Here is a 57,671-nt window from a genome sequence, read left to right on the forward strand (position 1 = left end):
TGCCCCTATTTGGCGCCACGGGGCTACTTTTTACTAAGGGGAACAAAAAACGCCCCTATACAAAATTGGGCGAGCCCGGCGGACTCTCGCGCAGGTCAGGTCTGGGTAGGTAAATACTGGTCCGCTAGAACCCGAAACGCCACTCACGACCACCTGGTCCGCTCTGCGCGTGGGTGGTGTCGGGATCGCGCCGGTCCGGCGGCTGGGAGGGACATTCAGCGGGCTCAGAGCGCTGTGTCGCGAAAGCCACTTTCGCAACCTTCACCGTTGTGAAAGTGGCTTTCACAACCACCCTGACCAGCGGAGAGGCGATTTTGCATGCGGCCGTGTCGAATAAGCATTGTCGACGCCATGGCCGCTGACCGCGGTTCGCGCGACAATAGGGAGAACCCGGGTTTTCGTGGCACTTTCTCGAAACGGGCTTCGATCGTCGTAGGCGAAATGCCGTAGCAGGGTCGAGAATTTGGTCCATCAAAGACGGTTTTCGCGCCGAAGTATGATGCGCGAGAGTGAATTGCCTCGACAGTGGACGGGCCATGCCGGACACTCGGATCCGCGCGACTCCATGCAGGCAAAACCTTGTCGCGCTCAGTTCCCCGCTCCCATCATTTGGCGAAAAGGAACCCTATGCATGACGATGATGAGCCGGTAGGCCGGGTACTCGGCAGGCGGCAGGCGTTGATACTGCTCGGCGCCGCCGGTGCGACACTCACTGTCGCCGGATCCGCCACGGCCAGTGCCACCACCACCCCCACCGCCGGCACGCCCGAAGTCTGCGCGCTGGACTGCGTGGTCAAGCCAGAGCAAATGGAAGGTCCGTATTTCGTCGACGAGCGGCTCAATCGCTCCGATATCCGCAGTGAGCCTGCCACCGGAACGCTGGTTCCCGGTACCGCACTGGCGATCAATTTCACCGTCCAGCAGATTCGCCAGCAGGTGTGCACGCCACTGCCCGGGGCGATGGTCGATATCTGGCAGTGCGACGCGTACGGGCTGTACTCGGATATTCCGTCCCAGGGAAGTTCCGGCCGCCGTTTCCTGCGCGGCTATCAGAACACCGACCAGGCGGGGGTGGCCCGGTTCACCACCATTCTGCCGGGCTGGTATACGGGGCGCACACTGCATATCCACATCAAAATCCGCACGGTCGGAACCAACGGCCGCCCGTACGAGTTCACCTCGCAGCTCTACTTCACGCCCGAGTTCGGCGCGGCCTATCTGCGCACCGAACCGTACCGGCGGAAAGGCCCGGCCGACACGACCAACAGCCGGGACTCGATCTACCGCAGCGGCGGGGCCCAAATGCTGCTGCGCCCGCAGCAGACCGGACCCAGTTACACGGCGGACTTCGCGATCGGCCTCGATCTGTCGAACACCCAGGTCGGCCGTCCCGACTAGGCCGTCGCTCGACGGCGTCGCGCCGTCGTGCGAATGAGTGATCTCAGCGGGCACGCCGTCCGTCGCGTCAGCCGGTGGCTGCGCGGCGGACGCGGCCCGGGGGCCCACCCGGTTCGATAGGCTGGGGAAGGTGGGCGACGAAGAGGTGACACCGGCCGAAATGTCGTGGTGCTGGGCTGGTGCGCTCGTCCGGGCGGTGAACGCGCTGGCGCCCGCGGATGTGCTGTTCGAGGCGAACCTCATGGGCAGGCCCTCGGATCTTCCGCAGACTGTTCGGATCACCTCCGCACGCCGGGAAGATCCGTCTCTGACGATCCTGGTCGAAGAGGTGCAGGCGTTCTTGTCGATCGACTCCGCGCCCGGGGTGTTCGTGGCCTATGAGTTCGAAGGAACGCCGGACGGCCTGGAGAAGGACGTCGATAGCCGCGAACGCGGCCCTGAGCGTGATGGAACCCACGCGCTGAGTGAAGTGGACCTGGTCGAGCACATCGACGCTTTCATGAGATTCGGATTCTCGCTCGTGCGGTTCCCGATGTTCGAGCGGCTCAAGATCTTCAGCGCGGACTCGGGTGTCGCGCTGAGCTGGGTCACCTTCGATTTTTCCTGGCCCTTGGTGCTCGTGCGAAAATGGAGACCGTAGTTCTCGGGAGGGCGGCCGGGTCGCCACGCTCCGCGCGACGACCCGGCCGAGTTCACGCCCGCGGTTCTCAGCAGTCGCTGGAGTTCTTGGCGTAGTAGAGGCTACGTCCCGTGGGGACACTGAAGGCCCAGCCGTAGACCAGTGTCTTGCTCGTCCGCCCGGGAACCAAGCTGGGACCCCAGTCCGGCCAGGTGGGGATGTCGACGCAGACGTACTTTCCGGTGGAGCATTCGTTGTAGACGTCGACCTTGCGCCAATTGTTCTCCGTGTACCACGGCTCGTGCTGAACGTTGCACGCCGCGGTGGCGCCGGGGGCCGAGCCTGCCGCCGTATCGGACGCGCTTGCCGGGCTGCTGAGGGAAAGGGCGAGCGTGGCGGTGATGGCCGCGAGCGCGATGCCGTTCTTCATGATCATGTCCTGCCTTTTTTTCCGGTCGGAAGGGAGCCTTCCCGACCCCTGACCCGGAGCGCGACGCTTTTGCGGGAGAACGCAAAAGCCCTGGCGGAGAGGCGTCACGTCGTCGGCGCCAGCCGGGCGGCGGGTGTGACCGGCGTGCGCTCGCCGCTGCCGCGCATGAACGTCAGCGCGGCCCTGGCCTTCGCCACGCCGCCCAGGGACGGAACGGCCCCGCGGAAGACGCCCGTGAATTCCTCCGCGGGGGCTTTCGTGAACGAATTTCCCGGCATGGTGTCGGTTAATCTCCGACGCATTACGGAAGGTAGTCGATCGAGTGTCGTTGGTGGTCGAAAAATGGGTTGCGAATTGCCGCCTTTGTCGCTGATTGGGCTGGAAGACACGGGCTGCTGCAACGTATGGTCCAAGATCGATGAGCCATCAGGACCAAATCACCGGGTCTCGTATTCCTCGGCGCGGCCGGCCGTCTTAACCTTGCGTAATTCTTCACCTGAATGGTCACTGGGGAGCAAGATGAAGTTCACGCCGTTGTTGTCGTGCGCCCGAAAAACCTCGGAGCGACTGCTCGACGCCCGATGACAACAGCCGGCTGCGTCAGCCGATTCGACATGCACGCCCGGCGATCGCCCGATCGGATCGCGGTCTTCGAGGACGGCACCGGGCTCACCTACGCCTCGCTCTCCGGTCTCGCGGGAGGCCGCGCGCTGCGGTTGCGCGACGCCGGTGTCCGGCCGGGGGAGCGGGTCGGGCTCGTCACCGGGCACGGCAGCGCCGCGATCGCGGCGATCCTCGGCACCCTCGCCGCGGGCTGCACCTACGTCCCGCTGGATCCGACGTTCCCCCGTGACCGTCTCGAGTACCAGCTCGCGGCCGCGCGGGTGACCGCCGTGCTCGCGGATCCGGAGCACTCCGAGCTGGCGGAGTTCCTGTGCCGCACCGGATCCGCGCGGCTCGTGCGCTCGGGCACGGAGACCGCGCCGCTCCCGGTGCCCGAATCCGATCCGGACAGCCCGGCGTACGTGCTGTTCACCTCGGGTTCGACCGGCAGGCCGAAGGCCGTCGCGCAGACCCACCGCAACCTCTTGCACGTCGTCGACAACCAGATCGCCGCGCTCGGCGTCACCGCGGCCGACCGGCTCAGCCTGCTCGCGTCGTTCGGCTTCGACGCGGCGATCCCGGACCTGTACCCGGCACTGCTCAGCGGCGCCGCGCTCGTGCCGGTCGACCTGCGCGCGCACGGCCTCGCCCACGCCGCGCGCGAACTCGCCCGGCACGAGGTGACCGTCTACCACTCGACGCCCACCGTCTACCGGCACCTGCTCGACGTCCTCGGCGAGACCGGCCTCCCGGCCGTGCGGACCGTGCTGCTCGGCGGCGAGCAGGCGACCCACGCCGACGTCCGCCGCGGCCGGTTCGCGCCGGAGTGCGTGTTCGTCAACGGCTACGGCGCCACGGAGGTGACCTTCGCCGCGCAGTACCGGACGACCGCCGCCGAGCTGGACCCGGACACCGACGGCCCACTGCCGATCGGGCGCGCGCTGCCCGGATTCACGCTCGCCGTGCTGGACAGCGGCGAACTCGAAGTGCGCGGGCAGCACCTTGTCGACGGGTACCTCGACCAGCCGAGCCCGGCGTTCGGGGTGACAGCCGACGGCGGCCGTCGCTACCGGACCGGTGACCTCGCCACGCTGCTGCCGGACGGGAACCTCGTTTGCCTCGGCCGGATCGACCGGCAGGTCAAGGTCCGCGGCTTCCGCGTGGAGCTGACCGAGATCGAGGCCCGGCTCGCCGAACAGCCCGGCGTGGCCGAAGCCCGCGCGATCGTGCGCGACGGCGACCTGCTCGCCTACGTGACCGCGGCGGGCCCGCGTCCGGAAGGCAGGGTGTTGCGGGCCGCGCTGGCGGACGTCCTGCCCGGCTACTCGGTACCCGCGGCCGTCGCGGTGCTGGACGGTTTTCCGCTCACCGTGACCGGAAAGCTCGACGAACTGGCGCTGCCGGACCCGCGGGCGGTCGCGACCGCCCCGGCCGAGCGGCTGACCCCGGCCGAGGAACGCGTGCGCGGGATCTGGTGCGCGGTGCTGGGCCGTGACCGGGTCGGGCGCACGGAGGCGTTCTTCGACGCCGGCGGCGACTCGCTGCGGCTCGGCCAGGTGCAGGTACGGCTGGCCGACGAGTTCGAGGTGGACGTCCCGTTGCTCGCCCTGTTCGAGCGCACGACGATCGCCGGGCAGGCGGCCTGGCTCACGGAGTCCACTTCGGACACTCCGCCGCCGGTCGCCGGGGACGAGCAGGCCGGGGATCTCATCGCCGTCGTCGGGCTGGCCTGCCGGTTTCCCGGCGCGCCGGACGCCGCCTCGTTCTGGTGGAACCTCTGCGCGGGCGTCGACTCGATCCACGACTACGCCGACGACGAGCTGGCCGCGCTGGGCATCGGGCCGGGCCTGCGCGCCGACCCGGCGTACGTGCGGGCGGGTGGCCGGATCGAAGGTGTCGAGGAGTTCGACGCCGGGTTCTTCGGGTTCACCGCCGACGAGGCCGCGCGGACCGACCCTCAGCACCGGCTGTTCCTCGAAACGGCGTGGCAGGCACTCGAGGACGCGGGGCGCGACCCCGCCGCCGAGACCGGGCCGGTCGGGGTGTTCACGGCGACCTCGGTGAACCGGTACTTCCTGTTCCACCTGTTCGGCAATCCGGCGGTGACCGGCGACGTCGACCCGGACGACTGGGAGGGACGGCTGACCGGGCGCCAGCTCGCCGACCACCTGCCCGGCCAGGTCGCCTACCGGCTCGGGCTGACCGGCCCGGCGGTGGCCGTGCAGAGCGCGTGCTCCAGCTCGCTCGCGGCGGTGGCGCTGGCCGCGCAAAGCCTCGCGGACTACCGGTGCGACGTCGCGCTGGCAGGCGGGGCGAGCGTGACATGGCCGCGGTATCGCGGCGGCGGGCTCGCCTCGCCGGACGGCCGGTGCCGCGCGTTCGACGTCGCCGCCGCGGGTGCCGGGTTCAGCTCGGGCGCCGGGGTGCTCGTGCTGCGGCGGCTGGCGGACGCGCTCGCCGATCGCGACCACGTCTACGCCGTGCTGCCCGGCTGGGCGATCACGAACGACGGCCCGGACCGCGCGGGTTACGCCGTGCCGGGACCGGCCGGGCAGGCGGCCGCGGTGGCCGAGGCGCTGGCCGTCGCGGAGATCGCGCCGGAAGAGGTCGCGCTGCTCGAAGCCCACGGCAGCGGCACCCCGCTGGGTGACGCGATCGAGGTGGCCGCGCTCAACCGCGTCTACCGGGACGCGCCGCCGGAAACGTGTGCGCTGGGCTCGGTGAAGACGAACATCGGGCACCTCGACGCGGCGGCGGGCGTCGCCGGGTTGATCAAGGCCGTGTTGTCCGTGCGGCACGGCGTCATCCCGCCGAGCCTGCACTTCACGGCCCCGCACCCGGAGGTCGACCTGGCGGGCGGCCCCTGGTACGTCCCGGCGAAGGCCACCGACTGGCCCGCCGGGGAGCGGCGGGTGGCCGGGGTCAGCTCGTTCGGCATGGGCGGCACGAACGTGCACGTGATCGTGGAGGAGGCTCCCGCCGTCCCACCACGGCAGGCGGAGAGCGGTCCGTTCGTCCTGCCGCTGTCCGCGCGAGACGCGAAAGCACTGCGCGAGACGGTGTCCCGGCTGCGCGATCGGCTCGCCACGGACGCGCCGGATCTCGGGGACACGGCGTACACGCTTTCGGTCCGGCGGGCGTTCACGTGCCGGGCCGCCGTGGTGGCGGACTCGGTCACGTCGGCGATCGCCGCGCTCGACGCGCTGCTGGCGAACGGAACCGACGTCGAAGGTCCTCCCGGCGCGCAGCGGGAACTGGCCGTCCACTGGGTCGAAGGCGGCGAGATCGAGTGGGACTCGGGTGGCGAACCAGGCCGCGTCCCGTTGCCGGGTTATCCGTTCCAGCGGGAGCGGCACTGGATCGACCCACTGCACACCTCCGACCACGGGAGCCCCCGGTGACCGACACCTTGCCCGTCATGGGCGGCCACGGCCCGCCACTGTCCTATCCGGACACCACGGTCACCGGGCTGATCCTCGCCCAGGCCGCGCGCACCCCGGACGCCGTCGCCGTCCGGCAGGGTGACGCCCGGCTCACCTACCGCGAACTGGTCGCGTCGGCGACCGGCGTCGCCCGGCTGCTGCGGGCCCGGGGTGCCGGGCCCGGCACCCGCGTCGGCGTCTGCGCCGACCGGCGACCGGAACTGATCTCGACCGTCGTGGGCGTGCTGCTGTCCGGGGCCGCCTACGTACCGCTCGAACCCGGCGGCCCGAAGGCGCGACTGGCCGAAATCGCCGCGGACGCCGGGCTGTCCCTCGTCGTCGGTGACTGCGCGCTGGCCGAATTCGGTGCCACGGAAGGCATCGAGGCGCTCGACGTGCCCCCGCCCGCGGCCAGGTCTGTCGACTCTGACGAGTGTCCGGCCGGGCCGGACGACCTCGTCCACCTTCTCTACACCTCCGGCTCCACGGGCCGCCCCAAGGGCGTGCTGACCAGTCACCGCAACGTGGTCGCGTTCGTCACCGGGTTCGCCGCCGCCCTCGACATCCGGCCCGGCACCCGGACGCTCGGCATCTCCTCGCTCGCCTTCGACGCGTTCACCATGGACGTGTTCGTCCCGCTGGCGCACGGCGGATCGGTGCAGCTTGCCGGTGCCGCCGACCGGGCGGACCCCGAACGGCTGCGGCGGTTCCTCGTCGAGCACGACGTCGAGTGGGGCTTCGTCACGCCGACATTGCTGTCCATGGTCGATCCCGCGGCCGTTCCCGGCTGGCGCGTCGTCGCCTGCGGTGGCGAGCCGGTGCCCGCGGACCTCGCCGCGCGCTGGCTGCCGGGACGGCGGTTCTTCCACGTCTACGGCCCGACCGAGACCACCGTGGTGGTCGTCACCGACGAGGTCACCGGCCTCCCCGCCGACCCGCTGCCGCTCGGCCGCCCGACGCCGAACCACCGGGCGTACGTCGTGGACGCCGAACTGCGGCCTGTCGCGCCCGGCGAGGTCGGCGAGCTGCTCGTCGGCGGCCCGGGCCTCGCGCACGGCTACCTCGGCAGCCCGGAGCTGACCGCCACGAAGTTCGTCGACGACCCGATCACGCCGGGGGAACGGCTCTACCGCACCGGCGACCTGGCCCGCGAGCTGCCCGACGGCCGTCTTGAGTTCGCCGGCCGCGCCGACCGGCAGGTGAAGGTCCGCGGCCAGCGGATCGAGCTGGGTGAGGTGGAGGCCGCGCTCACGAGTCACCCGGACGTCGACGCCGCCGCCGTCGAGGCCGTCCCCGGGCCCGCGGGCACCCGGCTGGTGGCCTTCGTGACACCGGCGTCCGCACCGTCCGATGTGGACGAACTCGGCCGGGACCTGCTCACCGCGGCGATGCGCCCGGCCGCGGTCCGCGTGCTCGGCAGCCTGCCGGTCAATCCGGTGACCGGCAAGATCGACCGGCCCGCGCTGCGTGGTCTGGCCGAAGCGGCGCTGGCGGATGAGCGGGCGGACCTCGGCCCGCTCGGCACCCCGGCCGAACGCGCGGTCGCCGCCATCTGGCGGCGGGTGCTCGGCGACGGCGCGGGGACGGATTTCCTGGCCGCGGGCGGGAACTCGATCGCCGCGATGCGCCTGGTCGCGGCGCTGCGGGCGGAGCTGGCCGCGGACGTCGCCACTGAGGACGTCTTCGCCGGTGGGACGCTCGACGGGCTCACCAGGCGGGTCGCGGACGCGCCGCCGCTGACCGGGCCGGGGCTGACCACCGGGCACGCGCCCGCGCTGTCCCCGCAGCAGCGGAGGCTGTGGTTCCTCGACCAGCTCGCCCCGGGCGCCGCTCCGTACAACATCGCGATGGCGTTCCGGCTGACCGGCGCGCTGGACGTCGGCGCGCTGCGCCACGCCCTGCGCGCGGTCACTGAGCGGCACGACGTGCTCCGCTGGCGGATCCGGGCCGTCGATGGCGCGCCGCTGGCGGATCGGCTGCCGCCGGAGGACGTTCCACTGCCGGTGGCGCCGGTGACCGAGGACGCGCTGCGGGCCCGGCTGGCCGCCGACGCCGCGACGCCGGTGCACCTCGACCGTGAGGCTCCCTGGCGCGTGCGGCTCTACCGACTCGGCGAGACGGAGCACGTGCTCGGCCTCACGCTGCATCACGCGGTGTTCGACGGCTGGTCGCAGGACCTGCTTTGCGCCGACCTGTCGGCCGCGTACCGGGGCGAGCCGCTGCCGCCGCCGGTGGCGTCCTACGCGGACTACGCGGTGTGGCGAGCCGGACGCGACGAACGCCGGGAAGCCGTCGACGTCGCCTGGTGGACGGGCCATCTCGCCGGTGCACCGGCCATTGTGGACCTACCGCGTGACCGGCCGCGCCCGGCCGTGCAGACCTACCGGGGCGCGAGCCTGCGTCAGTCCTTTCCGGACGGTGCCGCCGAATCGGTCCTGGCGCTGGCCGCTCGCACCGGCACGACGCGCGCCGGGGTGCTGCTCGCCGCGTTCGGCCAGCTGCTGCGGCGGCTCACCGGCGCGGCGGACCATCTGGTCGCCACGGTCGTCGCGGACCGGCAGCTCGCCGAATGCCAGGAGGTCGCGGGGTTCTTCGTGGACATCGTGCCGGTGCGGCTGCGGGCCGACGACGCCGCAGACTTCGCCACGCACGTCCGCGACGGCGGGGCGGAACTCCTCGCCGCGACCGCGCACCCGGCCGCACCGGTCGAGCGGCTCGTCGAGGCGCTCGGTGTGCCCCGCGATCCCGCGCGCGCCCCGCTCGTGCAGGTGATGTTCAACGTCCTGAACTTCTCCGAGCCACGGCTGGACCTGCCCGGCGTGGCCTCGGCGTGGCTGCCGGTGGACAGGCCGGGATCGCCGTTCGACCTCACGGTGTACGTCCACGACGACGGCGTCGAACTGCTGTACAACCCGGACCTGTTCGACCACGCCCGGATGGAAGGGCTCGCCGAGGACTACGTCGCCCTGCTCGGCGCGCTGGCCGCGGCGCCGGACGCGCCGGTCGGGACGAGTGCGCCGGAGTTGCCGCGGGCGGGTGTCCGCACCGCCGCGCCCGCCGCGACGACCAGCGCCCCGGCGCGGCCGTCGTCGGTGGTCGCGGACCCGGTGGTGTTCGCCGCGACCGAGGCCGTGATCGCTCGTGCCTGGTGCGACGTCCTGGGCGTCGCCGAAGTCGGGCACGACGACAACTTCTTCGACGTGGGCGGGCATTCGCTCGCCCTGGCCCGGGTGCACGCCCAGATCACCGCCCGGCTCGCCCGCCGGATCCCGATGGTCGACCTGCTCAGCCATCCCACCGTCCGCGCCCTCGCCGCGCACCTGCACTCCGGCGGCACCGCCGTCCCGGAGCTGGCCCGCGCCGCCGAACGCGTCGCCGCCCGCCGCGGCCGCACCCAGACCAGAAGACCCCGTCGCACCGCCGGTCCGGCCGGCCCCTGATAGCCAGTTCGGCGGAGCTGCGACGCGCCTCACGAAAGGGACATGACACGTGAACCCACCGCGATCGCGGACGCGGGTTCACCAACGGACACTGATAGGAGCACCACCGTGAACCACCTCCCCGAAACCGGCACCGGCGATCCCGGAGCCGAACCGATCGCGATCGTCGGGCTGGACGTGCGCGTGCCCGGCGCGCGTGACGCGCGGCAGTTCTGGCGCAACCTCGTCGACGGCGTCGAGTCGATCCTGCCCGCCACCCGCGAGGAGATGATCGCCCGCGGCGCCGAACCGGCCACTGTGGACGATCCGAGCTGGGTGAACGCCACCGCCGTGGTCGACGGCTTCGACGAGTTCGACGCCGAGCTGTTCGGCATGACCAGCCGCGAAGCCGAGATCACCGACCCGCAGCACCGGCTGTTCCTGCAGGCCTGCCATGCCGCGCTGACCGACGCCGGCTACGACCCGGCCCGTTTCGACGGCGCGATCGGCGTCTACGGCGGGTCGGGGGGTACCGGCTACCTGAAGGAAAACCTGCTGCGCAACGAGCGGATCCTCGCCTCGCAGCACGGCGGAATCGGTATCTCGACCGGCAACCAGCCGAGCTACCTGACGACCTCGGTGTCGTACAAGCTCGACCTGCGCGGCCCGAGCCTCGCGGTGTTCACGGCCTGCTCGACGTCCTTGGTCGCGGTGCATCTGGCCTGTGAGGCCCTGCGCAACGGCGAGTGCGACATGGCACTGGCGGGCGGGGTCAACCTGGAGATGCCGCACGGTATCGGCTACATGGGCGTGGACGGCTTCACCTCGCCGGACGGCCACGTGCGCGCGTTCGACGCCGGCGCCAACGGCACGGTCTGGAGCAGCGGCGCCGGGGTCGTGCTGGTGAAGCGGCTGTCTCAGGCGATCGAGGACGGCGACCACATCCGGGGCATCGTGCTGGGCAACGCGATCAACAACGACGGCGCCACCAAGGTCGGCTTCTCCGCGCCCAGCGTGTCCGGGCAGACGGAGGCGGTCGCGCAGGCCGTCGGCATGGCCGGGGTCGACCCGCGCACCATCGGCTATGTCGAGGCGCACGGCACCGGCACCGCGCTGGGCGACCCGATGGAGATCACCGCACTGTCCACTGTGTACGGAAACGGGGCCGTGGACACCGGCTGGTGCGCGATCGGCTCGGTGAAGTCCAACATCGGCCACCTGTCGCAGGCGGCGGGCGTGGTCTCGCTGATCAAGGCCGTGCTCGTCATGGAACACGGCCTGATCCCGCCGACCCTCAACTACCACGAACCCAACCCGGGGATCGACTTCCCGGCGAGCCCGTTCTATCCGGCGCGCGAGGTGACCAAGTGGGAGGCGGGCCCGGTGCCGCGGCGGGCGGGCGTCAGCTCGTTCGGCGTCGGCGGCACCAACGCGCACGTCGTGCTGGAGGAGGCGCCGGTCCCCGAGCGGTCCCGAACGCCGCACCCGGCGCACCTGCTGCGGGTGTCGGCCAACACCGCGGACGCGCTCGCGGCCGCTGTCGACCGGCTGGCCGAGCGGCTGGCCGGGGACGTCGACCTCGATCTCGCCGACGTGGCCCACACCCTGGCCGCCGGGCGCACCGAGTACCCGCACCGCGCGGTCGTCGTCGCCCGTGACCCGGAGGACGCGGTCGACGGGCTGCGGGACCCCCGGCGCCTCGTGTCGGCACAGGCCGAGGAGACGAACGTGGCGTTCCTCTTCCCCGGGCAGGGTTCCCAATACGCGGGCATGGGCGCCGAGCTTTACGACGCCGAGCCGGTGTTCGCCGCGGCCGTCGACGAGTGCCTGCGGCTGCTCGAACCCGAGCTGCCGGAGCTGCGCGACCTGATCTTCTCATCCGGTGGCGAGCAGGCGCTGCGGGAAACCCGTGTGACCCAGCCCGCGCTGTTCGTCGTGGAGTACGCGCTGGCGAAGCTGTGGCAGAGCTGGGGAGTGCGGCCCGCGGCGATGATCGGCCACTCGGTCGGCGAGTACGTCGCCGCCACCGTCGCCGGGGTCTTCACCCTGCCGGACGCGCTGAACCTGGTCGCCACCCGCGGCCGCCTGATGCAGTCGATGCCCGCCGGGGCGATGCTGGCCGTCCAGCTCGACGAGGAGAGCGTCGCCGCGAGGCTGCCGGACGCCCTCGCGGTCGCCGGGGTGAACGGTCCCGGCACGTGCGTCGTGGCCGGACCGTCGGACGCTGTCGCGGACTTCGCGGCGACGCTCAAGGCGGGCGGCGTGCAGTGCCGCGAGCTGGTGACCTCGCACGCGTTCCACTCGCCGATGATGGACCCGGTCCTCGCCGAATTCACCGAGGCCGTCGCCGCCGTGTCCCGCACCGCGCCCGCGCTGCCGTTCCTGTCGAACGTCACCGGCGACTGGATCACCGACGCCCACGCCACCGATCCCGCCTATTGGGCGTCCCACCTGCGTCAGGCCGTCCGGTTCGGCGACTGCGTCAAGACTCTGTTCGACCGCGGCGGCCGCTGGGCGCTCGTCGAATGCGGTCCGGGTCACCAGCTGTCCGGGCTGGCCCGCGGCCAGGTCCCGAAGGGCATGCCCGCGCCGCAGCCGAGCCTGCCGGGCCGGACCGAGCGCATCGGCGACGTCGAAACGCTGTACGGCGCGGCCGGTCTCTTGTGGACGAACGGGGTTTCCCTCCAGGCGCGGACGTTCGGGGCGCCCGGCCACCGGGTACCGCTGCCCGGCTACCCGTACGCGCGCAAGCGGTACTGGGTCGACCCGGACCCGGTCACCGCCACCCAGCCCGCGCGGCCGAGCGGTCCGCTGCCCCTGTCCGAGTGGTTCGCGGTTCCCGCGTGGCGGCAGGCGGAACCGGACCTGAGACGCGAGCCGTTCGCGAACGCGCTCGTCTTCGCCGCCGACGACGTCCTGCCCGGACTGCTGCGCGACGCGGGGGTGACGGTCACCGAGGTGCGGCCCGGCGACGGATTCGCCGCGACAAAGACCGGATTCACCGTCCGGCCCGGGGTGCGCGAGGACTATGACGCGCTCGTGGCCGCGCTGCCTGTCCGGCCCGAACGGATCGTCCACGCCTGGACGCTGACCGGGGACGAGCGCGGCATGGCTGCCCAGGACCGCGGGTTCTTCAGCCTGCTCAACCTCGTCCAGGCCTGGGGCGAGCCGGTGCGGATCGACGTGGTGAGCAGCGGTACCGCCGACGTCACCGGCACCGACCTGACCCGCCCCGAGCACGCGACCCTCGCCGGCATCGCCCGGGTGGTGCCGCTGGAGGTGCCGGGCACGGTGGTGCGCCGGATCGACGTAATCGACACTGACCATCCGCAGGACATCATCGCCGAGCTGTTCCGCCCGGCCGACGCGGCGGCCGAGGTCGCGCTGCGGGCCGGCCGTCGCTGGGTGCTGGATTACACCCAGCTCGAACTGCCCGCGAGCGCGGAGCCGGTGCTGCGGGACGGTGGCCGGTACCTGATCACGGGCGGGACCGGCGGCATCGGCATCACGCTCGCCGAGGACCTCGCCCGCCGGGTGCGGGCGAAGCTCGTGCTGCTCGCCCGCGCCGGGCTGCCGCCGCGGGCGGAGTGGGACGCGCACCTCGCCGCGCACGGCGGCACCGATCGCGCCGGGCGCACGATGCTCGCCGTGCGACGGATGGAAGCCGCGGGCGCGGTGGTGCACGTCGTCGCCGCGGACGTCACCGACGCGGCGCGCCTGCGCGAGGTGCGTGAGCTGGCCGAGCGCGAGTTCGGCGGCCTCGACGGGATCGTGCACGCCGCCGGGTTGCCCGGTGGCGGCGTCGCCGAGGTGAAGGAGCGGGCCGCGGCCGAAGCCGTGCTGGCTCCGAAGATCGCCGGGACGCTGGCTCTGGCCGAGGTGTTCGCGGACCTGCCGATGGACTTCGTCGCGCTGTGCTCGTCGATCACCGCGGTGGCCGGCGGCATCGGGCAGGTCGACTACTGCGCCGCCAACAACTTCCTCGACGCCTACGCGCGGGGCGGCCACGGCTGGCGGGCTCGGCTCGTCTCGCATGCCTGGGGCGGCTGGGACGAGGTCGGCATGGCCGCGGAGGTGGCCGCGCCGACCACGATCCGCACCGCCCGGTCGCGGGCGCTCGGCCCGGTCGGGCATCCGGTGCTCACCACGCGCACCGAGGACGGCGCGCACGGGCTCGTCTCGGCGGCCACGCACTGGCTGCTCGACGAGCACCGGATCGCCGGGGTGCCGGTGGTGCCGGGTACGGGACACCTGGAGACCGTCCGCGCGGCGGTGGCCGCTGCGCTGCCGAAGCCCGGTGACGGGCACGTCGTCGAGCTGCGGGATGTAGCGTTCCTGGAGCCGTTCGGCGTCCCGGACGGCGCCACCGCGGAGTACCGCGTGGAGTTCGACGGCGACGACTTCACCGTGACCAGCCACGTCGGCGGTGCGAGCCGGACCCACGTGCGCGGATCCGCCGGGTGGATCGCGGCCGGAGCGGTGTCCACTGTGGACATCGAGGCGGTGACCGGTCGGACCGAGCCGATCGACGACGGGCACGGCTTCGGCACCGGCCGCACCAGCATGGTCACCTTCGGCCCGCGCTGGGCGGCGCTGCGCGAACACCGCATCGGCGCACAGGAGGAGCTGGCCACGATCACGGCTCCCGAGGCGGCGGCGGGTGACGCCGGCGCGTGGGGACTGCACCCGGCACTGCTGGACGTCGCGACCGCGTTCGGCCGCGGCCGGGGGAGCGGCACCTACCTGCCGATGAGCTACGGACGGATCGTCGTGCACGACGCGCTCCCGGCGAGTTTCCGCAGCCACCTGCGCTACCGCGACACCGGCGGCGACCAGGTGGTGGCGGCCGACCTCTCGCTGTGCGACGAGACCGGCCGCGTGCTCGTCACGATCGAGGACTTCGTGCTGCGCCAGGTCGATCAGGACGCCGTGGGCGGCAGCCTTTCGGCACCGGCGGTGTCTACTGTGGACACTGTGTCGACCTCGACCGGGATCCGGCCGGTGGACGGCGCGGAGGCATTCGTCCGGGCGCTGGCCCCCGGTCTCGGCGGGCAGGTGGTGATCAGCACCCTCCCGGTGCGGGAGCTGATCGAGCATCGGGTCGGCGTCGAGGAGCTGGACGAGCCCGACGAAGCGGTGGTGCAGGTCTCGGAGGACGACTACGTCGCCCCGCGCACCGACCTGGAGGCCGAGATCGTCCGCCAGTGGACCGAGCTGCTCGGCGTGGAGAAGATCGGCGTGCACGACGACTTCTTCGCCCTCGGCGGCAACTCGCTGGTCGCCATCCAGCTCATCGCCCAGGTGCGCAAGGCCACCGGCACGCGGCTGGCGATGAAGACGCTGTTCGAAGCGTCCACTGTGGCCACTCTGGTCGAGCGGATCGAGGAACTGCGCGCCGAAAAGGCCGAGGCGCCCGCCGAATCCGCCCGGACCACCATCCCGAAGCTGGAGCGCTGAGCACCGGTCGGGCTCGTGAGTGGTAAGGCCGGTTCTAACCGTCCTTACCACTCACGACCACCTGGACCCACGCCTCACCCACGCTCGACCTCTCACTGAACAGGACATCATGAGCGACACGAAGGAATGGACGTTCCCGGCCTCGTTCGGGCAGGAGCGGATCTGGCTGTCCGGCCAGCTCGACCCGGCGTCCCCGGTGTACAACCTGCACTGCCAGGCCCGGCTGGACCGCCCGCTGAACGCGGAGCAATGGCGCACCGCGCTCGGTGTCATCGTCGGGCGGCACGAGGCGCTGCGCACGTCGTTCCGCATGGAGGGCGGCGCGCTCATGCAGGTCGTGCACGCCGAGGTGCCGATCGAGCCCGAGGTACACGACCTGCGGGACCTGCCGGCCGATACCCGCGATGAACGGCTCGCCGAACTCGTCGGTGGTGTGTCGCGCGGGGCCATCCCACTCGACTCGCCGCCGCCCTGGCGCGCCCAGGTGTGCCGTATGGCCGACGACGAGTGGGTGCTCACGTTCGTCGTGCACCACACCGTGTTCGACGCCGGTTCGGTGCTGGTGCTGGGCACGGAGCTGAGCGAGGCGTGCGACGCCGTGTTCGAAGGTCGCGAGCCGAAGCTGCCCGAGCTGGCCATCCAGTACCCGGACTACTCGGCCTGGCAGCGCGGGCAGCTCGAAACCTCCAGCGAGCAGCTGGACTACTGGCGCGAGCAACTCGCCGGGCTGCCGCCGGTGCACTGCCTGCCCACCGACCGGCCGCGGCCGTCGGAGCTGACGTTCGCCGGTGACCAGGTGCGTTTCGCCCTCCCGGACGGCCTGATCGACCGGGTCGGCGAACTGAGCAGGGAGCTGTCGGCGTCGCCGTTCATGGTGTTGCTGGCCGGCTACGCGGCACTGCTGTCGCGACTGTCCCGAGTGGACGACATCGTCGTCGGCGTCCCGGTCGCCGGCCGCGACCTTCCCGAACTGGCCGACCTGATCGGCATGTTCGTCAACCAGATGGCCGTGCGTGTCGACTGCTCGGACGCCCCCGCGTTCACCGAGCTGGTCGGCCGGGTCCGGACCACGCTGCTGGAGGCGATCGACCACAGCCAGGTGCCCTTCCAAGCGGTCGCCGAGGCGGCCGGGGGCGAGCGAGACCCCGGCGTGCAGGCGCTGTACCAGCTCGGGTTCAACTTCCTGCCCGACTCGGGGCTGGAGCCGGTCCGTTCGGCCACCGCGAAGGACGACATCGCGATCGACCTGACCGCCGTGGACGGCAGGCTCGTCTACCGCACTGACCTTTTCGACCGCGAGACCGCCGAAGCCATCGCCGAGCGCTACCTGCGGCTGCTGACCGCGGCGCTGGCCGACCCGGCTCAGTCCGTCGCGGATCTGCCGCTGCTGTCGGACGCCGAACGCGAGCTGGTCCTGACCGACTGGAACTCCGCGGAGCTGTCCATTTCGGACACGACGGCCGTGCACGCCCGGTTCGAGGAGCAGGTGCGGCGGACCCCGGACGCACCCGCCGTCGACTTCGACGGGGTTCGCCTGACCTACGCCGAGCTGAACGTGCGAGCCAACCGCGTCGCACACCGGCTGCGCGAGCTGGGCGCCGGTCCCGGCACCGTCGTCGGCGTGTGCGTGCCGAACTCGGCGGACCTGCTGACCGGCGTGCTCGGGGTGCTGAAGAGCGGCGCGGCCTACGTCCCGCTCGACCCGGCCAACCCGGCTCCCCGGCAGGCGCTGATCCTCGCCGACGCAGGTGTCCCGTTCGTGCTGGTCACCGGTGAGTCCACAGTGGACACCAAGTCGCTGGCCCTAGACGATCCGGCCGAATGGTCCGCCGCGGCCACCGAAGACCCCGGACCGGCGGCAGGGCCGGACGACGTCGCCTATGTGATCTACACGTCGGGCTCGACCGGGCGGCCCAAGGGCGTCGAGGTCGAGCACCGGGCCGTCGACACGTACCTGGCGTGGGCGCGTGAGGCATACCCCGGGCTGGCCGGACGGGCGTTGCTGCACACGTCGGCGTCGTTCGACCTCACCGTGACGACGCTGCTCGGCACCCTCACCGCCGGGGGCGCGGTGGTCGACGGCGGCCGCCCGACGTTCGTCAAGGCGACCCCGACGCACCTCGCCGTCCTCGCCGAGGAGCTGTTCCCGACGGGTGAGCTGGTGCTCGGCGGGGAAGCGCTGACCGCCGAGGCCGTTCAGCCGTGGCGGGAGCGGCATCCCGGCACGCTCGTCGTCAACGAGTACGGCCCGACCGAGGCCACGGTCGGCTGCGTCGTGCACCGGATCGAACCCGGGGACGCGCTGCCTTCCGGACCCGTCCCGATCGGCCGCCCGGTGCCCGGCACCCGCGTGTACGTCCTCGACGAGCGGCGGCAGCCGGTGCCGCCGGGTGTCCCGGGCGAGCTGTACGTCGGCGGGCCGCAGCTCGCCCGCGGCTACCTCGGCCTGCCGGACCTGACCGCCGAAAAGTTCGTCGAGGGCCCGTCCGGCCGGGTGTACGCCACCGGCGACCTCGTCCGCCGGCGTCGTGACGGCACGCTCGACTACCTCGGCCGCGCCGACGAGCAGGTGAAGCTGCGCGGCTACCGCATCGAGCCCGGCGAGGTCGAAGCGGCGCTGCGTGAACTGCCGGAGGTACGGGACGCGGCCGTGGCGGTCCGCGGCGACACACTCGTCGGCTACGTCGTCGGCGGTACCGAGGGAGCGGCCGAGGCTCTGCGGAAGACCTTGCCGGACTACCTGGTGCCGACCAGGTTCGTGACGCTCGAAGCGCTGCCGATGGCGGCCAGCGGCAAGCTCGACCGGGCCGCGTTGCCGGATCCCGAACCCGGCGAGGCGACGGCGTACGTCGCACCCCGGACCGCGGCCGAGGAACTCGTCGCCGAGGTGCTCGGGGAGCTGCTCGGCATCGACGACCTCGGCGCGCACGACGACTTCTTCGCCCGTGGCGGCAACTCGCTGCTGGCGATCCGCGCGATGGCCCGGCTCCGCAAGCAGATCGAGGTCGACATCCCGGTGCGGGGGCTGTTCACCCTCACCACCGTCGCCGGGCTCGCCGCCGAGATCGAGCGGCGGCTCGCCGAGGACCTCGACCAGCTCAGTGACGAAGAGGTCCAGCGGCAGCTGGCCGAAGGCGGGCACTCATGACCACGATCGACGAAACCAGCGCGGCCGCGCGCCGCGCCCTGCTCGAACGGCGGCTGCGACGGCGCGCGGAACCGGCCGCGACCATCACGCCGCGTCCCGGTGACGCCGTCGTCCCGCTGTCGTATCAGCAGGAACGCGTCTGGTTCATGGAGCAGTTCGCGCCGGGCACCGGGTCGTACCACATCCCGGTGCCGATCCGGCTGACCGGGCGGCTCGACATCGCCGCGCTCCAGTCCGCTTTGGACACTCTGCCGGTGCGGCACGAGGCGCTGCGGATGCGGTTCCCGGCCGGGGACGACGGACAGCCGACGGTCCACATCGAACCCGCGGTCACGGTCGTTCTGTCCATTGTGGACGCCGGTAGCGAGGAGGCGGCCCGCGCCGTCGTCGACGACGCCGCGGCCGAGACGTTCGACCTGGCCGTGGGGCCGCTGCTGCGGGCGACGCTGGCCCGGGTGTCCGACGAGGAACACCTGCTGGTCTTGTGCACGCACCACATCGTGGGCGACGGCTGGTCGGTCGACCTGCTGCTGCGCGACCTCGCGGCGCAGTACCACGCCCTGAGCACCGGCGGCACTGCCGAGCTGCCCGCGCTGAGCATCGGGTACGGCGACTTCGCGCACTGGCAGCGCCGCACGCTCACCGGCGGCGAACTCGACCGGCAGCTGGAGCACTGGAAGGCACAGCTCACCGGGGTCGAGCCCCTGGAGCTGCCCACCGACCGGCCCCGGCCCGCCAAGCAGAGCTTCGACGGCGCGATCCACGAGTTCTTCGTCGAGCGCGATCTCGCCCGTGCCCTCGGCGAGCTGAGCCGCGAGCACGGGGTCACGCTCTTCATGACCCTGCTGGCCGCCTACCAGGTGCTGCTGTCGCGGTACTCGGGCCAGGAGGACTTCGCGATCGGCTCGTCGTCGGCCGGGCGCGGCCTGCCCGAGCTGGAGGGCGTGGCGGGCATGTTCATCAACATGCTGCCGCTGCGCGCCCAGCTGGCGGGCGACCCGACGTTCGCCGAACTGCTCGAACGCACCCGGCGGCATGTGCTGGACGCGTTCGAGCACGCCGACGTCCCGTTCGAGCGGCTGGTGAACGCGCTCGGCGTACCCCGCGACGTCAGCCGCTCGCCGGTGTTCCAGGCGATGTTCGTGTTGCAGAACTACGAGATGGGCCGGATGGGCGCGGCAGGGGAGTCCGAAGTGGACTTCCGCTGGCTGCCGATGGATCTGCCCGCGACCCGGTTCGATTTCGAGTTCCACGCGATCGAGCTCGAACGCGGGCTGATCGGCAAGTTCGTGCACAACACCGCGCTGTTCACCGCGGACACGGTCGCCGGGATGGCCGGGCGGCTGGTCACGCTGCTGAGCTCGATCGTCGCCGACCCGGAGCGGCGACTGTCCGAATTGGACATCCTCGACGCCGGGCAGCGCGAGCTCGTCCTGGAGGACTGGAACGCCACGACGGCCGAGTTCCCGCAGACCACGCTGCACGCGCTCGTCGAGGAGCAGGCCGCCCGGACGCCGGACGCGCCCGCGGTGACCTTCCGCGGCGCGTCACTGACCTACCGCGAGCTGGACGAGCGGGCCAACCGGCTCGCGCACCGGCTGCGTGGGCTCGGTGTCGGACCGGGCGTGCTCACCGGGGTGTTCGCGGAACGGTCGTTCGAGCTGGTCGTCGCGCTTCTCGGTGTGCTGAAAGCCGGTGGCGCTTACGTCCCGCTCGACCCGGAGTACCCGGCCGACCGGCTGGCGTTCATGCTGCGGGACGCGGCCGCGCCCGTCGTGCTGACGCAGGCGGCGCTGCGCGAAACGCTGCCGCCGGGGGACGCGACCGTCGTTGTCTTGGACGACCTGGCCGGGCAGCCGGTCACCCCGCTTGAGCCGCTCGCCGGACCGGAAGACCCGGCGTACGTCATCTACACCTCGGGCTCGACCGGACAGCCGAAAGGCGTGCCCAACGGTCACCGCGGCATCGTCAACCGGCTCGACTGGATGCAGCGCGCGTACCGCCTCGACGGCACCGATTCGGTGCTGCAGAAGACCCCGGCCGGTTTCGACGTGTCGGTCTGGGAGTTCTTCTGGCCGCTCATCACCGGCGCGCGGCTCGTGCTCGCCGAACCCGGCGGCCACAAGGACGCCGCGTATCTGCGTGAGCTGCTCGCGTCCGAAGGCATCACCACCGCGCACTTCGTGCCGTCGATGCTCACGCTTTTCCTTTCCGAACAAGGTGTCGAGAACTGTGCGGCGCTGCGGCGGGTGGTGTGCAGCGGCGAGGAACTGCCGCTCGACGCCGCCCGCGAGTTCACCCGGCGGCTGCCGGACTGCGAGCTGCACAACCTCTACGGCCCGACCGAAGCCGCCATCGACGTCACCTCCTGGCACTGCACGCCCGCCGCGCTCGCCGAGGTCGCGTCGGTGCCGATCGGGGCGCCGATCCAGAACATCCGGATCTACGTCCTCGACCGCGCCGGGCGGCCGTGCCCGGTCGGCGTGCCCGGCGAACTGCACATCGCCGGCGTCGGCCTCGCCCTCGGGTACCACAACCGTCCGGAGCTGACGGCCGAGCGGTTCGTGCCCGATCCGTTCCACAGTGGACGGATGTACCGCACCGGCGACCTCGCGCACTGGCGCCCGGACGGGACGATCGCGTTCCTGGGCCGGATCGACCACCAGGTCAAACTGCGCGGCCTGCGCATCGAGTTGGGGGAGATCGAGACGACCTTGCGCGCCCAGCGGGATGTGCGCGACGCCGCCGTGATCGTGCGCGAGGACACGCCGGGGGACAAGCGGCTGGTCGGGTACGTCGTCGGCGACGCCGAGCCCGGCGCGCTGCGGGCGGCGCTCAAGCAGAGTCTTCCGGACTACATGGTCCCGCCGTCGTTCGTCGCGCTCGACGAACTGCCACTCACCCCGAACGGCAAACTCGACCGCAAGGCACTACCCGCGCCGGTCGCGTCCCGGGACGCGACCAAGGAACTGGTCGCGCCGTCGACCCCGGTCGAGATCCTGCTGGCCGAAATCTGGCGGGATGTCCTCAAGGTGGACGAACTGGGCGTCGACGACGACTTCTTCGACCTCGGCGGCCACTCGATGCTGGCCACCCAGGTGGTGGCGCGGATCGGCAAGGCGGACGCCGGTCAGGTCGGGGTCATGGACCTGTTCCAGCACCGCACGATCCGTGAGCTGGCGTCCTTCATGGACGGTGACGACGCCGACCGGCCGCGGCACCTGCTGTACGAGCTGACCAAGCCGGCGAAGCAGCGGACGCTGACCTATGTCTGCTTCCCGTACGGCGGTGGCAGCGCGATCGTGTACCAGCCGCTGGCCGACGCGCTCCCGGAGGGCCACTCGCTCTACTCGGTCGCCATCCCCGGCCACGACGTCGGGCTGTCCGAGGAGGCCGTGCCCTTCGACGACCTGGTCGAGCGGCTGGCCGACGAGATCCTCGACCGTATCGACGGCCCGCTGGCCATCTACGGTCACTGCGGGGTCGGCAACGCGCTCGCCGTCGCCGTCGCCCGCCTGCTCGAAGAGCGCGGCCGCGAGCTGGAGGTCGTCTACATCGGCGCGATCTTCCCGTTCGCCCGCATGAAAGGCGCGGTGGGCACGCTGCGCACGCGGCTGGAGAAGCTGCGCAGCAACCGGTACTACTCGAACTGGCTCAAGGGCATGGGCGTCGACACCGACGACCTCGACCCGGCGCAGGCCGACCGGATCATCACGAACATGCGCGCCGACAGCCGCGCCGCCGAGGAATACTTCAGCGGCCTGCTCGACGCCCGCGTGGCCAAGCTGCGCGCGCCGATCGTGTCGGTGGTCGGCTCCGAGGACCCGGTCACCGACTACTACACCGAGCGGTACCGGGAGTGGGAGTTCCTCACCGACACCACCGCGCTCGTGGTGCTCGACCAGGCCGGGCACTTCTTCCTGCGCTACCGGGCCGAAGAACTCGCGGAGATCGTCACGCGCGTGCATCCGGCGCTGGACGATCCCGGCGAGCTCGACGTCCGGGTGCGCGGCGAAGACGCGGCCTGGGCGGTGCACGAGACCCATCGGGCGGTCGTGGACGACAAACCCGAGGTGCGGCCGAGTATGGGCCGGTTCGTCACGATCACGATCGGGCAGCTGGTGTCGTCGACCGGCTCCGCGCTGACGTCGTTCGCGGTGCCGATCTGGCTCTACACCCGCACGGGGTCGGTCGCCGACCTCGGCCTGCTGTGGGCGCTCGCGCTGCTGTTCGGCGTACTCGTCCTGCCGGTGGCGGGCGCGCTGGTCGACCGCGGCGACCGTCGCCGGATCATGATCGCGGCCAGCAGTATCGCGGGCGGGATCCAGCTGATCCTGGCGTTGCTGCTGGCCACCGGGCACGTCCAGCTGTGGTTGTTCTACGTGCTGATCCCGCTCGGGTCGGTGGCCTCCTCGTTCCAGCGCATCGCCTATCAGTCGTCGGTGGCGCAGCTGGTGCCGAAGCAGTACCTCGGGCACGCGATGGGCCTCGCGCAGCTGTCCAACGGGTTCGCCCAGTTGCTGATGCCGGTGCTCGCCGCCGGGCTGCTGGCGGCGATCGAGCTGTCCGGCATCCTGATCCTGGACATGGCGAGCTACGTGTTCGCGATCGTGGGCCTGCTGCTGGTGCGGTTCCCGGACATGATGGGCTGGCGCCCGCGCGAACCGCTGCTGACGGCGATCGCGGGCGGGCTGCGGTACTCGTGGAACCACCGCGGCTTCCGCACGATGCTGCTGTACTTCGCGCTGGCGAACGTCTTCCTCGCTCCGGCGCTGGTGCTGGTCTCGCCGCTCGTGCTCTCGTTCGGCTCGGTCACCGACGTCGCGCAGGTGGCGCTCGCCGAGGCCCTCGGCGCGGTGGCCGGCGGGATCGGGATGGCGCTGTGGGGCGGCCCGCGGCAGCGCCGGATGGTCGGCGTGCTCGCCGGCAACGTCGGGATCGCGCTCGGCAGCCTGGTGATGGGCCTGCGCCCGTCGCTGATCGTCGTCGCGGCCGGGGTGTTCCTCCTGGCCGCCGCGATGGCCGTGTCGCAGGGCATCTACGCGACGCTCGTGCAGGTCAAGGTGCCGCAGCGGTTCCACGGCCGGGTGTTCGCGATCAACCAGACGATCACGTGGTCGACGCTGCCGATCGGGTTCGCCGTGCTGGCGCCGCTGGCGGTCGGCTGGTTCTCGCCCCTGCTGGCGCCGGGTGGTGCGCTGACCGGGTCGGTCGGCGCCGTGCTCGGCACCGGCGAGACGCGGGGCATCGGGCTCGCCTATGTCGTCTTCGCGCTGATCCTGCTGCTGATCAACGTGGGCGGGTTCTCGCTGCGGCGGCTGCGCCGGTTCGACACCGAGGTGCCCGATTCGCTGCCCGACGATCTGGTGGGGGCGCAGGAACGGGAGCGCAAGCTCGCCGGGAAGGATGCCGCATGAGTACGGCAGTGCTGGTCAGGGAGGCCCGTGGGCACTGGGTCGGCGAGGTCGCGCCGTCGATGCGGGCGGCCGGGCACCGCGTGGTGCTGCTCGCCCCGCCGATGGACGCGGCCGAGCGTGCCGCACTGGAAGGCGTGGTGGACGACGTCGTCGCGCTCGACGACGTCCACGACCCGGAAGCCGTCGCGGCGAAGGTGCGGGAGATCGACGGCGGCGCGCTGGCCGGCCTCTTCACCGGCTCGGACGGCGCCATCGCGAGCACCGCCCACGCCGCGGAGCTGCTCGGGGTGGCGCGCTGCCCGGCGTCGGTGTTCGCCATGTGCGCGAACAAGTTCGCGGTCCGGGAGGCCCTCGCCTCGGCCGGGCTGCCCGGCCCCGCGTACGCCCTGATCTCGTCGGCCACCGAGGCGGCGTCGGTCGCCGCGGCGACCGGGCTCCCGGCGATCGTCAAACCGGTCAACGGAGCGGGCAGCAACCTCGTCCGCACCGCGTCCACTGTGGACGAACTGGCGGCCGCGTACGAGCTGCTGGCCGCGCGACTGCCCGAGTCCGCGGATCCGCGCTACCACCGTCCATTAGGGACACTGGACCCTTCGAAGACGTTCCTCGTCGAAGGGTTCCTGAGCGGTCCGGAGTACGCGGTGGACGTGCTGGTCCGCGACGGCGTGGCCGAGCCGGTCGAGATCCTCGACAAACCGCTGATCGACGAGCGGAAGTTCGAGCTGGCGCTGTCGTGCCCGCCCGCCGGGCTCACCGCCGACCGGGCCGAACTGGTCACCGCGGCGGCGATCGCCGCGGTCCGCGCGCTGGGTCTCGACAACACCTGCGCCCACGTCGAGCTGATCGACGACACCGACCGCGGTCCGACGATCGTCGAGGTCAACGCGGGCAGGCCCGCCGGATCGATCATGCCGCTGCTGGCGAAGCTGCGCACCGGCATCGACGTGTTCGCCGAGCTGGCGGCGCTCGCTGTGAGCGCTCCGCCGCCGGTGCGGGAACCCGCGAAACTGCCGATCCCGCTGGGCATGCTGATCCTCTACGCGGCCGGTTCGGGCCGGTTGACCGGCATCGGCGGGCTCGACGAGATCGCCGAGCTGCCCGAGGTCATCGACGTCGTCACCACCGTGTCGCCGGGGCAGGTGCTCACCGACGAACAGGAGACCTACGCGGTCAACCTCGTCGTGGCCGGGTTCGCCGATCACGACGACCTCGCCGCCCTGCACGCGGAGGCGAGCAAGCTCGTCCGGCTGGACCTGGAGGAAGTGTGAACACCGCGTTCGTGGTCCGGGAGACCGCCGGGCAGTGGATCGCCGACGTCGTGGCCGCCGTGCGCGCGACCGGGCTGGGCGTCGAGCTGGTCACCCAGCCCCTGGAACCGGCCGAGCAGTCGCGGCTGACGGAACTGGTGGACGGCTTCGTCGTCGTCGACGACGTCCGTGACTCCGAAGCCGTCGCCGGGGCGATCCGGGCGCGGACCGCGAGCCCGGCCGGAGTGGTGACCGCCGCCGAAGGAATCATCGCGAGCGTCGCCCGAGCGGCCGAGCTGCTCGGCGTCGCACGCTGCCCCGCCTCGGTGTTCACCGTGACGCACAACAAGTTCGCGGTCCGGCAGGCGCTGGCCGCGGCCGGGTTGCCGGGGCCGCGCTGCGCCCTGATCTCGTCGGCTGACGAGGCGGAGTCGGTGGCTTCGGCGGTCGGGCTCCCGGCGATCGTCAAGCCGGTGAACGGCGCGGCGAGCAATCTCGTGCGTACGGTGTCCACTGTGGACGAGCTGGCGGCGGCGTACCGGCTGCTGGCCGAGCGGTTGCCGCTGTCGGAGGACGCCCGGTACCACCGGCTCGTCGGTGGCGGGCCGTCGCCGATCGACCCGGTGAAGGTGTTCCTCGTGGAAGGGCTGCTGCGCGGCCCGGAGTACGCGGTCGACGTCCTGGTCCGCGACGGCGTCGCGGAACCGGTGGCCGTGGTGGAGAAGCCGCTGATCGACGAGCGCAAGTTCGAGCTGGGCATGGTCTGCCCACCGCTCGAACTGTCCGAAAAGGACACCGAGCGGCTGTTCTCGGCGGTGACGGCCGCCGCGCTCGCGCTGGGCCTGGACAACACCTGCGCGCACGTCGAGCTGATCGACGACGCCGAGCTGGGCCCGGCGATCGTCGAGGTGAACGCGGGCCGCCCGGCCGGTGGCGCCCAGCCGGTGCTGCTGAAACTCGCGACCGGCGTCGACGTCGTCGCCGAGGCCGTGTCGCTGGCACTCGGCACGCCACCGCCCGCGCGGGGTGCGGGCCTGCCGGTGCCCGTGGGTTACCTGATCTTCTACGCCGAGGGCACCGGGCGGCTGGTCCGCGTCGACGGTACCGACGAGATCGCCGACCTTCCCGAGGTCCTGGAGGTCGTCACGATCGTGCGTCCCGGCCAGCTGCTCACCGACGACCAGGAGATCTACGCGGTGAACGTGCTCGCCGCGGGGTTCGCCGACACCGAAGACCTCGCCGCGCTGCACGCCGAGGCCGCCAAGCTGATCCGATTCGAACTGGAGGAGTCATGACCGCCGAACTCGCGGCGAACCTCGGCCACATCGAGGGAAACGAACACACGAAGATCACCGTGTACGCGGCCACGGGCCTGGACTGGGTGCGCGCGCACCGCGAAGTACTGCAGGACCGGCTGCGCGAGCACGGCGCGATCCTGCTGCGGGGGATGCCCGCCGACGTGGCGGTGTTCAACCAGGTCACCGAGGAGATCGGCGGCTCGCTGCTGACGTACACCGAACGGTCGACGCCGCGGTCGGTGGTCGCGGGCAACATCTACACCTCGACGGAATACCCGCCGGCCGAGTCGATCCCGATGCACAACGAGAACTCGTACTCGGCGCACTGGCCCGCCCGCCTGTTCTTCCTGTGCGACACGGCGGCCGAAACCGGCGGCGCGACGCCGATCGCCGACAGCCGCGCGATGTACCGCCTGCTGCCAGCGGACCTGCGCGAGCGGTTCGAGGGCGGTGTCACCTACACACGGGCGTTCCGCGAAGGCCTCGGGCTGACCTGGCAGGAGGCGTTCCAGACCGAAGACCGCCAGGCGGTGGCGGACTACTGCGCCGCCAACGGCCAGACGTACGAATGGACCGACGAGGGCCTGCGCACGCGGCACGTGCGCCCGTCCTTCGTCGCGGAACCGCACACCGGCGCGACGGTGTGGTTCAACCAGGCCAACCTGTTCCACGTCTCGAGCCTGGGGGAGGAGGTCAGCGAGGCGCTGCTGGAGCTGTACCCCGAGGAGGACCTGCCCCGCAACGCGTCCTTCGCCGACGGCTCGCCGATCCCGCGGGCGGACCTGGACACGATCAAGGCGACGTACGACGAGGTCAGCTACGCGTTCCCGTGGCAGCCGGGTGACATCATGGTGATCAACAACATGCTGATGGCCCATGGGCGCGAGCCGTTCACCGGCAAGCGGCGGACCCTGGTCGCGATGACGTGACCTGGCTCGGGCTCCGAAGGCGACGGCCATAGCGCCAGTCGCCTTCGGAGCCGAGGTGCCCGACCAGCGCTCCGCCGTCGTCCGTGATGGCCGGAGCCGCTGTCACGCTTTCCCGGTTGCCATCATGACCAGTAATGGGGAACGGGAATTCCCGCCGGTTTTCTCCGCCGTTTTCCGAAAGCGCGGATCGAGAACCCGGCCGAGGACCGGTTCGAGGCGATCGTGGCCAGTCACCCGGTCAGTGGGCACCGGGCTGAGCTGAGTGCCCGATCCGCGACCGCTGTCCGGGCCGCGGACACCCGGTCGGTAGTGGTTTGTCACCCGATCGAGGAAAGAGCCCGCTCGCCGCGGAACGGATTTTCCACTCCGATTCCGATGCCCTGTCAGCCTCACCGTCGGCGTTACGCTTGGTGCGATTTCTCGCGGCGGTGCCGGTCCGCCTCGATGCGGCAAAGCTGATGGGACGTCGTTTCGTGCCGGAAGTGAGACTGGAGCACCTCCTCGGACTTCTCATTCCGGGGATCATGTACGCTTCCGGACTCAGGAAAGGGAAGTCCACTTGGGACACAGGTGGATATTCGCTTTCTCGCGGCAGTCCGGGAATTGCCGCTCGATGGCACGCGGCGGCCGATTCCGTCGCTCCGCAGGACCGTGTTGTACCGTTCTCCCCAGCTTCTGAAACGATCAAGGCGCTATCGGGAAGGGGTTGCTGACACTGTGAGCCCAACCATGTTCGAGACGGCAGCGCGTCCACCTGCGCTGACACCGACGTCGCGGAACCCGGGTTTCTCCGGTCGTGACGAGCTCCTGGATCGGCTCAGCAGGAGGATGGGCCGCGGTATCGCCAAGGTTTTCCCCTCGGCATTGCACGGTCTCGGTGGTGTCGGCAAGACGCGGATGGCCGCCGAGTTCATCGACCGGCATCCGCGGGATTACGACCTCGTCTGGTGGATCGCCGCTGTCGACCACTGCGGCAACGCCCTCCGGTTACACCGGCCGATCCAGCCGGTCCTGCGCGATCGGGTCATGGCCGCCGTCATCGGCGATACGGAGATCAATGTCGAATGAATAGTCCAGGGAAATATGGAAAGAGAGGCACTCGGACTGCTGTAACAGTCCGAGTGCCGGGAACAAAACCCGGTCGCGTCCAGGCAACTACAGGAGAAGTTCCGTGAAAAATGGTACCACCCCAAAAGGGAATGGGGGCGCAGGGTGCCCGGAAAAGAGCTGGTCAGCGCCTGTTTCGAAGATCGCTCGACTGTTCAAGAGCCGGATCGCCGAGCGGGCGTCGAAGCACGGTTCGCAGAATCGGCTCGCGGTGGTGGTCGACGTGGAGGGGTTCGGGGACCGGCATCGGACGAGACCGCATCAGCGCGCGGTACGCGACGGGCTCTACGTCGTCATGGAGGCGGCGTTCGCCGCGGCGGGGGCGGCGTGGAAGGACTGTTACCGGGAAGACAGGGGCGACGGGATGTTCGTGCTCGTCCCGGTCGGCGTGGACAGGGTGGCGTTCATCGAGGCGCTGCTGCCTGTGCTGGTGACGCGGTTGCGGGTGCACAACGACGCGCATGTGGAGGCACAGCGGATCCGGCTGCGGATCTCGCTGCACAGCGGTGAGGTCGTCATCGACGAGCACGGGGTCACCTCGACGGCGTTGGTACACGCTCACCGGCTGTGTGACGCGACTCCGCTGAAGGTCGCGCTCGCGGCGTCCCCGGGCGTACTGGCGGCGATCGCCTCCGCCGAGGTCTACGACGACGTCATCCGTCATGCCGCCGGTGCCGCCCCGGATTCCTGGCGGCAGGTGCCGGTCGAGGTCAAGGAGACCGCCGCGACGGGCTGGGTTCATTTGCCCGACCACCCGTATTTGGCTGCTCTCGACCCGGGCCCGTCGGACACCCATACGGCGTGAGCACCGGCTGCCAGGACCGTTCCTGGCAGCCGATGCCCGGGTGCCTATCCGACTTTGACGCGAAGGCGCGGTTCGGTCTTCTCCTGCACCTCGTCGGCCGTGACGCCCGGCGCGAGCTCCACGAGGTCGAGCCCGTCGGGCGTGATGTCGATGACGCACAGGTCGGTGATGATCCGCTGGACGACGCCGAGGCCGGTGTAGGGCAGCGAGCACTCGTCGACGATCTTGTGGGCGCCGTCCCTGGCGACGTGCTCCATCAGCACGATGACCTTCTTCGCGCCGTGGACCAGGTCCATCGCGCCGCCCATGCCCTTGACCATCTTGCCGGGGATCATCCAGTTCGCGATGTCACCGGCCGCGGAGACCTGCATCGCGCCGAGGATCGCGGCGTCGATCTTGCCGCCGCGGATCATGCCGAAGGACATCGCCGAGTCGAAGAACGAGGCGCCCTTGCGGACGGTGACGGTCTCCTTGCCGGCGTTGATCAGGTCCGGGTCGAGTTCGTCCTCGGCAGGGTAGGGGCCGACACCGAGGATGCCGTTCTCCGACTGCAGGAAGAGCTCGACGTCGTCCGGCACGAAGTTCGGCACCAGGGTGGGCAGGCCGATGCCGAGGTTGACGTAGTCACCGTCGTGCAGTTCGGCGGCGGCCCTGGCGGCCATCTGGTTGCGATCCCACGCCATGTCAGGCCTCCTTCGCGTCCGCGACCCGCACGGTTCGCTTCTCGATCGGCTTGTCCGCGGCCTGTTCGGGCGTCAGCGGCACCACCCGGTGCACGAACACGCCGGGCAGGTGGACGGAATTCGGGTCGATCTCGCCGGGTTCGACCAGGTTCTCGACCTCGGCGACGGTGATCCGCCCGGCCATCGCGGCGAGCGGGTTGAAGTTGCGGGCGGTGTCCCTGAAGACGAGGTTCCCGTGCCGGTCGCCCTTCCACGCGCGCACGAGCCCGAAGTCGGCGATGATCGCGTGTTCGAGCACGCATTCCTTGCCGTCGAAGCTCTGCTTCTGCTTCGGCGGGCTGGACTTCTCGACGTTCCCGGCGGAGTCGTACTTCCAGGGCAGGCCACCGTCGGCGACCTGCGTGCCCGCACCGGTGACGGTGAAGAACGCGGGGATGCCGGAACCGCCGGCGCGCAGCCGTTCGGCGAGGGTGCCCTGCGGTGTCAGCTCGACCTCCAGCTGGCCGCCGAGGTACTGACGGGCGAACTCCTTGTTCTCCCCGACGTAGGAGGAGACCACGCGACGGAGGCGACCCGCGCCGAGCAGGACGCCGAGGCCCCAGCCGTCCACCCCGGCGTTGTTCGAGACGACTTCGAGGTCCGAGGTCCCGGCTTCGTACAGTGCGCCGATGAGGACCGCGGGTACCCCGCACATCCCGAAACCGCCGACCGCGAGGGTTGCGCCGTCGGGGATGTCGGCGATGGCATCCGCGGCTGATCCGATCACTTTGTCCACCCCGCCATGACACCGTGCGTCGTACACGTGGTCAATGAGTGAACGCCTACCACCTGTGGATTGCTCATCTGACGAGCACGTGAGGTGGGGTAGTGTTCACTGAGTGGACGCCCCTGGAGACCTTGTCGGCCGGATTTATCAGTCGCTGCGCGCGGTCGCGGAGAACGAGCCGGACGGTGCGACGACCACGACGATCGCGCGGGAAGCGGGATTGCCGCGGCCGACCGTGCACCGGCTGCTGACCTCGCTGCGGGGAGTGGGCCTGGTGGACCGGACGCCGGACACCGATCACTGGGTGCTGGGCCCCGAGTTGTACTTCCTCGGCGTGGCCGCGGCGCGGCGGTACGACGTGACGGAGGCCGCCCTTCCCGCGGTCCGGCGGCTCGCGCTCGCCACGGGGGAGAGCGCGTTCTTCTCCGCGCGGCGCGGGGAGGAGACGATCTGCCTGATCCGCGAGGACGGCGCCTTCCCGATCCGCAGCCACGTCCTCTACGAGGGTGCCCGCTTTCCGCTCGGGGTCGTGTCCGCGGGCATGGTGATCCTCGCGCACCTGCCCCAGCGGGAGGTCGACGACTATCTCGGCGCGGTCGATCTGAGCGCGGAATACGGCGCGCAGCACGATGTCCGGGCGATCCGCGCGCATGTCGCGGCCACCCGGACGAACGGTTACGCGCTGAACCCCGGGCTCGTCGTGGAGGGCAGCTGGGGGATCGCCGCCGCCGTCTTCGACCGTGCAGGGTCGCCGCGCTGGGCACTCAGCCTGACCGGCGTCGAGCATCGGTTCGGTCCCGATCGCCTTCCGCAGCTGGGTACATTGCTGTTGCAGGAGGCCCACGCGCTCTCCGAAAGGCTGGCGCGCGGGACCGCTCAGTAGGCCATCGACTGCCTCGAAGGAACTTCAGCCGGGTGACTGAATCTCGGTCGCCGTCTTCTCCTGACCGGCCGCCCATGACGCCAACAGGGCCAGACCGTCCGCAGCCGCGGTGCCGGTGGACGCGGTGTAGACGGTCAGGAGCAGGCCGGGGTCGGCCGGCAACTCCATCGATTCGACGTCCAGGTCGAGCCGGCCCACGACCGGATGGTGCAGGCGCTTGAGTCCGGACCGGTGGAGGCGAACGTCCTGAGACGCCCACCGCCGCCGGAACAGCTCACTACGTGTCGACAACTCGCCGACCAGGGTGATCAGCTCCTCGTCGTGCGGATCGCGGCCGGCCTCCATGCGTAGCTTCGCGGCCACATCGCGGGCGATGCGGTCATAGTCGACGAAGAACGTTCTCGCCGCTTCGGGATCCAGATACACGAACCGCGCGGTGTTCGCCGGCCGTCGTGTGCCGGCCAGCACCGGTGAAAACAGTGCGCGGGCAAGATGATTCGTGGCCAGCACGTCATAACGGCCGTTGCAAATCCACGCCGGCGCGTCGGTGATGGCGTCGAGCACCTGCCGAAGCGCCGGACGCACCGTCGAGGCGGGGCGCCGGCGGCGTGGACCGCCAGGCGCCCTGGACTGCCGCGCGAGGTGGAAGAGGTGATCGCGCTCGGCCTCGTCGAGGTGCAAGGCAGAGGCCACCGCGTCGAGCACCCCGTCGGAGGCGCCGGCGAGGCTGCCGCGCTCCATCCGCACGTAGTAGTCGACCGATATCCCTGCCAGGAGAGCCACCTCTTCGCGACGCAGACCTTTGACCCGGCGGTTGCCACCGTAGGCGGGCAGTCCGGCCCGCTCTGGCGCGATCCGTGCGCGACGCGAGCGGAGGAATTCCTTGATCTCGGTGCGCGGGTCGATCTTGGTCACCCCTTCACCATAGGCTTTGCCCGCAGGCGGAGGGAGGTTCTGCCGGTACCCCCGACAGCGCCTAGGTACCCGACGCGGTCGTGGCGATGCCACCGTCGACAGGGATGACGGCGCCGGTGAGGTAAGAGCCGGCCCGGCCGGCGAGGAACACGGCGATGCCCGCCATGTCGTCGTCGCGGCCGATCCGGCGCAGAGGGGTCTTCGCCGCGATCGTGTCGCCGATGGCCTCGATCGTGGCCGCCATCATCTGCGATGGGAACACTCCTGGTGCTACCGCGTTCACGGTGATGTGCTGGGGGCCCAGTTCCCTGGCCAGCACCCTGGTGAGTTGATGGAGTGCCGCTTTGCTGCCGGCGTAGGAATAGTTGGGCGACTCGGCGACGTGGATGGCGGCGATACTGCCGATGTTGACGATCCGCGCGGGATCATCGGCGGTGCCCGCCCTGCGAAGTGCCGGGAGCAGTGCCTGTACCAGCCAGAACGGCGACTTGAGGTTGAGGTCGATCACCGAGTCCCAGGCCTCGTCCGGGAACGTCTCCAGCGGCTCGCGCCACATCGCTCCCGCGTTGTTGACGAGGATGTCCAGGTGTTCCGAGTCGGCCCCGACAAGATCGGCGAGACGCCGGCACTCGTCGTGCCTGGACAGGTCGGCGGGGATCGCTCGAACGTCGCCGAATTCGGACAGCAGATGCTGCGCCTCGGCGCACGCGTCCTTGTTGCGTGAGCTGATGACGACGCGGGCACCCGCCTGCAGAAGGCCGCGCGCCATCATCAATCCGATGCCCCTGGTGCCGCCGGTGACGAGTGCGTGTTTCCCGCTCAGATCGAAACGGTCCGCGTGAGGGGTGGATCGGCTTTCCGCCATTGTTTTTCGTTCCTTCTGTCGTGGAAGCATGTGCAGCGCTTTTTCCTGGTGTGTTGTCGGAGCTGCTGCTCAGGAGCCGACTCAAGAAGGTTGACAGGTGTTCCGGACGTCTGGGAGTCCCTGCTGATTCAGGTACTGTGAGAGCCCCTTTGTGGTTCCGGGGCCTTTGAACGGCAAGGCAATACGGCGTGATCGAGTCTCCTGCCGAGCAGGGACTTCGTGGCACGGTCTGAACTGTTTCGCGGGAGCCGACCGTGGAGGAATCGGGACGCTGAACGTCCCAATTCCTCCACGGTCATGCCGGTCGTCGAACTCGTGCGAAAGGACCTATTCGGTACTCCGGCGTTCGATCACTTCCGTGGCTCCATTCTTGCTGAACGCCGCCCACAGATTGAACCCGACGATGGCCACGCACGCCGCCGCCCATAGCCAGATGAAGCCGTTGCCGCGGCCGATCCCGTTGACGAACACGACGACAAGCATCCCGATGCCGATCAGCGCGCCGACGATCGCGACGGGCTTGGACGGTTTCACACGGTACGAAGCCACTGTTCGACTCCTTGATCAAGTTTGCGAGGTGAGGAGCAGATGCCCGCGTCATCCAGCCGCCAAACCCGCGCGCGCCGGATCGCGGGCGATGTTGCGCCGAACGCTCCAATCGCGTTAGGCCGAACGGGAAGGCTGGAGTGCGAACCTATCCGCTGGAGAGTGCTGGACGGTGGCTGGGCTTGGGTTTCGGTCTTTCTACTGGGCGCGAACGGTTTCACGGCCCGGGCTGGTGGCCGTGGACGCCGGCGGCGTGGTGCGGGGCCAGGTCCAGGCGTACCGCAGGATGAGGACGAGAACGATCAATTCCAGTGCGACGCCGAGGCCGTAGAAGTATCTCCAGGATTCGCCCACCGCGTTGAACGCCGCGAAGGGGACCTGTATCGAGGCCACGATGAGGTTCGTGGTGCGGTTGGCCCGGGCGGGCAGGGTCATCGACAGCACGACCATGAGGGTCGGGATCGCCATGAGCGTGAGGAAGACGGTGAACAACGTCTGGCTGATGTCGAACTCGAAGACGACGCCGGCTTCGATGTCTTTGATGACGCCAGGTTTGAAGAAGGCGAGGATGTCCACGTAGGCGTACAGGAGCACGAGGCTCGTCCACGCCGCGGCGAGTTTGGCTCTCACCGGGATCCGCTGCTCGTCCAGTGTGGTCGTGGTGGGTCGACGTGTTCTCATCGTGGGCTCCGTTGTCGTGGTGAGGATCGGTGGGCCAACGATCGCCGAGCCCGGCGGCGGGCACATCGTCGTCGGGGCCGGACACGCCCCGGCTGTGAGGAGGAGCGGCGTCTCGTTCTTTCGGTCGGTCCCCGACGCCTCGGCGGTCCCTAGGCTGGGTGCGTGACCACCCATGCCCTGCGCTCGCTGTGGGCCGAGCCGCGCGCCACGAACGCTCCCGAACGGGTGTGGCGCGACTGGGTGCTGGTCGGGGCGTTGATGGTGACCGCGCTGCTCGAGGGACTTCTCCGGGACGACGTCGCCTGGCGGCCGTTCGCGACGATCGTGGCGGCCGGACTCGCGCCGTTGCTGCTGTGGCGGCGTACCCACCCGTTGGCCTGTGCAGGGGTGGCCTTCGGCATCGCGATGGCGTTGGGACTGGCGAGCCTGCTGGGCGGGGCTCCGAGCGTGGGCCTCGACACGATGATCTACGTCCTGGTGTTCGTCTACGCGCTGGTCCGCTGGGGCTCAGGGCGCGAGATCGTGATCGGGCTGGTGGTGGTGGCGATCGCCGCGGGAATCGGTATGGTCCCCGACCACATCGGGCCCACCGAGATCTTCGGCGGGTTCGCCATCCTCGCGGCGGCGGCGGCGGGCGGAGCGGCGTTCCGCTATCGCGCCGAGAGCCGGCGCCGGGAGCTGGACCAGATCCGCGGCCAGGAGAGGGTCGGTCTCGCGCGCGAGTTGCACGACATCGTCGCCCACCACGTCTCGGCGATCGCTGTGCAGGCGCAGGCGGGCCAGGCGATGGCCGGGCAGCGACCTGAGGCGGCACTCGAGGTGCTGGCGGCGATCGAAGGGGAAGCGTCGCGGACGCTCGCGGAGATGCGGGCGATGGTCGGCGTGCTGCGCGATGGAGCGCCGGTGGGGTACGCCCCTCAGCCCGGTGTTGCCGACCTGGTCTCCCTCGCCAGACGTGCCCCGGTTCCTGTCGTCGACGTGGAGTTGCCGGACGCCCTGGACGAACTTCCGCCCCAGATCGACGCCGCGGTCTACCGGCTGGCGCAAGAGGCGCTGACCAACGCCCTGCGGCACGCCCGTAACGCCTCGCGTGTGGAGATCCGGGTCGTGGAGGGCGCGGGAAGGTTGCGACTACGCGTGACAGACGACGGACAGATCGACCCGGCACGGTCGGTGAACCACGGCTTCGGGCTGCTGGGGATGACCGAGCGTGTGCAGCTACTCGGCGGCACGCTGGGTGCCGGGCCGGCACCCGAAGGCGGGTGGACGGTCGACGCCGAACTGCCGATTAAAGTACGCCGATGACGGTGCGCGTGCTGGTGGCCGACGACCAGGATCTGGTGCGCACCGGCCTTTCGATGATCCTTGAGGCTCAGCCCGGCATCGAGGTCGTCGGCCAGGCCGCCGACGGCCACGCAGCCGTCGAGCTGGCGCAACGGCTCCGCCCCGACGTGTGCCTGGTCGACATCTTGATGCCCGGACTCGACGGCATCGAGGTCACCAAGCTCCTCGCCGGGCGGGGCGTCCCGGACCCGATCGCGGTAGTCGTGATCACGACCTTCGACCTCGACGAGTACATCCATGGTGCGCTCCGGGCCGGCGCCCGAGGCTTTCTGCTCAAGGACGCCGGGACGGCGCTGCTCGTCCAGGCCGTTCATGCCGCTGCCGTCGGCGATGCCCTGATCGCGCCGAACATCACCCGGCGACTGCTGGCCACGCTCGCCGCCAGGGAACCGGCGAGCCGTCGGATCCAACCGATCGAGCCGCTCACCGATCGCGAGGAGGAGGTACTGACGCTGGTCGCCCGTGGCCGCACGAACGCCGAGATCGCCGCCGAGCTGTACATCGGCTTGACGACCGCCAAGACCCACGTCGCCAGCCTGCTGACCAAAATCGGCGCCCGAAACAGGGTCGAGATCGCGATGTGGGCGTACGACACCGGCAGGGCGGGGGACTGAACCGAAAGCTCATGCCGCTGATCGATCGTTGGTGGTTCGAGCGGAGAGCTTTCGGGCACCGGATGCTCGGGGCCAAGGACCCGCTTGCGGCGGGCACTTACGCTGGCTTGGGTTTCGGCGTCTCCGCAGGCAGTCGCGTGATCGGTGTCTCCGGGTGGAGAGTCCGGTATGCGTCCCGAATACCCGGTCGGCTCGCTAAGATCTGGTGATCGCCGAGGGGGGTGATCGCGTGTTCGAGCGCTATCTGGCCGACTACCGCTACTTCGCGTTGTTCGAAAACCAACGCGGCATGTCTGATATCGGCAACGCCAAGGGCCTGTACCGCAGCATCGGCGCTCACGACGAGCAGAAGTACGTCGGCCACGGTGTGTGGACGCAAAGCCGCGGCTTGGCGGAAACCGGCGACCGGAACTCCTATGAGGACTACCGCGAGGTGAGCGCCGCAGAGCTGGAGTGGCTCAGGCAAGTGGCCGACGACCGCGCGCCTGCGAAGCATGAGCCGCGGGACGGGTTCGAAGGCGGCGGCTTCGCGGTGTTCCGGCACGAGGCCGACATGATCGACCTGCGCTCCGCGTACGCCGTGGTCGACGAGTTGCTGCCGGAACATCGCTACGCGTTGCCGCTGGCGCCCTTCGAGCGGGACAGCCTTGCGGGCATCGTCGCTCTGCTGGCGGCACGGCGGCGAGCCGAACAGGTGGACGGTCACCACTACTTCGCGGAGTTCGAAAAACTGAGCGAAGTCGCGGATATCGGCCGCGCGCACGCGCTGATCCGCTGCCCCTCAAGCGGCGACGGCGAATGGGAGACCTACTTGCAAGAGGGTGCGTGGGTGCGGGGGAAGGAGCCGCGCGACAGGGTCGTGCTGCCGGTCGGCCGCGACGATCTGGAACGGACCATCCGCGGACGAGAGATCGCTGGGGCAAGGTACTTCGACGTGTGGCACGGCCTCGCCACCAAGAACGGGTACTACGTCCACGATCTCGTTCGCCGCACCGGATCGGTCGACGAGACTCCCGACGACCTCGGCTGGCGGCACACCGACGTGCTCGGGCGGCTGGAGCCCGGCTGGTGGGTGGTGGAGTTCAGCGAGCGACACTTCCGCATCGCACGCGACGTCGCTGCGATGACGGGAAGATCGCGCGCCTTCCGCAGCCGCGCCCACGACTACCGAGCAGTCTTCCGCAGAGGGGACGATATCCACGATCTCGGCAATGTCCTCTTCCTGGCCAAGCGCCTGCCGAACCCGTATGAACTCGAATACGAGCTGTGGACACCGGACGGCTGGCAGCCGACCAGCAACCTGCTGCTCGAGTACACCACGCTCCCGATCTCCGAAGAGGAGTTCCAGCGGCTGGCAGCGTCCCACCCAGGTGAGCCGAAGACCGACGACCTCAAACCCTGAGACAGTCGCGGTACGAGCGCCAACTCACCCGAACGCGCCAGACCTCGGAGCCAACGGAATTTCATGCGAGGCGACCACGCTGCAATGCACTCTCATGCCGCTGGGCGCAAGGAATGAGGACGAATCGCGGCTCGCCCTGGACGAGCCGGGGGCCACCTCTAAGCTCAACTGACCACCTGAAACGCTCAGTCACATTCTTGAAACATCGGCGCTCGCGAGCTGGTGTCGTTGCGTGACCGAAGTCGTGCGGGAGGCGATCTACGCCGTGCGCGCTCAATTGTGTTCTTGTATGGGAGTGTTTTTCTTCCGAGTGAGGACGACAGAAGCCACGATCACCGAGACTCCTATGCAGCCCAGAGTGGCCCACGCACTGGCCTCGGGCCGCATTCCGAACTGGCTGAAGAACTGGAAGAAGCCTGCGCAGGCGAAGCACGCGGCGAGACCTCCGGCGAGGAAGCCGCACCCGGCAGCGACGAAACTGGCCACCCCCAAGCCACCACGGGCTTCTTTCGCCACCTCGCGTAACGCGAAACTGCAGGTCGAGGCCAGCGCCACCGTCTCGATCAACGCGATCGGCCCCGCGATCACGAATAGAGAAGACATGCGCTTGTCCTCGAAAAGGGCGTTGAACGTCCAGAAATTTCCGAAGATCGCCCCATAGACGCCGATGAGGCCGATCCAGACGAGGATCCCGTAGCTACCTTTCCGGGACGTGTCCGGACTCTTCTCCGAAGGCGGCACAGGCCGCGGCTTGGGCAGTCGACCGTCCGGTCCCCGCATGGTGCGGACCACGGCGAGGACGTCGCCCGTTCGGATGCGGCCGCCGACACCGGTGCCTTTCACCGTGGCCAGGTCGATGCCGAACCTTGCGGCCTGTTCACGCACGCGAGGGGTGGCGTACGGCTCCGCCGCCTGCCGCTGGGTCCGTTTCGTGCTGCGGGGTCCTGGCGGCAGGTCCTGCGGATATGGCGCTACGAACTCGACTTCCGGGTCACTGGCGGCGGTGACCAGTCCTTCGGCGGCTCGCCGCGCCTCGGCGACGGTCGGCCGGTGTTCCGGTTCCTTGTGCAGCATGCTCATGAGCAGCGACCCGAGCTGCCCGGCGCGCCGAGGAGCCGGGGGCTCGTCGAACAGCAGCGCCTTCAACGTGGCCGTGGGAGTGTCGCGGTGGAACGGCGACACCCCCTCCACCGCTTGATACAGGGTGGCCCCTAGGGAGAACAGGTCGCTGGCGGCAGTCGCCGCTTGCCCGTGCGCCCGCTCCGGGGCGGTGTACTCCAGAGACCCGATGAACATGCCGGTGGCGGTGAGGGCCGTGTCGGCGTTGTGCACGGCGATCCCGAAATCGGCCAGCAGCACCTGCCCGTCGGACGCCAGCATGATGTTGGCCGGCTTGACGTCACGGTGGGTAACTCCCGCCCGCTCTGCGGCCCCCAAGGCTCGCAGCACGGCGACGGCGATCCGGGTGGCCTCGCTCACCGGTACCGCACCGCTCGCCGCCAGGCGTTCCTGAAGCGAACAGCCCGCCACCAATTGCATGACGATCCACGGCGTGTCGTCCACGGTCAGGACGTCGAGCACGCCGACGACGTTCGGGTGCTCGCGCAGCTTGGCCGAGTGGCGGGCCTCCCGCACGGCGCGGATGGACCGTTCGGCACGCTCAGCCTCCGACGCCGATGGCGGCAGAAATACCTCTTTGACCGCCACGTCCACGTCCAGGACCTCGTCGTGAGCCCGCCAGACGCGGCCGAACCCACCAGAGCCCAGCTCACCGACCAACCGGTACCGGCCGCCCACCAGCCGGCCCTCACCTTCCCGACGTGTCACAGCCACCCCTGTTCGAGCTGCTCGACCCGCAACAGCGTAGTCACCTGTTTACGCACAGCCCAAGTCGTAGAAAATCCTCCAGGATGCCACCCAACGATTGTCACGGCTGACCGGAACCGGCCGTCCGCTCAGGCCGCGAGGCGGTCGATGCGCAGCGACCGGGCGAGAGGGCATGCTGATGAGCGGCTACGACATTGCAGTTATTGACCCAGGTCTGTGGCAACGGGCGGCGGCTTCTGAGTTCGCGTCGTGCAGATGCGCGCGACGCCCTGGCGAACGGCTGGCCAGTCGGTCGCAGGTACGCGCCGCAGTGTGGCGGCCAGGGATCCTGAACGATGCTGGTGTTCGTGGCGGAGCTGCTTGAGGTCGAGTCGGATGTCTGGAGCCAGCCCGCGGGCCTCGATCGTGGTGATGCGCCGGTCCATCGCATTGATCAGCTCTCGGTCGAACTCCTCCACGGCGCGCAGGAACAACTCGGTGGAGACGCTTGCCCGTCCTTGCCTCGGCACAGTGCATTCAAGTCCGGGCTCGGCGGCGTGTCGCCAGTCGACGGTGATCATGTCCTGGTCGGTGACCGACCGCCACCACACGATGCGTGGCGAGGCCACGAGGTAACTGGTGTACATGAAGTGGCTGCTGTACCAGTCCAGAGCTGCCTCCGCGTCCTCGGCGCCTGCCCCGCACCAGGCATCCTGATCGCTGGTCAGGTGGTCGACGAGGTCAGCGGGCACCGGTTCCAGCAGAGACGGCAGCACTTCCTGAAGGTCTTCCCACAGCCGGACGACGTAGTAGTCGACTGGAGTGGGCTGCCCCGCACCGGTGTTCGACGGGTGGTGGAACAGCTTGTGTCCGTCCACGTCGATCCAGTACCAGCCGTCGGTCAAAGCGGACCAGTGCAGACGGCGATCGCCCCAGGGCTCCACCTCGGCCAGCGGCCTCAGACGGAAATGAAAACGGATCACCGTGGCAGTGTGCTCATCACCTTGGACCGCTGTCGAGCAATTTGCCTCTGACATCCGCTCATGCCGAAGAGCGTGCGATCGGCGAGGTCATAGTTCTCTGATGTGCACCAACGATCGAACGTTCAGGCGACGTCGAATCTGATTGTTGGTCAACGCGTCGACCACTGTCGCGGCACCGAGCCAGGTGGCCTCGGCATCCTGGGTGAGGAGGTGGGCGCAGTGGGCTTGGCTGCCGGTTTCGATCCAGTCATCGACGAACAGCACGCGATCGCCGCCGTTGACCAGTTGCTTGCGGAAGCCGAGGTTGAGGTGACGGTCTTTGTAGTCGGGTGGTGTGGTTCGCCGCAGCCAAGCATCACTGTCGCTGGACGCCACCTGTTCTTTGCGAACTTCGACGAACCCGACGTCGAAGCGCAGAGCGACCAGCGGCCCCAGGAGGCAGCCACGGGATTCCGGTCCGAGGACGACAGTGGGTTGCTGGTCGGCGAACAGGTGCGCCAGCGCGGGGCCCAGACTCCCGAGCAGATCGGGTCGACGCCACCACTCCGTCACGTCGGCATAACAGTGCCTGTCCGTGCGGTCTCCGCGCCAGACGAAAGCACTGCGGAGCCCCGACTTCACCTCTTCCAGCCACACGTCTCCAGACACCAGCCCATGATCGTGTCGCAGGCGTCCCACAAGCAATCGGATTACCTTGCTCGCATCAGGTGCCATCGCTCTCTCATGCCGGACAGCGGACGTCATCCGGCTCTCGACGGTCCGCAGGTAAGCGGGTTCGTGGAGAGTGAGGAACAGGTCGGGGTGATCAGCCGCAGGACCCGCGGCCGGTGACGGGGGACTCGATGTGCCGCGACCGCGTGAACTCGTATCCGCCCGCGAGCGGATACGAGACACATGGTCCACATCGAGCGAGAGGTAGTTGATAAATCGGGTAAGCACGCGTTTCCAGCGAACTGTTCTGCTTAGTACGGCCCTGATATCGGGGTTGCCGGCGATATCGGGCGTACAGGCGGTGGCGGCGCCGATGTGCGAGTTGACGCTGCGCATGATCGACCGCAACGGTGCCCCGGCGACCGTGAACTCTCGCGCGACGTTCGACGTGATCAGCCTCAGCGGTGGCGGCCGTGCCCATGACGTGCCCGCCGGGACCACTCTGCAGTTGCCCGTCGGCCGTTACGCGCTGGTGGGCAGTCTGATCACGCCGCGTCTTGGGCTTGACCCCTCGATGGCCGCGATGGCCCACCCTGAGCTCGACCTGAAGCACGACACCACCGTCACCCTGGACACCCGTCAGGCCGCGAAGGTCACCGCGAACGTCGATCAGCCAGAGGTGACCGGGGGCAGTTCGCTGGTCGAGATGGGGGTGCGTCTGGGCGTCGACGAGACCCAGTCGATGGTCTTCCCGTTCGAGCAGCGTTTCCAGGAGATGTTCGCCGGCACCGTGCGAGGCACCTCGTCGGCCACCTTCTACTTCGGCGCCAGCCATCGTCTGGAACAACCGCGGCTGGACTTGTTCGGCGAACAGCCGAAGCGCTTCCCGGTCCGTGCTGTGGCGGTCGGCGCACCTCTGCCGGTCGGGTCGCGGACGCCCACGCTGGCATTCGGCGGTGCGGGCCGCAAGGAAGATCTGGCCGGAGTCGAGATGCGCGACCGGCTGGTGGTGCTCCAGCTGCCGTGGGACACCGCTCCGGAGACTCTGGCCGAACGAGTCCGCACGGTGCGCGAACATGGTGGTGCGATGGTGGCCGTATGGCTGCGCCCTGCCGACACGGTGCGCCAGGGCACGGAGCTTGAAGGTCAGCCGGGCAGTCGAATCGCGGCTGCCGCGAAACCGTCCAGAGAACTGACCGGTGCCAAGACCGCCGAGCCGCCGGTATTGCCGACTGTCCAGATCACCGGCGCGAACGCCGAGCGGTTCGCCGCGCTGGCCCGGACCGGTGGCGGCACCGCGGCCGTGATCGCCCGCCCGGAGATCCGGGACGCCTATGAATTGTCCTTTCCGGCCACCGGGAGGATCCCGGCACAACTCGAGCAGTCGGTGCGCAAGTCCGAGCTCGCGGCGGTGACCATGGCCTTCCACGGCTACTCGGCGGAGTCCCCGCCTCAGCTGCACGCGATCCACCAGGTGGCGGGAGTACGTCTGGGAACGTCCCGGCTGGGCTTTGGAACGCCGGGGCTCGTGAAAGCGGAACGTCAGGAGTACTACACGCCGGGCACTTGGGCCTTCCTCAACACGCTGGTGAGCCAGACGCCGAGTGTCGGCGGTGATCTGCGCGGGGAGGAGCTCTTCGCGGCGGGCAAAAGCTACCGGCTGGCCTGGAACGGTGCGGTCACCGGCCCCGGCTTCCGCGGCAAGCGCGCCTATCCGGCCGACAGCCCCTGGGCCGGACGGGCCGCGCAGGAGATCGACATCAGCATCCCGTTGTTCTCCGACGGCGCCGGGCACACCGGAACTGCGGACTTGGACGCGCCGGGCGACCGCGGCAGCACCGCGCTCTACCGCGAAGGCAGGCTTTTCGGTAGCCAGGCGACCCCCGGACGCGCGGTGTTCGTGGCACCTGCCGAGGAAGCCGGTTACCGGCTGACTGCCGAGGCGGAGCGCGACGAACCCTGGGCGTCGTTGTCCACCAAGGTCTCCGCCGAATGGACCTTCCGCAGCGGGTACGTCCAGGGACCGAGCCAAGCGCTGCCGCTGCTGGAGGTGCGGTACATCCCGGCGGTGGATCTGGCCAACAGCGCGCCGGGCGGCCGCCCCTTCACCATCCCGGTCACCGTGTCCCGGCAGGACGGTCCCGCCGCGATCACTGGCCTGGAGGTCGACGCGTCCTACGACGGTGGAGTCACCTGGCGGCCCGCGAAGGTGAGCGGACAGAACGGCCGGTACGACGTCGAGCTCCGCCACCCGGCAGCCGGATCTGTCTCCTTGCGCGCGAAAGCCGCCGACGCCGACGGGAACACCACGACCCAGAGCCTCATTCACGCCTACCGGCTCCGCTGACACCCGTTGTTCCCGGCCTCTCGCACAGAATTCAAGAGGTCGGGAACAACCGCGAGTCAGTCGAAGGTGGCGCGTCCTATCCCTGCACGACAGTCCCGGTGACCACCGAGTCCCCTCATCCCGGTCGCCGCCGCCGTCAGGCTCACCCTGGTTTGCGGAACTTCGTCGAATCACCACGGTGCGGCCGTCCGACGACGTGCGCGACCGCGATCACCTCAATCGTCAAGGCGGCGGAGCAGGCCGGTGCGGTGGGCGATGGCGGCGGCCTCCGTACGGCGGCCGGCACCGAGTTTGGTCAGGATCCGGGAGACGTGCACACCCGCTGTACTGGCGGAGATAAACAGTGACGCGGCGATCTGGCTGTTGGTCAGCCCATCGGCCAGCAGACGCAGCACGTCCAGTTCCCGGGCGGTCAGGCCGAACGGATCCGCGGGCGGCGGTGTGGGTGGGGGTTCGGGCGAGGCTAGATCGACGCGGCCGCGGGTCGCGAGCAGGTCGATCTCGCGACGGAGGTATCCGGCGCCGAGGTCGTCGGCGAGGGACGCGGCTTCCCGCAGCGGGTCCTGCGCGGCGGCGCGGTCGCCCGCTGACAGCGCCGACTCGGCCATGCCGAACAGCGCCTGGGCGAGTTCGTAGGGCTGGGACCGGCCACGCCACGCCGCCACCGCGGCGGTCCACAGCCGCGAATCGTTCTGCGCGATCTCGGCGTGGAACGCGGCCAGGTGCGCCGCCGGCACCGGGCGGTCGGCGGTCACCCGCGCCGCCAAGTCCAGGAGCTGTTCGGTGCGCCGCTCGACCAGTTCGCGCCGCTGCTGGTCGCGGCCTGCCGCGTCGAGCAGAGCCCGCCGGACCCGGGTGCCCGCGCGCAGGAGCGTCCACGGGTCGCCGAGAGGTCCGAGCAGACCCGGGTCGTCCAGGGCGTCGGCCAGGAGCCGGTCAGCCGCTTCGAGGTCACGCCGGGCGACCGCGAGCCGGCACCGGAACGCGGCGGCGAACACCGGCGTCCCCTGCCCGTTCGGATCGGCGGGCGAACCGGCCGCGACCTCCGCCGCCGCGTTCGGGTCGCCCTGGGCCAACAGCACCTCGCCCGACAGGGTGGTCAGCACCGCGGTCGTCATGGCCGGCGGTTCGTCGGTCAACGCGTCTTCGACGACCTCTCGCACCTGCGCCCACCGGCCGAGCAGCCAGAGCGCCTGGGCCAGGACGCCCGTGAGGGCGGCGCCTCGCGACCGGGCCTGTCCCACCCGGTGGGCCGTCGCCCGGCCCTTCGCCGCGACGACGGCGGCCGAGTCGTAGTCGCCGGCGCCCATGAGCAGGTACGCCTGGCCGAGCAGCGCGGTGAGCGCGTTGTAGTGGTCGGAGGTGACCTCCGCGATCGTGGCGGCTTCCCGGAACAGGGCGAGCGCTCGATCCTCGTCACCCGTCACCGCCGCGACCCTGGCGGACGCGATCAGCGCGGTGGCCTGGACGACGGGCAGCCCGTGCTCGCGGCCGATGTCCAGCGCCTTCCCCGCGTAGCGCCCGCCCTCGTCAGGGTCACGCAGCCCCACGGTGACCGCGAGCATGGCCAGCGTCTGGCCACGCAGTTCGGGTGGCGCGTCAGCGGGCATGATGGCCAATGCGGCGCGGAGGTCCGCGTCACCGTCGCGGCCGGCGCGGCGGTTTAGCAGACCGCGGGTGGCCAGTACGCGGGCGGGCCGGTGCGGGTCGGTCGCGGGGTCGACTTCGTCCAACGCCCTGCTCGCCAACGTGACGCCCCGTTCGAAGTCGCCGGTGTTGACGCACGCCCTCGCGGCGTGGTCCAGCACGACGGCCCGGGACACGCCCAGGCGGGCGGCGGGCTCGGGAACCGTGTCCCAGCGGTCGAGAACCCGGTCGAGCAGCCGGAGCTGCTGTTCGTAGGCGTAGGCGCGGCCCGCGTCGGCCGCCGCCCGCCAGGACGCTTCCAGGGTCCGCGCGTGGTCGCCCGCGGCGTTCCAGTGCGCGGCCAGCTCGACGGCGCTCCGCCCCTCGGGCACCAGCGCCGGGTCGTCGTGGATCGCTTGGGCGCAGCGGACGTGCAGCCTGCGCCGCTCGCCGGGCAGCAAGTCGCCGTACACGACGTCACGGAGCAACGCGTGGTGGAAGGCGTACCCGTCCTCGCGCACGACCAGCAGCCGCCGGTCGACGAGCGCGCGCAGCGCCGGTTCCAGCTCCTCGTCAGGCAGCCGGCAGGCCAGCGCGAGCAGTTCGTGCCCGACCTCGTGACCCACGACCGCCGCCGCGCGCAGCACCGACCGCCCGGTCTCGGGCAGCCGCGCGGTCACCGCGGCGAGCAGGTCCCGCAGCGAGGACGGGGTGACGTTCGCCGGGTCGTCGGCCAGCGCCTCCACGAACAGCGGGTTGCCGTCGCTGCGCTCGTGCACGCGGGCCACCAGCGCGCGGTCAGGCTCGTGACCGAGCAGCCCGGCCAGCTGCGTGCCGACCTGTGCCCGGTCCAGCGGGCCCAACTCGAACTGCAGGCCCCGCGGCCTGCGGGCGATGTCGAGCACCAGCGGACGCAAGTGAGCCCCGCCGACCTCGCCCGGCCGGTAGGTGCCCACCAGCAGCAGCCCCGGCTGTTCCAGGTTGCGCACCAGGTAGGCGAGCAGGTCACGGCTGCCGGAATCGGCCCAGTGCAGGTCTTCGAGCACGACCACCAGCGCGTGCCGTGCCGCGGCGCTTTCCAGCAGTGTCAGCACCTCGTCGAACAGCCTCGACCGGCCCTGCGCCGGGTCCTGATCGGCCGGAGGCTCGCCCAGTTCGGGCAACCAGCGCGCCAGGCTCAGTCCGCCGGCGGGCAGCAGGTCCCGGATCGAGTCGCCGCCGAGTTCGCGGCGCAGCCGTCGCACCACCGCGGTGAACGGCGCGAACGGCAGGCTGTCCGCGCCGAGTTCGAGGCACTCGCCGCGCACGGTCCGGGCGACGGTTCCGAGCCGGTCGGTGAATTCGGCGACCAGCCGGGACTTCCCGATGCCCGCCTCGCCCGCCACGATCGCGACGGCCGCCCCCTCGGCGACAGCGACCTCGTAAACCTCACCCAACGCGGCCAGTTCGGCGTCGCGTCCGACGAGGGCCGGACCGACCCCATGCACGTTCACTGGCGCCATGATGCCACCACCCGTGGTGATCTAAAGAGGTGGCGACGGGCGCGTAAAGAGTCCTGCCGGCCGATGAGGACAGTTCTCCTGATGTGGCCGAGGGGGTGCTTGAACGAGATTTGTCGGCATGGGAACCAAGGGATTGAGCCTCGTCCTCGCAGCCGCCGGCGTCGCCGGGGCTCTCATCGCACCACCCGCCGCCGCGGCCCCCGCCGACCGATGGACCGGCACCTGGACCACCTCGATGCAGCGCCCCATGGGCGCGACCTGGCAGGGCGCGAACTGGTCGCTCGACGGGTTCGCCGACGAGTCGGTCCGCCAAGTCGTACGGATCAGCCGGGGTGGCACGCAGTTGCGTATCCGGTTGTCCAACCGCTACGGAACGTCGCCGCTGCGTCTGGCGGGCGCCACGGTCGCCAGGGCGGGCGACGGCGCGTCGATCCAGCCGAGCACAGTTCGTCCACTGCGGTTCGACCGCTCTCAGTCCACAGTGGTCCCGGTCGGCTCGGAGGCGGTCAGCGACGCGACGCTGCTGCCCACGTCCGCGCTGGACCGGTTGGCGGTCACGCTGTACTTCGCCGCGCCCACCGGACCGGCGACCTTCCACGAGGCGGCGACCGCGACGACGTACCGCACCAAGGGCGACCACCGGTTCGACGCCACCGGAAGGGCGTACACCGCCGAGAGCCACTCCTGGTACTACCTGTCCGGTGTGGACATCGCAGGCGGTCCGGCCCGGTCCGCGGTCGTCACGTTCGGCGACTCGATCACCGACGGCGTCAGCGCCACCAAGAACGCCGACAACCGCTATCCCGACCAGTTGGCCGAACGGCTTGTCGCGTCCCGTAAGCCGCTGGCGGTGCTCAACGCGGGCATCGCGGGCAACCGGGTGCTCGCCGATTCCGACTGCTGCGGTGACAGCGCGCTGTCGCGGTTCCGCCGCGACGTCCTCGACCAGCCGGGCGTGCGCAGCGTCGTCGTCACCCAGGCGCTCAACGACATCGGCTTCACCCCGGACGTCACCGGCGCCGAGCTGATCCAGGCGCACCGGAAGCTGATCCGCGCCGCCCGCGACCGCGGGGTCAGGATCATCGGCGGCACCGTCACCCCGATGAAGGGCTCGATGCTGGACAGCCCGCGCGGCGAACAGACCCGCGGCGAGGTCAACCGCTGGATCCGCACGGGCGGCGAGTACGACGCGGTGGTGGACTTCGCCGCCGTCCTGGCCGACCCCGCCGACCCGGCCGCACTGCGCGCCGAGTTCGACGCCGGCGACCGGCTGCACCCCAACGACGCCGGCTTGCAGGCGATGGCCGACGCCATCGACCTCTCCAGCCTCTGACCCGAGTTTCCGCGGGGGACGCGACCCGCCCAGGTGTCGCGTCCCCACCCCACCGATCCCGTTCACCAGAAGGAGAACCATCATGATCCTCGTCACCGCCGCCACCGCCCCCGTCGGCCGTGAGATCGTCGGCCAGCTCACCGCCGCCGGCCATCCGGTGCGCGCCCTGACCCGCGACCCGGAGAACACCGGCCTCCCGGCCACCACCGATATCGTCGCCGGCGACCTGGCCGACCCCGAGTCCCTGGCGATCGCGATGCGCGGCGTGTCAACGGTGTTCCTGCTGGCCGTCGTACCCGGCTTCGCACCGGTGTTCCTGGCCGCCGCGAAGGAAGCCGGCGTGCGGCGCATCGTTTTCCAGTCCTCAGGCTCGGTGGACGACACCGTGACCGAGCAGCCCCACTCCGTCGCCGCCTTCCACCACGACATCGAGGAGCAGCTCCGCGACTCCGGTCTGGAGTGGACGATGCTGCGTCTGGAACTGTCCGCCGCCAACCCGATCCAGTGGGCGTTCGACGTGCCGGGGCAGGTACGGGCGGGCGACGTCGTCCGAGGCCCGTACGCCCAGGCCGCCGGCGCACCGATCCACCCCGCCGACTTCGCGGGCATCGCCGTGGCGGCCCTCACCGACGACGCCCACGCCGGCCGGACCTATCCGGTCACCGGCCCGCAATCCCTGACCCACGCGGAGCAGATCGCGCTCCTGGCCGAAGCGCTCGACCGACCGCTCCGGTACGAGGAACTGCCCGTGGAGCAAGCCCGAACGGCCATGGGCCCGTACGCGCCGGCCGACGTCCTGCTCGACGACTGGGCCCGTCACCTCGACCGCCCGGCACCGATCACCGACACCATCGAAAGGATCACCGGCCGACCGGGCCGCACCTATGCCCAGTGGGCCAAGGACTTCCGCGGCGACTTCCTGAATTAGCCGGGCGGGGGACTGGCGCGGGCGCTTGACGCTCTGTTCCAGTCCTCGCCACCGCTCTGGTGGGTGTCGTGAGAACGAATTCGACGTCAGGTACGTCATCGTCATCGGGTGGTGTCCGGGTGGTGGACGCTGAGATCGCCGTAGGCTTCGAGCACGCTGGGCAGGTCTGTGGAGGTGCCTCGGAGAACGGCGTCCAGGAAGGCGAGAGTGGCCGCGGTGACGACGCGTGAGCTTTCGGTGCGGCCCAGGGAACCGACTATCGACGACACCGGCGGCAGGTACAGGGGGCCGTCCGTGAACGTGAGGTGGGCGGCGCCGGGAATGGTGAGCCGGTAGCTCGTCGCGCTACCGCGCTCGAGCACCTCGCTGAGACGCGGCAGGTATCGCGGGTCGGTGTCCGGGGTGATGGCCTGGGTGAACGCGAGCGCCGGCCGGTCAAGGGCGGGCGATACCGGGCCGTGCGGGTAGCCGTCCAGATCGATGACGGCCGTGAACCGGCGGTCCTGCCGGACGGCCTGCAGGGCGGCGGCGCCACCGAGGGAATGACCGGCCGCGGCGACCCTGCCGGTGTCCAGGCGTCCGGTCAGCGGGTCTGCGCGGTCCAGATCCGCCAGCCGGGAGAGCACGAAGCTGAGGTCTGCGGCCCGGACGGCGGTCCAGTCGGCCGCGAGTTCCTCGTCCTTACCTCGGTCGCCGCTGGAGACGGTCTCGGTGGCGATCGTCCGCCCGTCGGCGAGGACGACGGCGGCGGAATCGTACGGGTGGTCGAGGGCGGCGACCACGTAGCCGTGGCTTGCCAGTTCCTCGGCCCACGCGGTGTTCTGGGTGCGAACTCCGCTGGATCCGGGGGAGAACAGCACGATCGGGAACCGTCCTTCACGGGCGACCGGGGCACCGAAGACCGAATGGGTGCGGGCACGCGTGACGTCGTCCAAGAGGAACCCCGGCAGGCCGGTCGCGCGGGCGAGGGCTTCGGAGACGGTGCGTGCTTCGTCCCCCGTGCGTCCGAGGTACGGGGCCCGCGGTGTGTCCGTGGGGCTGTCCTGCGCGGGGTACCAGAGCTGGACCACGACAGTGCGCCGGTCGAGCGGATCGGCGGTGAAGGTCTCGGGGCGGAGCGAGTCGGTCCACTGCAGCACGCGGGTGCCGACCGCGAATGACCCCGTGGGGGCGGGGAACACGGGGACGGGAAAGGCAAAGGCGGCCACGGCGCCCGCGGTGATCAGCCCGGCGCAGGCCATCGATCCCGGCAACGCGAGCCACCAGCGGGCCCGTCGCACCGGCCGGCCGGTACGACGTCGTAGCAAGGGGGAGAAAGCGAACGGTGCCGCGAGGACGGCGCCTGCCAGTACCGGCAGCATCTGCCAGCGGATCCCCGTCGCGGTGAGCGCGATCGCGGATGCCACGAGTACCGCCCCCGCCGTGATCGTGGCACGTGAGCGGGCGGCGGGCGGAAGCCAGCGCGCCATCACCAGCGCGACGGCACCAAGCAAGGCAAGGATTTCCAGGAGGGACAGGTCCAGTCCCGTGATGATCTCGGTCACCCGGCCATCGTCGGCGCCGGGTGGGTACGACCACATCGCTCCCGGGTCGCCGGCACGGGCGACTGGGAGCGCAATCCGGAGCACGTGCCGTGCGACGGGAGTGGCAAGCGAGTAGGCCGGATCGACGGCTCCGTTGCGACCGCGGGAGGTAAGGGAACTCCTCCTCAGGTCGCAATCCGGCCCGACGCGGTCAGACCCCGGGCTCATGTGCGTGGCGGTGCCCTCGGCCTACGATCGCCGGGTGCGCTCCGCGAGAACAGCCGTCTGGCCGGTGCGGCTGGGGAAATCCGCCTGGCGCCGGGCTTCCCTGCTGCCGCCTGTGGTGTGGGGTTCGCTGCTGTCGTCGCTGCTCCTGCTCAACGTCGTGACCACCCGGTCGCCGCGGGAATTGCCGACGGCCGTGACCTTGACCGTCGTTCTCCTGCTGCCCTTGGTGTGGCGGCACCGGGCCCCGCGCACGGTGTTCGCCACCGTGGCGGCCGTGGCCGCGGTCCAGTGGCTGCTGGACATCCAGCTACCGGCGGACATCGCCCTGCTGGTGGCTCTGTACACGGTGGCCGTGCGCGCGGACCTGCGCGACGCCTTGGTCGCCGGGGCGGTTCTGGAGGTCGGGGGACTGCTGGCTTGTCTGCGCTGGACCACCGACGGCGCGTTCCTCACCCCGTTCGTCGCGGTCACCGCGATGATCGTCGCGGTCGGCGTCCTCGGTGTGCACGTGCGGATCCACCGCGCCTACCTCGCGGCCGTCGAGGAACGGGCCGTGCGTTTGGAGCGGGACCACGATCAGCAGGCGCGGGTGGCCGTCGCCGAAGAGCGGACCCGGATCACCCGGGAGATGCACGACATCGTCACCCACAACCTGTCCGTCATGGTCGCGCTCACCGACGCCGCCGTTTACGCGCAGCACCGGTCGCCCGGCAAGGCGACCACCGCGATGCTCCAGATCTCCGAGACAGGCAGGCAGGCCTTGACCGACATGCGGCGTTCCCTGGGCGTTCTGCGCGCCGGCGAACCGGACGCGCTGCGCCACCCGTTGCCCGGGATCGCCCAGCTGACGGCTCTTGCCGACCAGATGGGCGCCGCCGGACTGCCGACCCGTATCGACATCCACGGCGGTCACGCCCACGTACCCGCCACCGCGGAACTGACCGTCTACCGCCTGGTCCAGGAAGCCTTGACCAACACTCTCAAGCACACCCCCGCCGGTACTCAGGCGAAGGTCCGGATCGAGTGCTCGACCGAGTCCGTCACCGTGGACGTCACCGACACTGGCCCCCTCCCGCCGGCCCTCGCCGCCACCCGGCCCGGCCACGGCATCACCGGCATGCGAGAGCGCGCGGCCGCCTACGGGGGAACGTTGCGGGCCGGGCCGCTTCCGGACGGTGGCTGGGGCGTCCACACCCGCCTGTTCCTCGCCGGCACCGGGGCGGTGTCCGCGTGACGATCCGCGTCCTGATCGCCGACGACGAAGCACTGCTCCGCTTGGCCTTCAGCACGGTTCTGGAAGCCCAGCCCGACATGGCGGCGGTCGGCGAAGCCGAAGACGGCGCCCAGGCCATCCGCCTCGCCCGGGAACTGCGTCCCGACATAGTGCTCATGGACGTCCGGATGCCCGGGACCGACGGGATCGAGGCGACCCGGCAGGTCGTCAGGAGCTGCCCGGAGACCCGAGTGCTGATCCTCACCACCTTCGACCTCGACGAGTACGCCTTCGCCGGGCTCAAGGCGGGAGCCTCGGGTTTCCTGCTGAAGAACACCAGGCCCGAGGAGCTGCTCACCGCGATCCGCCATGTTGCCGTGGGCGACGCGGTGATCTCGCCGCGGATCACCCGCCGTCTGCTGGAGAAGTTCCGTCCGCACATCCCCGAGGGCGGCACCGGACGCGACGAGCGGCTGAGCCGGCTCAGCGCTCGTGAGCACGAGGTGCTCGTCCAGGTGGGCGCCGGTCTGTCCAACTCCGAGATCGCGGCGACCCTGTACCTCGCGGAGGCGACCGTGAAGTCGCACCTGGGGCGGATCCTGCAGAAACTCGAACTCCGCGACCGGATCCAGGCCGTGATCTTCGCCTATGAAAGCCGCCTGATCCACCCGACGTGAGGTCACCGGGTGGGCAGGGCAGGCTCCGCGACCGACGAGGATCGGGAGCGTGGTTTACGACGACGCTGCCCACCCAGCTCAGGGGGTCTCGAGCGTGGAGATCATGACATCCGGCACCGACAATCCCGGCCCGGTCGGGCATTCCGCAGGTGTGACCTGTTCCGGGGAATGCGGCAGGATCCGTACCGCGGGCGGTCTCGCGGCGACTGAGTTGTGGCGATGAGAGGATCACATGGAATCTCTGTGGACGACTTTCGGCGTTGTGGCCGTGGTAGTGGTCGCCGTCCTCGTTCTGGTCGCGCTGTTCCTCGCGATCAAACTGGTGCGGAAGCACCGCCAGGTCCATCAGCCCGGTGTGCCGGTGCCGACCAAAGCCGCCTACTGGGTCTCCCTGGCCTACACGGTGTTCCCGTTCGACTTGTTGCCCGACCCGGTCTACTTCGACGACATCGTGGTCCTGACCAGCGGACTGGTCTACGTCAGCAGGTCACTCACCAAGAAGGCGCGCGACGACCGCCAGGCGAGTTGAAACGCGGCCGTTCCCTGGGCGCGCTTCGAGGCTTGGTTGGGCCAGCCGGGTGGTGATGCGGTCCATATCGGCCCGTTCGGCTCCGCGTCGCTCGGGCATCGCCGTACGGCCGCGTCAAGGCTGGAAGCCGTGGCTTGAGCTGACGTCACGGCTTCGTATCGGGATGCCGGGGGCGGCGAGAGATGGTCTGTAGCGCAAAAGAGCGGACGGTCGATGTGACCATCCGCCCACCCCGTAGGGCTGATGCGTGTGTCCGAGGGGCGAGTTGCTAACTAACCACACGCCTCCACCTGCCTAGATGAGGCTCAGGGCGTGGGAGCGGCTTGTCGGCCTGGACGTCATTAAAGGGGCTTCACCAGGCAGGACGGCAGCGCACGCCAGTGGTCTGGTAGGGAAAGTGTCGGTGGTTCGTGCGAGGCTGGTTACGTGCGACTTCGTAATGCTCTTGGTGTGGAACTGAACGCGGACTTTGGCGTTGAGGTCGATGAGGGCCGTTTGAGTCTTGTGCTGGAGAGTGCCGGCGGGAGGACTGCTGGAGCGGATCGTCCACGTAACGACCAGTACGTTCCCGTGTTGAGGTTGCTGCTGGAGCGCCTGCGTGAGCGGGACGCAGTTCTGCTGTCTGCGTTGGTTGCTTCTGCGCGGGTTTCGGGATTGTCCGAAGACGAGCGGACCCTGGTCAGGGGGCCGTTGAAGCTTACCGGGGTGACCGATGTCGAGCAGTTGAGGCTTGAGATCACCAGTGCGCAGGGTCGTGTCGGGTTGCCGCCCGGTGCGCGAAAGGAAGGCAACAACCGCAAACGCATCCGGCTTCGCCTCGAAGTTCCGGGGTACAACCTTGAAGACGCGACACGGCTCGCCGTAGACCTCGTCGACCCGCGTACCGAGCCGGTTGACCAGTTGGCTTCTTCCAGGGAACTCCCGACTGCGAAAGAGCTGCTCGACGCTCTCACCGGGGTGGAGATCCTGACCGCGACAGGCAGTCCGAACACCGTGCTCGAAGTGCACGGGAACGTAGCGCGCGTTCAGACCGAACGCTCTCCTGGCGGCAGGCCTGTCGAGATCAGCGAGGTGCAGAGGGGCTTGGACAAGCTCGCTGAGCACCGGTCCGTGCGGGTGACGGTTGACGAGCTGGGACACCGGAGTGCGTTTGTGGGCGCGGTGTTGGCGACGCTTCCCGGAGCACGGTTCGGCGGCCCGCCCGCGGAAGTGATCCTGCGCGAGCCGACCGGCGACGAGGTCACGGGCGATCTTCACTTCGGCGAACTCGACGCGGTCACCAGCGTCAAAGTCCGGACAGAGCAGAAGAAGCTGCGCAAGCTCCTGGCCGGAGGCGCAGCTTTCGCCGAGTGCGCGCTCTGCGGAGATCGGTACCCGATCGACTTTCTCATCGCTGCGCATATCAAGAAGCGTGCCGTCTGTACAGATCAAGAACGCCGCGACTTGAGTCACGTCGCGATGCTCGCCTGCTCGTTCGGCTGCGACACCCTGTATGAATCTGGCTGGATAACCGTCGACGAGAACGGCTTGGTGCAGACACGGCCTGCGAATACTCTGTCTGAAGGTCACTTTCGAACTCGCATCGTTCACCTAAATGGACGAATTTGCGTGGCCCACACCGCCAGTTCAGAGACCTATTTCGCATGGCACCGCGCAAACGTTTTCGTATCTAGCGGTATGTCATAGAACTCGCTGGGTCGAGAAACAGGTCGTATCGAGTCGCTGACAGGGTCAAGCCAGTTCCCAGCGCCCGAAAATTACTTTCTTGGCTGCACTGTGAAAGAAGTCAAGTCCATCATTCGGTACAATTTTGGAGACACTTGTACACTGCCTCGAATTGTTACTTCTGACTGTGAGCGGTGTGCTTCGAGTGCCCTCTGATACAGCTCGTCAGTAAGATGAAGTGTGACTCGGACTATTTGGCTAGCGGCGTCGGCGAAGTCCAAAAAACTACCTTCGACCACCACTGTGCCGATGGCTCTAGGTGACCTTCTGAGCAGCTCGATCACTCGGCCGCGGAATGTTGCGATGACTTGGGGAGTTAACGATCGAAGATGCTTTGCTGCCTCCTTTACTGCCTTGACATGGATTGGCTGAAAGGCTAGATCAGGGGTTGGCTCCGACACGGGCAAAGACCAAGACCATGTGAAGCTCAAGTCGAAGCCTGTCCCGCTGTTTCCAATCGTTCCGAGAGCCTCGCATAGATTCGCTGAAACTCCGTCTGGTACGCGCTCCTCGAATGAGGTTAGATCTCCTTCTCTGATGTATTCTTCTGCCGCGGAGTATGCGGCAGCCGACGAGCGGTAAAGTGCGATCAGAACAGTTCTTGCGTTAAGGTCGCCGACATCTCGAGGAGCGGCGATCTCTGTCTCGACTCGCCAAACAAAGCTACCAGTGCCAGTTTGCCCAAACCTCGCGACTTCCAGAAAACGCCTCGCTTCCGCGGGCCTATTCGACGGAAGCACTGCGGGGTTGACACCTAGGTAGGTTCCTGTCGCGACGCTGAGGAAGAGATCCCGGAGGCCCTGCACGGCTCGATGCCCGCGCTCCAGTGAGATCGTCCCTGCGGGTCCCGACGATCGAGTGCGGATTAACTGTATGTCCAGGTACGGGTTGAGCAGCTCATGACGGATGTCATCGGCGTTTCGGCCTTCGACGAGCGCCAAAGTTCGTATGACGTCGTGAATCCTCGTCTCATAATCGCCAAGGTCTGCCGACGTGGGCACCAACACTTGGACCTGGCCGCCGGGAAGTTCTCGGTTCCAGACCAGGGCTTGGCCAGCACGTTCACCGGGTCGCCAGTCTGCGTGATCAAGATACCGCGCAACGTCGCCTGGGCTTGGCGGCCTGTTCAAATCACCATCCATCTGGCCCGTCACGCGCTGTTCCTAGTGTCCGAGAGCGGTCCGCCGAGTAGCTTCAATAGTACGTCGACAGTCAGCAGATTGGCCTTCGGCACAGAAACGGCTACGGTCGCAGCTGTCGACGTGTCTACTCTCTCTTCCTCGCGCAGTGAAACCCAGTAAGCCGCGTGCCGCAGAAGCAGGCCCTGCTGCTCGGCGTGCACGTAGTCGCGGGCATCGGGAGGAACAACGACAAGCACAAGGAAGCGAGGAAGCGAGTAGTTCCTGCCTGCGAGGTTGTTGAAGTGATCGACCGTCATACGGTACGACCACTCTCCCCGCTTCTCGGCGGGGCGAGACCAGGACTTGACCTGCACATCCATCTTTGGAAAAAACACTCCGCCAAGCGATCCAGGGTAGCCGAAGGTGAAGTCGTCGCCGGTCACATCGGGTTCGGACTTCGCAACAGTTAGGCCGGCTGCCACTCCAAGAGTCCGGACGAATGCCTCACCGAAGGCACCCTGATGACTTTTTGGATCTAACACGGCCTTGCTGACTCCAGACGGTTGTAAGGCGATCAACTTAGCGGACGGCAGTTCCGACAGTCCACGACATGGCACCTGAACGGACCAACGGCGCTCTCCTCGGATATTCACGGAGTTCTACGGATAGCGGGGAAAAAGCCACCTGAGGTAGCTGTTTCATCAGCTTGCAGCCTTCTTGGCTGCCGATTCGATCGACGTCAGACGCCTCTTGAACGCTGACGACTTGCCGCAAGGTTGCAGTCTCGTGTACCTGCTCGCGCAAGGCTTGTGTTACGCCGTACGGTGCATCCATGCACTACACAGAGCGAGCATGGAACACCGCTCTTCGCGCGTACTTCTACAACCCTGTCCTCAGTCAACGTCCGGCATACCTGTGCATAGACGACCAGGTCTTGGACCACATCGCGCGCGCGAATCAGATGGACACCCCCTCCGGTGCTGCTCAGGCGCTCATCGACACTGTCCGGCAGAACGTGCGCTCGAGGCGACCGACGAGCTATTGGCACGAGCAGGCCGTGGCCTGGAAGATGAGAGGCTATATCGGTGACCCGCCCTTCCTCACTGTCTTGGCGATCTCGGTGCTCAGCGTCACGCGGAATGACCCCACCACAGGGACGAGGTCGTATTACAAGACACTGCGGAACCTGCTCGGCCTCCCTGAGATGCCTCCCGGCTGTCCGGAGGACTTCGACAGTGACACACAGTCTATGTGGATCATGCTCAACTATTGGCTTGGGCAAGAGCTACATGGCAGCTACGGCCTTCCTACAGCATCGAACGACCACGGCTACTCCAACATCGCGTGGCCGACCTCGCAGGCGATCATGCAATCAAGCGACCGCGCGAGGCTGCCGCAGTTCTTTACCGAGCTAGGGTTCGAGTACGGGGAGACACTACCCGCCGAGTTCCCGATCGTGGACAGGCTCCGCTCGTGGGTCA

General features: G+C 69.6%; 38 protein-coding genes (1 of these 38 running past the window's edge). 24 read left to right on the forward strand and 14 right to left on the reverse strand.

All coding sequences use genetic code 11. From position 1 onward, the window contains the following. The first annotated feature begins 627 nt into the window (after positions 1-627). Positions 628-1,398 (forward strand): dioxygenase family protein, encoded by a 771-nt coding sequence (locus tag ACFWMR_RS02455; protein WP_378376384.1) that lies wholly within the window; start codon positions 628-630, stop codon positions 1,396-1,398. Positions 1,399-1,594: 196 nt separating this feature from the next. Further along, on the forward strand, positions 1,595-2,038 hold the full coding sequence (locus tag ACFWMR_RS02460) for a hypothetical protein (RefSeq protein ID WP_378376386.1): 444 nt from the start codon (positions 1,595-1,597) through the stop codon (positions 2,036-2,038). Positions 2,039-2,105: 67 nt separating this feature from the next. Here the strand turns inward: ACFWMR_RS02460 and ACFWMR_RS02465 are convergent, their stop codons facing one another. Both ACFWMR_RS02465 and ACFWMR_RS02470 read right to left on the reverse strand, forming a co-directional pair. Beyond that, positions 2,106-2,447, reverse strand: coding sequence for a hypothetical protein (locus ACFWMR_RS02465; RefSeq protein ID WP_378376388.1), 342 nt, complete (start codon positions 2,445-2,447; stop codon positions 2,106-2,108). Between the two features lie 104 nt (positions 2,448-2,551). Further along, on the reverse strand, positions 2,552-2,725 hold the full coding sequence (locus ACFWMR_RS02470; protein WP_378376390.1) for a hypothetical protein: 174 nt from the start codon (positions 2,723-2,725) through the stop codon (positions 2,552-2,554). A 336-nt stretch (positions 2,726-3,061) separates the two neighbouring features. Here ACFWMR_RS02470 and ACFWMR_RS02475 point away from each other — a divergent pair, with 336 nt between their 5' ends. The 10 genes from ACFWMR_RS02475 to ACFWMR_RS02520 all read left to right on the forward strand — a co-directional run bounded on the left by ACFWMR_RS02475 (position 3,062) and on the right by ACFWMR_RS02520 (position 29,299). Further along, a complete protein-coding gene (locus ACFWMR_RS02475) occupies positions 3,062-6,451 on the forward strand; it encodes an AMP-binding protein (protein ID WP_378376392.1) in 3,390 nt (1,129 codons plus the stop codon). Then, a complete protein-coding gene (locus ACFWMR_RS02480) occupies positions 6,448-9,912 on the forward strand; it encodes an amino acid adenylation domain-containing protein (RefSeq protein WP_378376394.1) in 3,465 nt (1,154 codons plus the stop codon). Before ACFWMR_RS02475 ends, ACFWMR_RS02480 begins: the two co-directional genes overlap by 4 nt. Before the next feature lie 108 nt (positions 9,913-10,020). Further along, positions 10,021-15,348 (forward strand): type I polyketide synthase, encoded by a 5,328-nt coding sequence (locus ACFWMR_RS02485; protein WP_378376396.1) that lies wholly within the window; start codon positions 10,021-10,023, stop codon positions 15,346-15,348. 109 nt (positions 15,349-15,457) lie between these two features. After that, complete coding sequence (locus ACFWMR_RS02490) at positions 15,458-18,496, forward strand: non-ribosomal peptide synthetase (RefSeq protein ID WP_378376398.1); 3,039 nt, start codon at positions 15,458-15,460, stop codon at positions 18,494-18,496. Then, positions 18,493-23,913, forward strand: coding sequence for a non-ribosomal peptide synthetase/MFS transporter (locus ACFWMR_RS02495; protein ID WP_378376400.1), 5,421 nt, complete (start codon positions 18,493-18,495; stop codon positions 23,911-23,913). The genes ACFWMR_RS02490 and ACFWMR_RS02495 overlap by 4 nt, the downstream gene beginning before the upstream one ends. Continuing rightward, a complete protein-coding gene (locus ACFWMR_RS02500) occupies positions 23,910-25,181 on the forward strand; it encodes an ATP-grasp domain-containing protein (protein ID WP_378376402.1) in 1,272 nt (423 codons plus the stop codon). Before ACFWMR_RS02495 ends, ACFWMR_RS02500 begins: the two co-directional genes overlap by 4 nt. Continuing rightward, entirely contained in the window at positions 25,178-26,455 is a 1,278-nt protein-coding gene (locus ACFWMR_RS02505) for an ATP-grasp domain-containing protein (protein WP_378376404.1), read from the forward strand. The genes ACFWMR_RS02500 and ACFWMR_RS02505 overlap by 4 nt, the downstream gene beginning before the upstream one ends. Next, the gene (locus tag ACFWMR_RS02510) at positions 26,452-27,387 is read left to right on the forward strand and encodes a TauD/TfdA family dioxygenase (RefSeq protein WP_378376406.1); all 936 of its coding nucleotides are present in this window, start codon (positions 26,452-26,454) and stop codon (positions 27,385-27,387) included. The genes ACFWMR_RS02505 and ACFWMR_RS02510 overlap by 4 nt, the downstream gene beginning before the upstream one ends. 729 nt (positions 27,388-28,116) lie before the next feature. Further along, positions 28,117-28,455: a hypothetical protein gene (locus ACFWMR_RS02515; protein WP_378376408.1), complete on the forward strand. Its 339-nt coding sequence runs from the start codon at positions 28,117-28,119 to the stop codon at positions 28,453-28,455. A gap of 253 nt (positions 28,456-28,708) precedes the next feature. Further along, positions 28,709-29,299 carry a hypothetical protein gene (locus ACFWMR_RS02520; protein ID WP_378376410.1) on the forward strand — a complete coding sequence of 197 codons (591 nt, stop codon included), beginning with the start codon at positions 28,709-28,711 and terminating at the stop codon, positions 29,297-29,299. 44 nt (positions 29,300-29,343) lie between these two features. Here the strand turns inward: ACFWMR_RS02520 and ACFWMR_RS02525 are convergent, their stop codons facing one another. Further along, positions 29,344-29,982, reverse strand: a complete 639-nt coding sequence (locus tag ACFWMR_RS02525) for a CoA transferase subunit B (protein WP_378273611.1) — start codon at positions 29,980-29,982, stop codon at positions 29,344-29,346. Position 29,983: 1 nt separating this feature from the next. Next, positions 29,984-30,757 carry a CoA transferase subunit A gene (locus ACFWMR_RS02530; protein ID WP_378273612.1) on the reverse strand — a complete coding sequence of 258 codons (774 nt, stop codon included), beginning with the start codon at positions 30,755-30,757 and terminating at the stop codon, positions 29,984-29,986. A 103-nt stretch (positions 30,758-30,860) separates the two neighbouring features. On the opposite strand from ACFWMR_RS02530, the gene ACFWMR_RS02535 reads away from it, so the two are divergent. Next, complete coding sequence (locus tag ACFWMR_RS02535; protein WP_378376412.1) at positions 30,861-31,631, forward strand: IclR family transcriptional regulator; 771 nt, start codon at positions 30,861-30,863, stop codon at positions 31,629-31,631. 24 nt (positions 31,632-31,655) lie between these two features. Here ACFWMR_RS02535 and ACFWMR_RS02540 read toward each other — a convergent pair whose 3' ends face one another. The 4 genes from ACFWMR_RS02540 to ACFWMR_RS02555 all read right to left on the reverse strand — a co-directional run bounded on the left by ACFWMR_RS02540 (position 31,656) and on the right by ACFWMR_RS02555 (position 34,638). Next, on the reverse strand, positions 31,656-32,546 hold the full coding sequence (locus ACFWMR_RS02540) for a helix-turn-helix transcriptional regulator (protein ID WP_378376414.1): 891 nt from the start codon (positions 32,544-32,546) through the stop codon (positions 31,656-31,658). 61 nt (positions 32,547-32,607) lie between these two features. Continuing rightward, a complete protein-coding gene (locus ACFWMR_RS02545) occupies positions 32,608-33,411 on the reverse strand; it encodes an SDR family oxidoreductase (RefSeq protein WP_378376416.1) in 804 nt (267 codons plus the stop codon). A gap of 327 nt (positions 33,412-33,738) precedes the next feature. Beyond that, on the reverse strand, positions 33,739-33,960 hold the full coding sequence (locus ACFWMR_RS02550; RefSeq protein WP_093936756.1) for a hypothetical protein: 222 nt from the start codon (positions 33,958-33,960) through the stop codon (positions 33,739-33,741). Between the two features lie 195 nt (positions 33,961-34,155). Then, positions 34,156-34,638: a DUF6326 family protein gene (locus ACFWMR_RS02555; RefSeq protein ID WP_378376418.1), complete on the reverse strand. Its 483-nt coding sequence runs from the start codon at positions 34,636-34,638 to the stop codon at positions 34,156-34,158. 162 nt (positions 34,639-34,800) lie between these two features. Between ACFWMR_RS02555 and ACFWMR_RS02560 the strand changes: the two genes are divergently transcribed. From ACFWMR_RS02560 to ACFWMR_RS02570, 3 genes are all read left to right on the forward strand, one after another. Continuing rightward, positions 34,801-35,943, forward strand: a complete 1,143-nt coding sequence (locus ACFWMR_RS02560) for a sensor histidine kinase (RefSeq protein ID WP_378376420.1) — start codon at positions 34,801-34,803, stop codon at positions 35,941-35,943. Further along, on the forward strand, positions 35,940-36,596 hold the full coding sequence (locus ACFWMR_RS02565) for a response regulator (protein WP_378376422.1): 657 nt from the start codon (positions 35,940-35,942) through the stop codon (positions 36,594-36,596). The genes ACFWMR_RS02560 and ACFWMR_RS02565 overlap by 4 nt, the downstream gene beginning before the upstream one ends. Before the next feature lie 229 nt (positions 36,597-36,825). Continuing rightward, the gene (locus ACFWMR_RS02570; protein ID WP_378376424.1) at positions 36,826-37,998 is read left to right on the forward strand and encodes a hypothetical protein; all 1,173 of its coding nucleotides are present in this window, start codon (positions 36,826-36,828) and stop codon (positions 37,996-37,998) included. Positions 37,999-38,271: 273 nt separating this feature from the next. Here ACFWMR_RS02570 and ACFWMR_RS02575 read toward each other — a convergent pair whose 3' ends face one another. The 3 genes from ACFWMR_RS02575 to ACFWMR_RS02585 form a co-directional block, all read right to left on the reverse strand. Beyond that, positions 38,272-39,831, reverse strand: coding sequence for a serine/threonine-protein kinase (locus ACFWMR_RS02575; protein WP_378376426.1), 1,560 nt, complete (start codon positions 39,829-39,831; stop codon positions 38,272-38,274). A gap of 194 nt (positions 39,832-40,025) precedes the next feature. Next, on the reverse strand, positions 40,026-40,787 hold the full coding sequence (locus ACFWMR_RS02580; RefSeq protein WP_378376427.1) for a DUF5984 family protein: 762 nt from the start codon (positions 40,785-40,787) through the stop codon (positions 40,026-40,028). 87 nt (positions 40,788-40,874) lie between these two features. Next, positions 40,875-41,435: a phosphoribosyltransferase family protein gene (locus tag ACFWMR_RS02585; RefSeq protein ID WP_378376429.1), complete on the reverse strand. Its 561-nt coding sequence runs from the start codon at positions 41,433-41,435 to the stop codon at positions 40,875-40,877. Positions 41,436-41,811: 376 nt separating this feature from the next. On the opposite strand from ACFWMR_RS02585, the gene ACFWMR_RS02590 reads away from it, so the two are divergent. Next, positions 41,812-43,785, forward strand: coding sequence for a hypothetical protein (locus ACFWMR_RS02590; protein WP_378376431.1), 1,974 nt, complete (start codon positions 41,812-41,814; stop codon positions 43,783-43,785). A 215-nt stretch (positions 43,786-44,000) separates the two neighbouring features. On the opposite strand, the gene ACFWMR_RS02595 is transcribed toward ACFWMR_RS02590, so the two are convergent. Further along, positions 44,001-46,913: a helix-turn-helix transcriptional regulator gene (locus ACFWMR_RS02595; RefSeq protein ID WP_378376433.1), complete on the reverse strand. Its 2,913-nt coding sequence runs from the start codon at positions 46,911-46,913 to the stop codon at positions 44,001-44,003. 118 nt (positions 46,914-47,031) lie between these two features. Between ACFWMR_RS02595 and ACFWMR_RS02600 the strand changes: the two genes are divergently transcribed. Beyond that, entirely contained in the window at positions 47,032-48,246 is a 1,215-nt protein-coding gene (locus ACFWMR_RS02600; protein ID WP_378376435.1) for an SGNH/GDSL hydrolase family protein, read from the forward strand. 82 nt (positions 48,247-48,328) lie between these two features. Next, complete coding sequence (locus ACFWMR_RS02605; RefSeq protein WP_378376437.1) at positions 48,329-49,174, forward strand: NAD(P)H-binding protein; 846 nt, start codon at positions 48,329-48,331, stop codon at positions 49,172-49,174. Between the two features lie 101 nt (positions 49,175-49,275). Here the strand turns inward: ACFWMR_RS02605 and ACFWMR_RS02610 are convergent, their stop codons facing one another. Then, positions 49,276-50,718, reverse strand: a complete 1,443-nt coding sequence (locus tag ACFWMR_RS02610) for an alpha/beta hydrolase family protein (protein WP_378376439.1) — start codon at positions 50,716-50,718, stop codon at positions 49,276-49,278. 241 nt (positions 50,719-50,959) lie between these two features. Between ACFWMR_RS02610 and ACFWMR_RS02615 the strand changes: the two genes are divergently transcribed. The 4 genes from ACFWMR_RS02615 (at position 50,960) to ACFWMR_RS02630 (ending at position 55,030) form a co-directional block, all read left to right on the forward strand. Then, positions 50,960-52,159 carry a sensor histidine kinase gene (locus tag ACFWMR_RS02615; protein ID WP_378376441.1) on the forward strand — a complete coding sequence of 400 codons (1,200 nt, stop codon included), beginning with the start codon at positions 50,960-50,962 and terminating at the stop codon, positions 52,157-52,159. Beyond that, the gene (locus ACFWMR_RS02620) at positions 52,156-52,815 is read left to right on the forward strand and encodes a response regulator transcription factor (RefSeq protein ID WP_378376442.1); all 660 of its coding nucleotides are present in this window, start codon (positions 52,156-52,158) and stop codon (positions 52,813-52,815) included. The genes ACFWMR_RS02615 and ACFWMR_RS02620 overlap by 4 nt, the downstream gene beginning before the upstream one ends. A 262-nt stretch (positions 52,816-53,077) precedes the next feature. Further along, complete coding sequence (locus ACFWMR_RS02625) at positions 53,078-53,344, forward strand: YkvA family protein (RefSeq protein WP_378376443.1); 267 nt, start codon at positions 53,078-53,080, stop codon at positions 53,342-53,344. A 450-nt stretch (positions 53,345-53,794) separates the two neighbouring features. Then, entirely contained in the window at positions 53,795-55,030 is a 1,236-nt protein-coding gene (locus ACFWMR_RS02630; RefSeq protein ID WP_378376444.1) for a hypothetical protein, read from the forward strand. Positions 55,031-56,219: 1,189 nt separating this feature from the next. Here the strand turns inward: ACFWMR_RS02630 and ACFWMR_RS02635 are convergent. Further along, a complete protein-coding gene (locus ACFWMR_RS02635) occupies positions 56,220-56,843 on the reverse strand; it encodes a DUF4365 domain-containing protein (protein ID WP_378376445.1) in 624 nt (207 codons plus the stop codon). A gap of 179 nt (positions 56,844-57,022) precedes the next feature. On the opposite strand from ACFWMR_RS02635, the gene ACFWMR_RS02640 reads away from it, so the two are divergent. After that, a protein-coding gene (locus ACFWMR_RS02640; protein ID WP_378376447.1) for a hypothetical protein crosses the window boundary here: on the forward strand, positions 57,023-57,671 show its 5' end (the start). The gene runs 1,454 nt beyond the window's last position; 649 of the gene's 2,103 nt are visible here — the first part of the coding sequence; it begins with the start codon at positions 57,023-57,025; its stop codon lies beyond the right edge, outside the window.

Source organism: Amycolatopsis thailandensis (assembly GCF_042723255.1).
In the GTDB taxonomy this organism is placed as follows: domain Bacteria; phylum Actinomycetota; class Actinomycetes; order Mycobacteriales; family Pseudonocardiaceae; genus Amycolatopsis; species Amycolatopsis thailandensis.

Coding starts and splice junctions, on each gene's coding strand:
- ACFWMR_RS02455 (WP_378376384.1), top strand. CDS start 628: ATGCATGACGATGATGAGCCGGTAGGCCGGGTACTCGGCAGGCGGCAG.
- ACFWMR_RS02465 (WP_378376388.1), bottom strand. CDS start 2,447: ATGAAGAACGGCATCGCGCTCGCGGCCATCACCGCCACGCTCGCCCTT.
- ACFWMR_RS02470 (WP_378376390.1), bottom strand. CDS start 2,725: ATGCCGGGAAATTCGTTCACGAAAGCCCCCGCGGAGGAATTCACGGGC.
- ACFWMR_RS02475 (WP_378376392.1), top strand. CDS start 3,062: ATGCACGCCCGGCGATCGCCCGATCGGATCGCGGTCTTCGAGGACGGC.
- ACFWMR_RS02490 (WP_378376398.1), top strand. CDS start 15,458: ATGAGCGACACGAAGGAATGGACGTTCCCGGCCTCGTTCGGGCAGGAG.
- ACFWMR_RS02495 (WP_378376400.1), top strand. CDS start 18,493: ATGACCACGATCGACGAAACCAGCGCGGCCGCGCGCCGCGCCCTGCTC.
- ACFWMR_RS02500 (WP_378376402.1), top strand. CDS start 23,910: ATGAGTACGGCAGTGCTGGTCAGGGAGGCCCGTGGGCACTGGGTCGGC.
- ACFWMR_RS02510 (WP_378376406.1), top strand. CDS start 26,452: ATGACCGCCGAACTCGCGGCGAACCTCGGCCACATCGAGGGAAACGAA.
- ACFWMR_RS02515 (WP_378376408.1), top strand. CDS start 28,117: ATGTTCGAGACGGCAGCGCGTCCACCTGCGCTGACACCGACGTCGCGG.
- ACFWMR_RS02525 (WP_378273611.1), bottom strand. CDS start 29,982: ATGGCGTGGGATCGCAACCAGATGGCCGCCAGGGCCGCCGCCGAACTG.
- ACFWMR_RS02545 (WP_378376416.1), bottom strand. CDS start 33,411: ATGGCGGAAAGCCGATCCACCCCTCACGCGGACCGTTTCGATCTGAGC.
- ACFWMR_RS02555 (WP_378376418.1), bottom strand. CDS start 34,638: ATGAGAACACGTCGACCCACCACGACCACACTGGACGAGCAGCGGATC.
- ACFWMR_RS02565 (WP_378376422.1), top strand. CDS start 35,940: ATGACGGTGCGCGTGCTGGTGGCCGACGACCAGGATCTGGTGCGCACC.
- ACFWMR_RS02590 (WP_378376431.1), top strand. CDS start 41,812: ATGTGCGAGTTGACGCTGCGCATGATCGACCGCAACGGTGCCCCGGCG.
- ACFWMR_RS02595 (WP_378376433.1), bottom strand. CDS start 46,913: ATGGCGCCAGTGAACGTGCATGGGGTCGGTCCGGCCCTCGTCGGACGC.
- ACFWMR_RS02600 (WP_378376435.1), top strand. CDS start 47,032: ATGGGAACCAAGGGATTGAGCCTCGTCCTCGCAGCCGCCGGCGTCGCC.
- ACFWMR_RS02605 (WP_378376437.1), top strand. CDS start 48,329: ATGATCCTCGTCACCGCCGCCACCGCCCCCGTCGGCCGTGAGATCGTC.